This is a genomic window from Pseudomonas sp. LH1G9, assembly GCF_002949975.1.
Lineage (GTDB): Bacteria > Pseudomonadota > Gammaproteobacteria > Pseudomonadales > Pseudomonadaceae > Aquipseudomonas > Aquipseudomonas veronii.
Genome location: NZ_CP026880.1, coordinates 1416647 through 1473311, shown reverse-complemented (window position 1 = coordinate 1473311; position 56665 = coordinate 1416647). Strand labels below are relative to the sequence as shown.

The 56665-nt window shown below is 63.0% G+C and carries 53 protein-coding genes and 6 pseudogenes (2 of these 59 cut by a window edge); 22 read left to right on the top strand and 37 right to left on the bottom strand.

Translation table 11 applies throughout. The annotated features are described in order from the left end of the window. From nosZ to C5F70_RS07140, 3 genes and pseudogenes are all read right to left on the bottom strand, one after another. On the bottom strand, positions 1-386 hold the start of the coding sequence (gene nosZ, locus C5F70_RS07150) for a TAT-dependent nitrous-oxide reductase (protein WP_046383078.1). It extends 1516 nt beyond the left edge of the window; 386 of the gene's 1902 nt are visible here — the first part of the coding sequence; its start codon is at positions 384-386; the stop codon falls past the left edge of the window. An 11-nt stretch (positions 387-397) separates the two neighbouring features. Next, positions 398-2530: a transcriptional regulator NosR gene (gene nosR, locus C5F70_RS07145; RefSeq protein ID WP_104903002.1), complete on the bottom strand. Its 2133-nt coding sequence runs from the start codon at positions 2528-2530 to the stop codon at positions 398-400. A 134-nt stretch (positions 2531-2664) separates the two neighbouring features. Further along, positions 2665-3630: pseudogene (locus C5F70_RS07140) on the bottom strand (sigma 54-interacting transcriptional regulator); the annotation flags it as partial. A gap of 208 nt (positions 3631-3838) precedes the next feature. Between C5F70_RS07140 and C5F70_RS07135 the strand changes: the two are divergent. The 3 genes and pseudogenes from C5F70_RS07135 to C5F70_RS07125 form a co-directional block, all read left to right on the top strand. After that, positions 3839-4294 (top strand): annotated as a pseudogene (locus C5F70_RS07135) (hemerythrin domain-containing protein); the annotation flags it as partial. 132 nt (positions 4295-4426) lie between these two features. Further along, positions 4427-5113, top strand: coding sequence for a Crp/Fnr family transcriptional regulator (locus tag C5F70_RS07130; protein ID WP_017849338.1), 687 nt, complete (start codon positions 4427-4429; stop codon positions 5111-5113). Further along, positions 5110-5301 (top strand): hypothetical protein, encoded by a 192-nt coding sequence (locus tag C5F70_RS07125; protein ID WP_017849339.1) that lies wholly within the window; start codon positions 5110-5112, stop codon positions 5299-5301. The genes C5F70_RS07130 and C5F70_RS07125 overlap by 4 nt, the downstream gene beginning before the upstream one ends. Here C5F70_RS07125 and C5F70_RS07120 read toward each other — a convergent pair. The 11 genes and pseudogenes from C5F70_RS07120 to C5F70_RS07075 all read right to left on the bottom strand — a co-directional run bounded on the left by C5F70_RS07120 (position 5295) and on the right by C5F70_RS07075 (position 18162). Continuing rightward, complete coding sequence (locus C5F70_RS07120; RefSeq protein WP_017849340.1) at positions 5295-7136, bottom strand: nitric oxide reductase activation protein NorD; 1842 nt, start codon at positions 7134-7136, stop codon at positions 5295-5297. The two genes, C5F70_RS07125 and C5F70_RS07120, sit on opposite strands and share 7 nt — an antisense overlap. A 65-nt stretch (positions 7137-7201) precedes the next feature. Further along, a complete protein-coding gene (locus C5F70_RS07115; protein WP_017849341.1) occupies positions 7202-8623 on the bottom strand; it encodes a cbb3-type cytochrome c oxidase subunit I in 1422 nt (473 codons plus the stop codon). A 3-nt stretch (positions 8624-8626) separates the two neighbouring features. After that, complete coding sequence (locus C5F70_RS07110; RefSeq protein WP_017849342.1) at positions 8627-9067, bottom strand: cytochrome c; 441 nt, start codon at positions 9065-9067, stop codon at positions 8627-8629. A 141-nt stretch (positions 9068-9208) separates the two neighbouring features. After that, on the bottom strand, positions 9209-9643 hold the full coding sequence (locus C5F70_RS07105) for a DcrB-related protein (RefSeq protein WP_046489201.1): 435 nt from the start codon (positions 9641-9643) through the stop codon (positions 9209-9211). Positions 9644-9658: 15 nt separating this feature from the next. After that, entirely contained in the window at positions 9659-11077 is a 1419-nt protein-coding gene (gene vgrG, locus C5F70_RS07100) for a type VI secretion system tip protein VgrG (protein WP_104903000.1), read from the bottom strand. A gap of 148 nt (positions 11078-11225) precedes the next feature. After that, a pseudogene (locus tag C5F70_RS31435) lies at positions 11226-11318 on the bottom strand (hypothetical protein); the annotation flags it as partial. A gap of 142 nt (positions 11319-11460) precedes the next feature. After that, on the bottom strand, positions 11461-12024 hold the full coding sequence (locus C5F70_RS30530; protein WP_158683846.1) for a hypothetical protein: 564 nt from the start codon (positions 12022-12024) through the stop codon (positions 11461-11463). Beyond that, a complete protein-coding gene (locus C5F70_RS07090) occupies positions 12024-16334 on the bottom strand; it encodes an RHS repeat-associated core domain-containing protein (RefSeq protein WP_256588368.1) in 4311 nt (1436 codons plus the stop codon). Before C5F70_RS07090 ends, C5F70_RS30530 begins: the two co-directional genes overlap by 1 nt. Positions 16335-16600: 266 nt before the next feature. Then, positions 16601-16831, bottom strand: a complete 231-nt coding sequence (locus C5F70_RS07085) for a cytochrome C oxidase subunit IV family protein (RefSeq protein WP_017849346.1) — start codon at positions 16829-16831, stop codon at positions 16601-16603. A 7-nt stretch (positions 16832-16838) separates the two neighbouring features. Continuing rightward, positions 16839-17402, bottom strand: coding sequence for a cytochrome c oxidase subunit 3 (locus C5F70_RS07080; RefSeq protein WP_017849347.1), 564 nt, complete (start codon positions 17400-17402; stop codon positions 16839-16841). Next, complete coding sequence (locus C5F70_RS07075; protein WP_017849348.1) at positions 17386-18162, bottom strand: CbbQ/NirQ/NorQ/GpvN family protein; 777 nt, start codon at positions 18160-18162, stop codon at positions 17386-17388. Before C5F70_RS07075 ends, C5F70_RS07080 begins: the two co-directional genes overlap by 17 nt. A gap of 327 nt (positions 18163-18489) precedes the next feature. Between C5F70_RS07075 and nirS the strand changes: the two genes are divergently transcribed. The 11 genes from nirS to C5F70_RS07015 are packed head-to-tail and all read left to right on the top strand — an operon-like array spanning position 18490 to position 27267. Further along, positions 18490-20031 carry a nitrite reductase gene (gene nirS / locus C5F70_RS07065; protein WP_226926353.1) on the top strand — a complete coding sequence of 514 codons (1542 nt, stop codon included), beginning with the start codon at positions 18490-18492 and terminating at the stop codon, positions 20029-20031. A gap of 24 nt (positions 20032-20055) precedes the next feature. Beyond that, on the top strand, positions 20056-20370 hold the full coding sequence (locus tag C5F70_RS07060; protein ID WP_104902998.1) for a c-type cytochrome: 315 nt from the start codon (positions 20056-20058) through the stop codon (positions 20368-20370). A gap of 16 nt (positions 20371-20386) precedes the next feature. Then, positions 20387-20704 carry a cytochrome c gene (locus C5F70_RS07055; RefSeq protein WP_104902997.1) on the top strand — a complete coding sequence of 106 codons (318 nt, stop codon included), beginning with the start codon at positions 20387-20389 and terminating at the stop codon, positions 20702-20704. Beyond that, complete coding sequence (locus C5F70_RS07050; protein ID WP_017849353.1) at positions 20701-21870, top strand: cytochrome D1 domain-containing protein; 1170 nt, start codon at positions 20701-20703, stop codon at positions 21868-21870. Before C5F70_RS07055 ends, C5F70_RS07050 begins: the two co-directional genes overlap by 4 nt. 1 nt (position 21871) lies before the next feature. Further along, complete coding sequence (locus C5F70_RS07045; RefSeq protein WP_017849354.1) at positions 21872-22330, top strand: Lrp/AsnC family transcriptional regulator; 459 nt, start codon at positions 21872-21874, stop codon at positions 22328-22330. Positions 22331-22353: 23 nt separating this feature from the next. After that, a complete protein-coding gene (locus tag C5F70_RS07040) occupies positions 22354-22842 on the top strand; it encodes an Lrp/AsnC family transcriptional regulator (protein ID WP_032804989.1) in 489 nt (162 codons plus the stop codon). Then, positions 22835-23278, top strand: a complete 444-nt coding sequence (locus tag C5F70_RS07035) for an Lrp/AsnC family transcriptional regulator (protein ID WP_017849356.1) — start codon at positions 22835-22837, stop codon at positions 23276-23278. The genes C5F70_RS07040 and C5F70_RS07035 overlap by 8 nt, the downstream gene beginning before the upstream one ends. Beyond that, complete coding sequence (locus tag C5F70_RS07030) at positions 23253-23753, top strand: Lrp/AsnC family transcriptional regulator (protein WP_017849357.1); 501 nt, start codon at positions 23253-23255, stop codon at positions 23751-23753. The genes C5F70_RS07035 and C5F70_RS07030 overlap by 26 nt, the downstream gene beginning before the upstream one ends. A 12-nt stretch (positions 23754-23765) precedes the next feature. Then, positions 23766-24947, top strand: a complete 1182-nt coding sequence (nirJ, locus tag C5F70_RS07025; RefSeq protein ID WP_017849358.1) for a heme d1 biosynthesis radical SAM protein NirJ — start codon at positions 23766-23768, stop codon at positions 24945-24947. A 44-nt stretch (positions 24948-24991) separates the two neighbouring features. Next, complete coding sequence (gene cobA, locus C5F70_RS07020) at positions 24992-25816, top strand: uroporphyrinogen-III C-methyltransferase (RefSeq protein ID WP_017849359.1); 825 nt, start codon at positions 24992-24994, stop codon at positions 25814-25816. Beyond that, positions 25813-27267 (top strand): cytochrome D1 domain-containing protein, encoded by a 1455-nt coding sequence (locus tag C5F70_RS07015; RefSeq protein WP_017849360.1) that lies wholly within the window; start codon positions 25813-25815, stop codon positions 27265-27267. Before cobA ends, C5F70_RS07015 begins: the two co-directional genes overlap by 4 nt. 1388 nt (positions 27268-28655) lie before the next feature. Here the strand turns inward: C5F70_RS07015 and C5F70_RS07010 are convergent. Next, positions 28656-29429 (bottom strand): L-iditol 2-dehydrogenase, encoded by a 774-nt coding sequence (locus tag C5F70_RS07010; RefSeq protein WP_104902996.1) that lies wholly within the window; start codon positions 29427-29429, stop codon positions 28656-28658. Between the two features lie 268 nt (positions 29430-29697). Between C5F70_RS07010 and C5F70_RS07005 the strand changes: the two genes are divergently transcribed. The 3 genes and pseudogenes from C5F70_RS07005 to C5F70_RS06995 all read left to right on the top strand — a co-directional run bounded on the left by C5F70_RS07005 (position 29698) and on the right by C5F70_RS06995 (position 32149). Then, positions 29698-30636 carry an AraC family transcriptional regulator gene (locus C5F70_RS07005; protein WP_046489208.1) on the top strand — a complete coding sequence of 313 codons (939 nt, stop codon included), beginning with the start codon at positions 29698-29700 and terminating at the stop codon, positions 30634-30636. A gap of 41 nt (positions 30637-30677) precedes the next feature. Beyond that, positions 30678-31066, top strand: a pseudogene (locus tag C5F70_RS07000) (outer membrane protein OmpK); the annotation flags it as partial. A 54-nt stretch (positions 31067-31120) separates the two neighbouring features. After that, positions 31121-32149, top strand: coding sequence for a purine nucleoside permease (locus C5F70_RS06995; protein ID WP_104902995.1), 1029 nt, complete (start codon positions 31121-31123; stop codon positions 32147-32149). Positions 32150-32197: 48 nt separating this feature from the next. On the opposite strand, the gene C5F70_RS06990 is transcribed toward C5F70_RS06995, so the two are convergent. From C5F70_RS06990 to C5F70_RS06970, 5 genes and pseudogenes are all read right to left on the bottom strand, one after another. Beyond that, complete coding sequence (locus C5F70_RS06990) at positions 32198-33157, bottom strand: zinc-binding alcohol dehydrogenase family protein (protein WP_102618441.1); 960 nt, start codon at positions 33155-33157, stop codon at positions 32198-32200. Positions 33158-33187: 30 nt separating this feature from the next. Further along, positions 33188-33361, bottom strand: a complete 174-nt coding sequence (locus C5F70_RS06985; protein WP_017849167.1) for a DUF1427 family protein — start codon at positions 33359-33361, stop codon at positions 33188-33190. Positions 33362-33451: 90 nt separating this feature from the next. Further along, complete coding sequence (locus C5F70_RS06980; RefSeq protein WP_104902994.1) at positions 33452-34216, bottom strand: helix-turn-helix transcriptional regulator; 765 nt, start codon at positions 34214-34216, stop codon at positions 33452-33454. 76 nt (positions 34217-34292) lie between these two features. Beyond that, a complete protein-coding gene (locus C5F70_RS06975) occupies positions 34293-34463 on the bottom strand; it encodes a metallothionein (protein ID WP_079444133.1) in 171 nt (56 codons plus the stop codon). Positions 34464-34556: 93 nt separating this feature from the next. Continuing rightward, a pseudogene (locus C5F70_RS06970) lies at positions 34557-34691 on the bottom strand (DMT family transporter); the annotation flags it as partial. A 111-nt stretch (positions 34692-34802) separates the two neighbouring features. Here C5F70_RS06970 and C5F70_RS06965 point away from each other — a divergent pair. Continuing rightward, positions 34803-35162 (top strand): type II toxin-antitoxin system Phd/YefM family antitoxin, encoded by a 360-nt coding sequence (locus tag C5F70_RS06965; RefSeq protein ID WP_226926289.1) that lies wholly within the window; start codon positions 34803-34805, stop codon positions 35160-35162. Then, positions 35159-35536, top strand: coding sequence for a type II toxin-antitoxin system VapC family toxin (locus C5F70_RS06960; protein ID WP_026140307.1), 378 nt, complete (start codon positions 35159-35161; stop codon positions 35534-35536). The genes C5F70_RS06965 and C5F70_RS06960 overlap by 4 nt, the downstream gene beginning before the upstream one ends. A 26-nt stretch (positions 35537-35562) precedes the next feature. Here the strand turns inward: C5F70_RS06960 and C5F70_RS06955 are convergent, their stop codons facing one another. The 3 genes from C5F70_RS06955 to C5F70_RS06945 form a co-directional block, all read right to left on the bottom strand. Next, positions 35563-36882: an Nramp family divalent metal transporter gene (locus C5F70_RS06955; protein ID WP_017849162.1), complete on the bottom strand. Its 1320-nt coding sequence runs from the start codon at positions 36880-36882 to the stop codon at positions 35563-35565. Positions 36883-36923: 41 nt separating this feature from the next. Next, a complete protein-coding gene (locus tag C5F70_RS06950; RefSeq protein ID WP_104902993.1) occupies positions 36924-38477 on the bottom strand; it encodes a DUF726 domain-containing protein in 1554 nt (517 codons plus the stop codon). 94 nt (positions 38478-38571) lie between these two features. Next, positions 38572-39354 carry a helix-turn-helix domain-containing protein gene (locus tag C5F70_RS06945; RefSeq protein ID WP_104902992.1) on the bottom strand — a complete coding sequence of 261 codons (783 nt, stop codon included), beginning with the start codon at positions 39352-39354 and terminating at the stop codon, positions 38572-38574. Between the two features lie 102 nt (positions 39355-39456). Between C5F70_RS06945 and C5F70_RS06940 the strand changes: the two genes are divergently transcribed. From C5F70_RS06940 to C5F70_RS06930, 3 genes are all read left to right on the top strand, one after another. Beyond that, positions 39457-40341 carry an EamA family transporter gene (locus C5F70_RS06940; protein ID WP_104902991.1) on the top strand — a complete coding sequence of 295 codons (885 nt, stop codon included), beginning with the start codon at positions 39457-39459 and terminating at the stop codon, positions 40339-40341. 143 nt (positions 40342-40484) lie between these two features. Continuing rightward, positions 40485-42293 carry a monovalent cation:proton antiporter-2 (CPA2) family protein gene (locus C5F70_RS06935; protein ID WP_017849158.1) on the top strand — a complete coding sequence of 603 codons (1809 nt, stop codon included), beginning with the start codon at positions 40485-40487 and terminating at the stop codon, positions 42291-42293. 76 nt (positions 42294-42369) lie between these two features. Beyond that, positions 42370-42924 (top strand): hypothetical protein, encoded by a 555-nt coding sequence (locus C5F70_RS06930; protein WP_017849157.1) that lies wholly within the window; start codon positions 42370-42372, stop codon positions 42922-42924. Positions 42925-43054: 130 nt separating this feature from the next. Here the strand turns inward: C5F70_RS06930 and C5F70_RS06925 are convergent, their stop codons facing one another. From C5F70_RS06925 to C5F70_RS06860, 14 genes and pseudogenes are all read right to left on the bottom strand, one after another. Next, a complete protein-coding gene (locus tag C5F70_RS06925; RefSeq protein ID WP_046383057.1) occupies positions 43055-43774 on the bottom strand; it encodes an alpha/beta hydrolase in 720 nt (239 codons plus the stop codon). Between the two features lie 11 nt (positions 43775-43785). Then, the gene (cobF, locus tag C5F70_RS06920; protein ID WP_104902990.1) at positions 43786-44541 is read right to left on the bottom strand and encodes a precorrin-6A synthase (deacetylating); all 756 of its coding nucleotides are present in this window, start codon (positions 44539-44541) and stop codon (positions 43786-43788) included. 45 nt (positions 44542-44586) lie between these two features. Further along, positions 44587-45141, bottom strand: a complete 555-nt coding sequence (locus C5F70_RS06915) for a histidine phosphatase family protein (protein ID WP_104902989.1) — start codon at positions 45139-45141, stop codon at positions 44587-44589. Between the two features lie 85 nt (positions 45142-45226). After that, on the bottom strand, positions 45227-46204 hold the full coding sequence (locus C5F70_RS06910; RefSeq protein WP_046489220.1) for a LysR family transcriptional regulator: 978 nt from the start codon (positions 46202-46204) through the stop codon (positions 45227-45229). A 51-nt stretch (positions 46205-46255) separates the two neighbouring features. Continuing rightward, positions 46256-47206 carry a peptidylprolyl isomerase gene (locus C5F70_RS06905; RefSeq protein ID WP_046383053.1) on the bottom strand — a complete coding sequence of 317 codons (951 nt, stop codon included), beginning with the start codon at positions 47204-47206 and terminating at the stop codon, positions 46256-46258. Continuing rightward, positions 47203-47673: a YbjN domain-containing protein gene (locus C5F70_RS06900; RefSeq protein WP_102618446.1), complete on the bottom strand. Its 471-nt coding sequence runs from the start codon at positions 47671-47673 to the stop codon at positions 47203-47205. Before C5F70_RS06900 ends, C5F70_RS06905 begins: the two co-directional genes overlap by 4 nt. A gap of 20 nt (positions 47674-47693) precedes the next feature. Then, a complete protein-coding gene (locus C5F70_RS06895; protein ID WP_017849150.1) occupies positions 47694-48320 on the bottom strand; it encodes a hypothetical protein in 627 nt (208 codons plus the stop codon). Positions 48321-48338: 18 nt separating this feature from the next. Continuing rightward, on the bottom strand, positions 48339-50039 hold the full coding sequence (locus C5F70_RS06890) for a putative porin (protein WP_104902988.1): 1701 nt from the start codon (positions 50037-50039) through the stop codon (positions 48339-48341). A gap of 42 nt (positions 50040-50081) precedes the next feature. Further along, positions 50082-50786, bottom strand: coding sequence for an energy transducer TonB (locus C5F70_RS06885; RefSeq protein WP_104902987.1), 705 nt, complete (start codon positions 50784-50786; stop codon positions 50082-50084). 3 nt (positions 50787-50789) lie between these two features. After that, positions 50790-51215, bottom strand: coding sequence for a biopolymer transporter ExbD (locus C5F70_RS06880; protein ID WP_017849147.1), 426 nt, complete (start codon positions 51213-51215; stop codon positions 50790-50792). An 11-nt stretch (positions 51216-51226) separates the two neighbouring features. Further along, positions 51227-53026: a DUF2341 domain-containing protein gene (locus C5F70_RS06875; RefSeq protein WP_017849146.1), complete on the bottom strand. Its 1800-nt coding sequence runs from the start codon at positions 53024-53026 to the stop codon at positions 51227-51229. A 24-nt stretch (positions 53027-53050) separates the two neighbouring features. Continuing rightward, the gene (locus C5F70_RS06870) at positions 53051-54637 is read right to left on the bottom strand and encodes a ShlB/FhaC/HecB family hemolysin secretion/activation protein (protein WP_104902986.1); all 1587 of its coding nucleotides are present in this window, start codon (positions 54635-54637) and stop codon (positions 53051-53053) included. A 59-nt stretch (positions 54638-54696) separates the two neighbouring features. After that, entirely contained in the window at positions 54697-55290 is a 594-nt protein-coding gene (locus C5F70_RS06865; protein WP_104902985.1) for a transposase, read from the bottom strand. Positions 55291-55680: 390 nt separating this feature from the next. Continuing rightward, positions 55681-56665: pseudogene (locus C5F70_RS06860) on the bottom strand (filamentous haemagglutinin family protein) (it continues 11617 nt past the right edge of the window).

The following is a 56665-nucleotide window of genomic DNA, read 5'->3' as shown; positions in this document are numbered from 1 at the left end:
GTGGACAAGTGCGGGTGATGGCAATCGCCGTTGGAGTACTTGGCGCCCTCGCCGAGGATGCGCTTGCTCTCGTTGGTCAGGCCCCAACCGGTGGCCGAATCGACGTTGAACACCGGGATACGCATCAGCTCGCGCATCGACGGGACGCCCATCACCCGCACTTCGCCCTGGTGACCGCCACTCCAGAAGCCGTAGTAGTCGTCGAGCTGGCCGGGTTCCACATGGATTTTCGATTTGGCGTCCTTGGCCGCCGCCGCGAAGGATTCACGGGTAAACACCGCGCCGCCGAGGGCCGATGCACCCGCCAGCACGGCGCCGGTCACCGCACCGGTGCCGAGGAAACTGCGCCGGGTCAGGCCGTCATGTTTATCGTCTGTATCGTTCATGGGTTGCTCCTTCAAGTGTTGGGATTGATCTGCACTACGGGAATCTGTTCGGGCGCCGCCTTGTTGCGCTTCTTGCGTTTGTTGATCAGCGGCGGGCATTTGTTTTCGTTGTGCCAGGTCATCTGGCAGTCGAGGCAGTAGTGGCATTCGTTGGCGTTGATATGGCCGTCCGGGTGGATCGCCTGGATCTCGCATTCCTTCGCGCACAGCTGGCACGGGTTGCCGCATTCCTGGCGCCGCTTGAGCCAATCGAACAGGCGGAATTTGCTGGGGATCGCCAGGGCGGCGCCGAGGGGACAGAGGTAGCGGCAGTAGACTTTGCGGGTGAACAGGTTGATCACCAGCAACGCCACGGCGTAGAGCACGAACCACCACTGGCGGTCGAACTTGAGCGTGATGGCGGTCTTGAACGGTTCCACTTCGGCAAAGCGTTCGGCGGTGGCCATGGATTCCAGGGAGAGGCCGAACAGCACCAGCAGGATCAGGTACTTGATCGCCCACAGTCGTTCATGCACCGCGAAGGGCAATTCGAACTGGCGGATCTTCAGGCGGCGCGCGGCCTCGTTGAGCAGTTCCTGCAAGGCCCCGAACGGGCACAGCCAGCCGCAGAACACCCCGCGCCCCCAGAGCAGGATGCTGGCGGCGGTGAAGACCCAGAGCATGAAGATCAGCGGGTCGGTGAGAAACAGTTCCCAGCGGAAGTCCTGGACCAGCGCATGCACGAAGGTCAGCACATTGACCACCGACAACTGCCCCAGCGCATACCAGCCGATGAACCCCACGGTAAACACCAGGTAGCCGCGGCGCAGCCAGTGCAGCAGGCGCGGGCGCCGGGCCAGGCTGTCCTGCAGGAACAGGATCGCGGTAAGCAGCAGCAGCGCGACGCCGAGCACCATGACCTGCACCTGTTTCTGGTACCAGATGCTCAACCACAGTGGGCGGCTGGCCTCATCCAGCGCGGCTTGTTCGGCGGCGGTGGGCAGCGGCCGTTCCAGGTACTGTTCGGGCATCTGGTAAGGCAGTTCGAAGCTGCTGAACGTGCCGCTGACCGGGCCGGTCTGGCGCCGCACCAGCAGTTCCAGGGTCCAGGGCGAGCCGGGGTCGAAGCCGGCCTGCGGGCGCACGATGAATACCGACATCTCGTCGAAGGCCGGGATGCCCTCGGCGTAGACATCGTCGATGCGCTGGTGGTCGAGGTCGCGGAAGCTGATCACGTTGCCGAACTGGCGCAACTGCACCCGGTCGAAAATCCCGCCGCGCACATAACCCGAACCCTTGAACGAAAACAGCCCACGGCCGAGCACGGCGATGGCCTGTTCGCCGGGTTTGAGCCCCTGCATCAGGGTGCGGTAGTGCTCTTCGCCCAACAGGTTGCGGCCGATGCTCGGCGGGTTGATGTCGGCCACATAGAGGTCGATGAAGGTCTCGTCCGCGGCCTCGGCGCCTTCGGCGGCGGTGTCCTTGAAGGCCGCGTCGACCTGGCCCCGGGTCAAATGCAGGCGGCGGATAGCGCCATTGCCGGTCAATTGTGCCCAGGTGGCGGGGTCAAACCGGTCGGTGCGGATCAGCGCGACTTTCTGCGCGGTCGCGGCCTTGCCGTCGATCAGCTTGAGCCACACCGCCACGTCATGGGCCGCCCGCATCACCACTTCATTGACCACCATCGCGGTCACGGTCGCGCCGGCAATCGCGTCCACCGTCACCGCCTTCGGATCGCTGGAACGCCCGACCACCACGCGCTGGCGCACATCGACGCCGGAATAGTGCGCGGTGAATTCGTGCAGTTTGACCTCGGGAATACCGATCAACAGGATCGGCTCGTGGTGTTCCAGCACGTAGGCATCGCGGATCACCCCGGCGGCGTCGAGGATCACCAGGGTGTTGATCGGCTTGCCTGAATACGCCGGGATCGCCACCACATCCAGGCTCTGGAACACGTAGCCGATGGGCTTGCCGGCAGTCGAAATGGTCCGCACCTTGAACGGCCCGTCGGGTGCGGAGACCGCATCCTGGGCGGGGAAAGCGCGTTCGATACGCTGCTGTTCGATGTCGCCGTAAGGCCGGGCCTGGGCGGTGAAGCTGGTGATGAGCAACACCACCAGCAGCGTCAGCCAGTGGCGTGTCAAGCGCGCGGAGCGAGTCATGGAGTCCCTTGAGGCGTCGGGCTGAAGATGGGACGGATGGTAGGGGTGGTGATGGCAGGTGGCCCTTGACCAGAATCAAGTCTGGCCGGTAGGTAGTGCGGCAGATACGCACAGCTGGCGTGTTGTCACACCCCTTACTTGAGCCTCAGGCGCCGCGCCAGCTTGTGCAGGTTGCTCGCGTCCACGCCGAGCAAACGCGCGGCACTCGCCCAATTGCCGGCGCAGTGTTCCAGGGCGTGGCGAATGTTCCAGCGCTGGCACTCGTCCACCGCCACCGCCAAGGGTTGGAAGGCCTCGATCGATGACGCGGGCATGGCTCGTTCCACCGCGACGGCGGCCGTGTCCAGGCCCAGAGCGTGCGGTTCCAGGCGGATCACCGAACTGCGCGGTTCGCCACGACTGAGCTGCTTCAACGCGGCGCGACTGATCACATGCTCCAGCTCACGCACATTGCCCGGCCAGGCGTACTCGAGCAGCGCCTGTTGCGCCGTCGGCGACAGTTGCAGGTCATGCAAGCCCAGGCGCTCGCGGTTGAGCTCAGCGAAATGCCGCGCCAGCAGCAACACATCCTCGCCACGCTCGCGCAACGCCGGGATCGGCAGCGGGTACACCGACAGCCGGTGATACAGGTCGGCGCGAAACAGGCCGTCACGCACGCGGTCGGGCAGGTGGCGATTGGTGGCGGCGATGATGCGGACATCCACATGCAATGGCCGATCGGCGCCCAGGCGTTGGATCTCGCCATTCTCCAGGGTGCGCAGCAGCTTGGCCTGGATGCTCAAGGGCAATTCGCCGACCTCATCGAGGAACAAGGTGCCGCCGTTGGCCGCATCGAACCGCCCGGCGCGGTCGTGGGTGGCGCCGGAGAAGGCGCCCTTGACGTGACCGAACAGCTCGCTTTCGGCCAACGCCTCCGGCAGCGCCGCGCAGTTGACCTGCACCAGAGGCTTGTTGCCGCGTTGCGACAGGCGATGCAGGCGCCGCGCGAACAGCTCTTTGCCGACCCCGGTTTCGCCGAGCAACAACACCGGCAACTGCGTTTCGGCCAGCAGCGCCAGCTCGTCGAGCAACTCCTGCAACACCGCGCTCTGGCCGAGGATGCCGTCGAGCGGCGCGGTCATTTCGACCCTCCTGGGGTTCAGAGCACCCTGGCAGCGTGTGGTCATGATTACCTTACTCCGGGATAAATCGTTACTTTTCAATGCGTTAAAATTGGCACGCTGCCTGCAATCACTGGTTCATACCCGTACTGCCGATGAGGAAAGCCCGATGACCGTGAGCGACTGGAACACCCAAACCCAGGACCACTTGATCGACCATCTGCTGGCGCGCTACCACGCACGTCATCGCGAGCAATTGCCGGAACTGGTCCGCATGGCGAGCCGCGTCGAACAGGTCCACGGTCAGCACCTGCAATGCCCCAACGGCCTGGCCGACCTGCTGCTCGACATGCAGCAGGAACTGGAGAGCCATATGCTCAAGGAGGAACAGGTATTGTTCCCGATGCTGCAAATGGGCATGGGGCCGCAGGCGTCGACGCCGATCCAGGTGATGCGCTACGAGCACGACCAACACGCCGAGGCCCTGGAGCAATTGTTGAGCCTGACGAACCAGATCACCCCGCCGGCCGAGGCCTGTAATACCTGGCGCAGCCTGTACCGCGAGCTGAGCGCCTTTCATGCCGACCTGCGCGAACACATCCGCCTGGAGAACGACATATTGTTTGCCCGGGCCGCGCCCAGCCTCGCCGCGGCCCGCGCATAGCGCACTTTCGCAAGCGTTCACTGCGACGATCGTGCAGCGTTGCCTGTGCGCTGCCCTTGTCGTAGATCAAGTACGGCCGACGCCAACAGGATTAACCTTGGGTATCCCTTCCCGATATTCCCCGAGGTCAAGATGGTGCTCCATCGTGTTCATCACCAGATCCTGCGCAGCCACCACTTGTTCGAACCCCTGGACGAGGCGCAGTTGAACGAGCTGATGAGCAGCAGCCAATTGCTCAGTGTCGACAAAGGCGAACCGCTGTTCCGCCAGGGCGAACCGGCCGATGCGTTCTACTTCGTGATCGCCGGCGCGGTGAAAATCTACCGCCTCACCCCGGACGGCCAGGAGAAGGTGTTCGAGGTGATCGGCGAACGGCAGACCTTCGCCGAAGCCATGATGCTGATGGATACGCCCAACTACGTAGCGTGCGCCGAAGCGGTGTGCCCCACGCAGTTGTACCGGCTGTCCAATGCCACCTACATGCGTTTGCTGCAGAGCAACAGCCGCCTGACCTTCGCCCTGCTCGGCAAGTTGTGCGTGCGCCTGCACCAGCGGGTCAACGAGATCGAAACCCTGTCGCTGAAAAACGCCACCCACCGCGTGGTGCGCTACCTGCTCACGCAACTGGTGCGCTTGCAAAGCACCACCGACTGCAGCTTCGAGCTGCCGATGGCCAAGCAGTTGATTGCCGGGCACCTGTCGATCCAGCCGGAGACGTTTTCGCGGATTATCCGACGCTTGATCGACGAGAAAATCATCACCCAGGACGGCCGGCAGATCGCAATTCTCGACCGCCCGCGCCTGGAGCAATTCGAGTGAAAACCTGCCTGGTCTGCCAGCACGGCAATGCCGTGGAGCGCGACCTGTGCGAGCGTTGCGCCACACCGCTGCCCGAGGCCCACGCCAGCACCCAGGCGCGCCGACTGAAGCGTTTCCAGTGGTTCTGCCTGGGCCTGACGCTGTTCTGCGTGGTGATGTTCTTCTGGTTGCCCAGAGACTTTTACTGAGTCTCGGTCAACTGCCGATACAGCTGCGGCAGGCGTTGCGGTAATTGTTCGGGGCGATGGATCAGGGTAAAACCATGGGCGCCGAACATGTACGGCAGATAGTCGCCGGCCTGTTTGTCGATGGTGATGCAGAACGGAATCAAGCCCTGGCGCCGCGCTTCGACCACCGCCTGGCGCGTGTCCTCCACGCCGTAACGTCCCTCATACAGGTCCAGGTCATTGGGCTTGCCGTCGGTGATCAACAACAGCAACTTGCGCCGCTGCGGGCAGGCGCCGAGCAACTGGGTAGCCTGACGGATAGCCGCGCCCATGCGCGTGTAGTAGCCCGGCTTGAGGCCCTGGATCGCGCCGCGCGTGCGGTCGTCATAGGCTTGCTGGAACGTTTTGAGCACCTGCAAGCGCACCTGGTGCCGCCGCAGTGAAGAAAACCCATACAACGCAAAGCGATCCCCTGCCCCGGCCAGGCTTTCGCCGAACAGCAGCAGGCTGTCGCGTATCACATCGATGACCTTTTGCTCATCGTTGACATGGGCATCGGTGGACATCGACAGATCGGCCAGCAACAGGCACGCCAGGTCGCGGTGGGTGTGGCGTTGTTCAAGGAACAGCCCGCGTTCGGCGCAGGCACCCTGCTGGCGCTGCACATGAAAATCCAGCCAGGCCTGCAGGTCGACCTCTGACCCCTGGGGCTGCTGGCGCTGCCATTGGCGGTCGGTGCGCAGGCTCTGGAATTGCCGGCGCAAGCGCTGGGCCTGGGCCTGCAACCGCGCGGGCAAGGGTTGCGGTGCGTCGCAACGCGGCTGCATCAATTGCAGGTTGACGAAGCCTTCCTGCAAGCACTGCCGGCGGTAATCCCACTCGGGCAACTTGATGCCGTCGCCCAAGGGGATGTCGTCGACATCGGCGGGCGGCAGATCCAGGTGCAGCTTGAGCCCGCCGCTCTTGCGCACGCGCTGGCGCGACAGGCTCAACTGGTCGAGGTCTTCGGCGACGCGGGCGGCGTCCGGGTCCTGGCTGTCGTCGGACCAGCGATCGAGGTCGACGTGTTCGCTCCAACTGAACAGGTTTTCCAGGCGCACCACCAGCAGGCCGCCATCGCGGCTCGCGTCGTCAACGCGGGTGGCACGCTTGGGCCCGCCTTGCTGCTCGCCGGGCGGGGCTGAGAGGTCGTCGCCCTCCTCCTCCAGGTCGGTATTTTGCGCGGTGTCCAACTGCAGCGCCGGGTACAGCCATAACGGCAACGGCCAGGCGGCCCGTGAACTGCGCGGCAAGTGACGCACGCTGCCGGGTTCGCGCAGGGCCTTGCGCAAGGCCCGCTCCAGGGCGGCTTCGTCGGGTTTGAGGCTGGCGGGGTCGGGGCGCAGTTGCAGGTGCGCCTCCACCAGGCGTTGGTAGCGCGGCAGCATCGCCGGGTAGCGCTGCAACAGCAGCCAGGTCCAGCGTTGGTTGTCGCGGGCCCAGTGGCTCATCGGCCCGGCGTGGGCCGCGAGCAGCGCCAGCCAGCGGTACAACTCGTGATTCAGCGCCGCGTCGGGAAATACCGCCAGGCGTGCCGGCAAGCGCAAGCGGTTACCGTCGCAGGACGCCAGGGGGGCTTGCTTGCAGGTACCGGCGATACGCATCAACAGGTTGCGGCGCAGCAACAGGTCGCGCTCGCAGGCCGCCTCCAACGCCATCCCGCCAGCGCCGCCCAGGGCGCGGAACAACAGGGCCAGGCTGCGCTGATGGTCCGTCAGCGCGACCTGCGCCTCGGGGAAATCGACATTGGCACGGCGGGTGATGAAGCGGTGCCAGACGCTGCCGACCCACTCTTCCAATTCCAGGGTAAAGGCCATGAGCCGTGCTCCAAACGTAAAACGGCCCGCTGTACCAGCCGGGCCGCCGTCTTAGGGATTGACGATCAATACACAATCGGCGCCGGCGCACCGGCGACGGCTTGGCGTTGGCGGAAGCTGTACAGGTAGCAGAGCAGCCCCAGCAGGAACACCACGCCACTGGCCAACCGGGCCCAGAACAAGACGGTCAAATGCTCGACCGTGGCCATGAACGGCAAGGCCACACCGTCCGCCGGCCAGCGCTGCAACCACACCTGCACCACACCGGCGGCGGTGAGGAACAGGGTGATCATCACCATCGACAGCACCATCAGCCAGAAGCCCCAGATTTCAATGGTCTGCGAACGCGCATCGGGCGCTTCGCCGAGGCCGCGCAAGCGTGGCATGGCGTAGCTGATCAGGGTCATCACGATCATCGCGTAGGCCCCGAAGAACGCCAGGTGACCGTGGGCCGCCGTGAGCTGGGTACCGTGGGTGTAGAAGTTGACCGGTGCCAGCGTATGCAGGAAGCCCCAGACCCCGGCGCCGAAGAACGCCGTCACCGTGGTGCCCTTGGCCCACAAGGTCGCCGCGCGGTTCGGGTGCTGGCGCCGCCGACGTTTGACCATGGTGAAGGCGAACATCACCATCGCCAGGAACGGCAGCGGCTCCAGGGCCGAGAAGATCGAGCCGACCCACAGCCACACCTCGGGTGCGCCGATCCAGAAGAAGTGGTGCCCGGTGCCGATGATCCCGGTGATCAAAGCCATGGCGATGATCACGTACAGCCATTTCTCCACCACTTCACGGTCGACGCCGGTGACCTTGATCAGCACGAACGCCAGCATCGAGCCCATGATCAGTTCCCACACGCCTTCTACCCAAAGATGCACCACCCACCACCAGTAGAACTTGTCACGTGCGAGGTTGCCGGGGTTGTAGAAGGAGAACAGGAAGAACACCGCGAGGCCGATCAGGCCGGTCATCATCACCATGCTGACCGTGGTTTTGCGGCCCTTGAGCAGGGTCATGCCGATGTTGTAGAGAAAGCCCAGGCACACCACCACGATGCCCATTTTGGTAATGGTCGGTTGCTCGAGGAACTCGCGGCCCATGGTCGGCAGCAGTTCGTTATGGGTCAGCTTGGCCAGTGCCGCATAGGGCACCAACAGGTAACCGAGGATGGTCAACACCCCGGCTGCGGCAAACACCCAGAACAGCAAGATCGCCAGTTTGGGGCTGTGCAGCTCGCGGTCGGCCTCCTCGGGTATCAGGTAATAGGCGGCGCCCATGAAGCCGAACAACAGCCAGACGATCAACAGGTTGGTATGGACCATCCGCGCCACGTTGAAGGGGATCAACGGGAACAGAAAGTCGCCCACCACGTATTGCAGGCCCATGATCAGGCCAAACAGCACCTGGCCGACGAACAGGATCAAGGCAAACACAAAGTAGGGTTTGGCCACGGCCTGGGATTGGAATTTCAGATAGGGATTGGCGCTGCGCATGGCTCAGCCCTCCTTGTTGGGTGGCCAGTTATTGGTATCGATCTTCGAGCTCCATTTGAGGAACTCGGCCATATCGTCCACCTCCTGGTCGCTGAGGTTGAATTGCGGCATGGCGCGACGCCCCGGCACCCCAAGGGGCTGCATTTTCATCCAGGCGTGCAGGAACGGCTTGAACCCTTCGTCACCCCCACGACGCTTGAACACATTGCCCAGCTCCGGCGCAAAGTACGCGCCTTCGCCCAACAGGGTGTGGCAACCGACGCAGTTATTACGCTCCCAGACGCTCTTGCCTCGGATCACGGATTCAGTGAGCTGGTCGACATTGCTACGGGCGGGAAAGGTTTGTTCGGTGTGGTAGGTCAAGGCCAGGAAAATCAGGAAGAAGAACACGCTTCCTCCGAAATAGATGTTCCTGGCCATGCCCTTGGTGAAGGTCTCTGACATGGTCGCTTCCTCATGGCTTGGCGGGGGTCATGATAGGAAGGTGGAGGGTGAAAACCGCTTGATGGCGATCAAGAATTGTTGATCGGGGTGGTCAGGTATTCTTGGGGGGATTGAGTAGCAGTCGGTTTGGCTCCGTGTGATTCAGGGTGTGGCGAAGAAGCTAAGCGTGCTCTTTAGCGTTGCCCAGTGAGCCGCTTCGGCGGGCCCGAGGGGTTGGGTCTTGACGTAACTCAACGCGATCAGGCGGCGTGTGCCCGGTAGTTGCAGCGCCAACTGGTACTGGTAAAAGCTGTCGCTGCCTTTGTTGAAACTGTTCTGCACTTCATAGGCATCGACATCCAGTGCGGCCCCCACCTTTATGGCTTGCACTGGCGAGTAACGAAGGTACTTCTCCTGTTGTTCGAGCGTCTTGAGCTGCGCTTCGAAGTTACTTTGCAACGTTTCGCCGTCCGCCAGCGGGCTACGGCTGACGACCAGCGTGGTGCCCAGGTGGGCGAACTTGAGGATATTGATCGAGGCATCCTGTAAGGCTGCATCGGGCAAGGTGAATTGGGCTTCATTGATCAAGTAGTTCATGGTGCAAGTATCTCGTTATTGGCCGGCGCCCGGCTTGTCCGCAAATGTTGATTCGACGGCGTTATGGATAGTGGCTCGCACACCCTGCTGACCGGGTGATGTGCCCTCGTCACTGCCCTGGTTGATATCCAGTTTGCCTTGTGTCTGGATCTTGCTGCTGCCGGAGGAAAACAGATTGAACGAGCCACAGGTCAGGTTGATGGCTCCGTCTGCCGTGAGCTCAATCACACTGTCGCCGCACACCAGACGAATACTGTCTCCAGCTTCGATGGTATAGCGCGTGGCGGCGCTGTCAGACTTGGGGCCGACCACCAGCGCGGTCTGCGGGCCTTTGACGATGGGGCGATAGGTGTTGGCCAGCGGGCGGAAGCTTTGTTGGGCGTCGATGCAGGTCAGGCTGCTGTCGAACTGCGCCGAGCTGGAGCCGCCGCCGCTTTCCAGGCTTTCCTGAACGATGTAATAGCGGCAGCCGACGATCAGGTATTCGCGGTTCTGGTCCTGGCGACTGAAGCCGGTGAGGCTGAACAGGTGGCCGGAACCGAGCCCGCGGGCGTTGCCGTTGAATTCGATTTGTTCATGCAGGGTTTGCAGGGCTTCGATGCGGGTGCGCGCGTAGTGTTCGCCGTCCGCGCTTTGCACGTAGGTGCCGGGGTAGTCGTACAGCGGGTAGTCGCCGGCGGCGTGCGGGCGCGGCATCGCCGAGCGCACGTCGATGCTCGCGCTGGGGCGCTGGAAGTCGTAGTCGTTGAGCTCCAGCGAGCCCGGCTGCACTTGCTGGGCCAGGTGCCAGTTGTACAGGTGGTCGCGTTCGCGTTGCTGCTCGTCCTTGGGGTAGTACGGAATCGACGCGTAGCCCGGCACCGTGGCGTGGGCGCCGTAGGCATCGGCCAGCACCAGCACGTGGCGGTCCTGTTCATGGCGGAAGAAGTAGTAAATGCCTTCCTGTTCCATCAAGCGGCTGACGAAATCGAAGCTGGTCTCGCGGTACTGCACGCAGTATTCCCACTCGCGGTACGGCCGGCTCAGGGCGTCTTCAAAGTCGGAAAAGCCCAGGTCGCGGAACACCTGTTTGATGATCTGCGGGATGCTCAGGTTCTGGAAAATCCGGCAGTCCGACGTGCGGCTCAGCAGCCACAGCCACGGGCGCAGCGTCACCTGGTAGCTGGCGAACTGGCCCTGGTCGATGCTCTGGCTGCACTGCGCGACGATGCCGTGAAAGTGCCGCTCGCCGCCGTCCGCCAATTGCACACCGACGCTCATCGGCTTGCCCAGCAACTGGTTGAGGTCGATGTTGGCGTCCACGGAGGTCAGTTGCAGCTCATAGGCGAACAGCCGACCCAACTCTTCGCCGCCGCCCATTTGATTGAGCAACAGCACGTCCGGCCCGAGGGGACTGGTGATTTTGGCCAGGCGTGAGGTTTGGTTGAATAGCATCGAAGTACCCTAATAGCTGAAGGAACCCAATCCAAATGTGGGAGGGGGCTTGCCCCCGATAGCAGTGTGTCAGTTGATGCATCTGGTGACTGATTCACCGCCATCGGGGGCAAGCCCCCTCCCACATTTTTGATTATGTTTCTTCAGGTCAATCGTTGAACTGATAGTGCAATTCGTTATCCCGGCTACTGATCCGCACACCCGCCAGCGCCTTGCCTTCGAGCATGCGCGAGAGGAATTCATGCCCTTCAGGACCGTCTTATTTATGCCTTTTTGCACTCGCTTAAGTGGCCGAAAAATAAACAGACTAAATAACAAATAGACCTATCCCGTCTTACGCGCCTGAGCGATAAGCGCTGAGTGATAAGCGCTGAGTGATAGTCTTAGTCATTAGGCATAAGAATCTCACTAATATCAGCGCCTCTTAATTTTAATGATTTTATTGCGCTCTTTATTTCAAGTGCGGTTTCGATGCCGAGAATAATGGCCGGGCTTTTTTCTTTCCCGCTACCGAAGCCAATACTTGTGAAAAACATTCCATATTCTAGACGCTTCCCAGTTTCTTGATAGAAACTCGGGATGGGAACCACACAGTCAAAATATTGACCACACGTACTACAGAGATTTTCCAACTGTTGAGCACTGTATTTGATGATTTTTTGAGGCCGCATCATGAATAGCTGATTTTTTTCATTGACTAATGAAAATCCAACACTCAATTTTAAATTTTCGATGTATTCCTTGAAACGTAGCGACGCGATGAAGCGCCCATCATAAGTTGCACCAATATCAGCTTTGTTTGGTGTTTTAAGTTCTCTAGGCAGATAGTTTTTATCAATGCAGCAACCACAGGTTTTGCAAAAAATACTATCAGGTGCTCCATCAAAAAAGTACGCGTGATTATCTATAGCGCTTAAGTCGTAGGCAATGGTTAAGAACTGAGTCACTACTTTAGCCCCTGGTGTTGTATGAAGAAGTCAAAAACAGCATCTTTGTATTGTGCACCCTTACCTTTGTAGAAGTCAGCAAGCGCTCTGAGCCTTTCAGTCCTGGTGAAATTCAACCGTATTTTTTTTCCGCTGTTACCTCGTTGAGGCCGCATATGCACGGTGCCGCCATTGATGTTTTTTGTTTTTCCGACTAAGAAGTCATTCATATCACGGTGAAGCTGTTTGTGATCAGTGTCGGTAAGTTTCGTCAGATTTTGGTTATGTTTTCCCCCCATGAATTTTGGATCGGAGTGATGCCCATGGTGACCACATGCCCAGCCAAAAGGATCGATCCATGTGACCGGGTTAGGGGCATACTGATAAAGGTTGAACCCACCCATCAGGTCAATAGGGTCGGTTGTTGTAAAGCGGCCTATATCGGGATCATAAAACCTAAACGTATTAAAATGCAGCCCCGTCTCCCGATCCAGATACTGCCCCTGAAACCGCAAATTCTGCTCTTCAATGAAGTAAGGTTCCCGCACCTCCTCCCGCGTATTGCCCCACACCCGATAAGTCGCTCGCCAGATGTCGTGGCCGTCGGCCTCGGTGAGTTGCTCCGGCAAGCCGTTCAGGTCGTTGTGGTAATACCGCACGCGTTGGTGTTCACCTTCACCGTCGACCCTGGCGAGTGGCTCGTAGCTGTCGCCATCGTAGAGATAAAGGCTGGTCTGACTGTGTTTATGCTCCTGCAACAACCGCAGGCCATCCCAGGTGAACCGGGTTTCGCCCAGCGGATAGCCATCGCTGCCGTGTTCAGTTTTTTCAATGCGCCGACCCAACGGGTCATAGACCATCCTAACAACGCTGCCGTTTTCATTACGCACTTCAACCAACCGGCTTTCGGCGTCGTAGGCAAAGCGCTGCAAACCTCGTGCAGCGCTGCGCTTTTCAACCATTCGCCCAAAAGCGTCGTAGGTATAGCGCTTGTCTTGATACGTCAGCAGCCAGTTATGCCGTACCAGGCCGCCTTGTTGTGGCCCGTCGAGCAGGTTGGCCGCCGCATCGTAGGCATAGGTTTCGATCCGGCCTATCTGTTGGCTGACGAGGATACGTCCGCTACTGTCGTAGGCCAGGTGCTCTTGGCGATCGGTACGGCGGCGTCCGATCAGGTTGTCGCTGGGGTCGTAGCTGTAGTGGGTTTCGACCAATGGCGGCAACTGCCACGGCTGGTCGATGCTGCGCCGCTGGCGTGAGCGGACCCGGCCACTGCGGTCATAGTCGGTATTTGTTCTGAGTTGACCCTGGGTGCGTTGCAGTTCGCGGTGCAGGCGGTCGCGTTCAAAGTCGCTGATGACGTGGCCGTCGAGATTCAGCTGATGCAGGTGGCCGCTGCCGTAGTACAGGCGATTGAGCCAGCGTCCGTCAGGCAAGTGGGTTTGAGTCAGGTTGCCCAATTCGTTGTAATGGTGTTGCAGACACCCCGCCGAGCTGTGTTCTTCAAACAGTTGCCCCAGCGCGTCATAGCTAAAGCCAAGTGCTTGCTCGCGACCGTCGAGAGCGGTGAAGGTGACCGCGACCAGTTGGTCGTTCAGGTCGTGCTTATAAACGGTGGTGCCGTCGGCGGTGACTTTGCTGACCAGGCGCCCGAGCGGGTCGCGTTGGAACTGGTGTGTCAGGGCGTCTACCGGCTCGCCTTCGGTGCCCGGCAGGTAACCGACGGCGACGACGTTATCCAGCGGGTCATAGGCATAGCAGCGCCGACTGTGGTCGAGGTCTTGTTGCTGCACCAGGCGGTCGGCCGCGTCCCACTCAAAGCGATAGCTTTCGCCGTTTTCATTGGTCAGTTTCAGCAGTCGCCCGTAGGCGTCGTGGTCGAAGGTGACGCAGCGGTTGTGCGCGTCCCAGCGTTGTTTGACCTGGCCGCGCCGGTCGTAGGCATAGCGGGACGTGTTGCCGGCGGGGTCGACATAGCCCGTCAGATAACCACTGGCGTTGCGCTGGAAATGCTCAAGGCGCCCGTCCGAAAGTCGGCATTCCAGCAACAACCCTTGCCGGCTGTACTGATAGCGCACCGACTCACCTTCAGCATTGGTGTGCACCACCACATTGCCGAACGCATCGTACTGGTAGCCGGTGGCGTAGCCCGAGCAATCCACCTCCTCGATCAGTTGGCTCCACTCGTCCCAGTGCAGCTTCCGGGTTTTGTCGGTGGCATCGATGATCTGCACCGGCTGGCCGAAATCGTCGTAGACATAGCGGGTGCGGTTGCCCAGCGGATCGATCTCTTCGATGCAGTTGCCATGCCGGTCGTAGCGGTAATGCCAACGGTTACCCGCCGGGTCGGTTTCCACTTCGGGCAATGCCCAATGCGCCAGCCACTGGGTGTTGCTGATCCTGGCCAGTGGATCGGTCACTGCGCTCAGGTTGCCGGATTCGTCGTAACTGAAGCGCCACTGGCCGTTTTGCGGATCAATCGCGCCGAGCAATTGGCGATCTTCGCTCCATTCGAACTGCCACGTATGGCCCAGGTTATCGACGTAGCGGGTGATCTGGTACTGCGGGTTCCAATAGCGTGTGCTGACCCGTTTCAGGCCATCGGTAACGCGCGTGATACCGGCATCCAGGTCGTAATCGAAGGTGAATTCATCGCCGGCGTCGGTCCAATGCCGGCTGACCCGCCATTCTTCACCCTGCGGGCCAGACACTGCGCGCCATTGGTAGAAGCAGCGCAAGCCACTCGGCAGTTGGTGTTCGACCATGCGCCGCGCGCTGTCGTAAGCAAAACGTCGTTGGCTCGTGCCTTGTGCGTCGAGGACTTCGGCCAGGTCGCCGTGGGTGTCGTAGCGATAGCTGACCAGCACGTCGCTGCGCCCAGCAAAATGTTGCCGATGCAGGTAACGGCGCTCGATATGGCTCACGCGCCGCGGATGCTCGACGGTGTAGCTCACGTCGACGTGCATCAGCGCATGGCTGTCGCGCAGGCGGCACAGGCGACCCTGGGCGTCGTAATCCAGAAAGAGGCGCCCTTCGTTGCGATCACCCAGCAGATACAGGCGCATCCGCAAGGGGTTCAGAGGGTCGGGCTCGAAGAGCCGATACAGGCCGTCGATACTTTCGATCAGGATGGCGCCGTCGGCGCTGCGCCTGACCGCAAGGCCTTCGCCGGGGCTGAAGGCGCCGCCTGACAACGGGAGGTAGCCGATGTCTACGCGGCGCCCCTGTTCGTCGATGTAGGTGAGGTGTTCATCTTGATCGATCTCGACGGCGACCTCATAGGCAACGCTCCAGCCGGCGCCGAAAAGGCCGTCGTGGCGTTGATCGAGGCTGCTGTAGAAGCGCTGCCAGTCGATGGGGAGCAGGCCTGGCAGGACGAAGTCCAGTTCTTCTTCGGCGCCGAGGATTTTGGCCCCGGTCGGGCTATGCACCGGGTTGGGCGAACCGTTGACCGCGCTGTTGAGTGCCGAGGTGAGCTTGCCGGTTCCATACGCCACGGCCCCGCCCGCCAGCGCGCCGCCGGCCAGGCACGGCAATTTGCTCCAAAAGCCTTTCACATTGCCGCGTAGCGCAAGCAGCGCGGCAATCGCCAAGCCGACGCCCGGTGTCTTGCCACTGCGAATTTCGCGCACCACCACGGGGTCGCCACCGATACGCACATCGGCAGAAATCAGCCCCTCGACGCTGCCGATCTTGGCGTCACACGTGCTGCGGTCACCGCTGCGTGCGGCCGGTTGCCCGTTGATGAAGACCGAACTGGAACCCTCGGCAATAAATTGCTCGGGCATGGGCGGGTGCTTGGTGCAGGCGACCGTGTCCAGCGGACACGGCACGGTACCGGCAGCGGGTGTGGCGACCGTCGGGCGCCACAGTTGTGAGAAAAATCCCTGTGCGATGTCCAGAAAACGGGGGGCCGGTGGCTCACTGGGCGCGATCGGCACAGCCATCATCTGTCCGGCGGCCCGGGCCGCTGGTTTGCCATTGATGAAAACGTCGTTTGAGCCGCTGGTGATAAAGGCCTCGATCACCGGCGGAAAAACCCAGTTGGCGGCGGTTTCGCACCAACTGGAGATCTTCACGTCAGCCCCCGAGAGCCCGGCGCTGATCCCCACCACCGCGCCGACCGCCAGTCCCAGGGCGACGCATCCAACGCCACCTGTGGCAATGGTCACGCCGGTCGCTGCGGCAATCAGCGCGCCAGCGGCCAGGCAGCCCACGGACGTGATGGCGGCATAGGCGGCGACTTCCAGCACACCGCCGAGAACATCGGCCATCATTGAGGCGTGCAGCAGCGCGTCGCCTTCGCGGGCGGCCCAAAACGCGTCAGTCATGACCAGCAATCCCTGCCTGAAAAGGCCGGAATCAAATCACGCGACTAACGTGTTGCTCAGGTGAGACTTTCCGAGGGAGGCGTAAGAATTTTCCCAAAGCAGGCGGAGCGGAGGTGCCTGCGATGCAGACATCTCAGTCCATCAGGTCCACCCAGGCGATGCCATCGCAGGCAAGCCAGCTCCCACTGGTGACCGGGCCCGGCTTCCAGAATCAAGTCGGCTATACGGCCGCCTCGCTTTGGCTTTTGATCTTGGGCGCCCCGAGCCTAGACAAGCCCCACCACCAACACCAGAACCACCGGCCAACCCAGCACCAGCCGACGCCAAAACCTGGGAGCATGCCGCAACTCCATGAACCCATCGGCAATCAGCCACGCCTTGACCACCGCCAGCAGCAAAACCGCCAGCCACAGCCCGGAGCCGCCGGCGAGCACGGTGCCGACGCTGAGCACCACCAACGTGGCCCAACACACGATCAGCCCTTGGGAAATGGACATCGGTACCTCATCCAATCACGTAAACCAACGGAAACAGCACCACCCACACCAGGTCCACCATGTGCCAATACAGCACCCCCGACTCCAGCCCGCCGACCGACAGCCCGCCGCGCCAGCAGCCCAGCGCCAGCCACGCGAGAATCACCATGCCCAGCAGCACATGCAGGAAATGGAACCCAGTCAGTAGCCAGTACAAGGTAAAAAACGTGCTGTGCTCCAGGCCCAACCCGGCAGCGCCGAGGTGGGCGTACTCGGTGAGTTTGATCGCCACATAGACCAGCGCCACCAACAGCGCCGCGACGAACAAACCGGCACCGCGTCGCCAGCGCTGCAATCGCACCTGCTGCAACGCCAACGCCGCAAGCAGCCCGGCGGTCAACAGGCTCAAGGTCATCGCCAGCCCGGTGGAGGTGTCCAGTTGCGCGCGCCCTTCGGCAAACACCTCGGGCTTGAGCACCTGGGTCACGGCGAACGCGAGGATCAGAATCGCAAACACCGACAACTCGGCAAGGATGAAAAACCACATCGCCAGGTCGCCCGGCAGGCGGCGCGGTTCAGGCAAAGTACACATCGACCACGTCCATCAAGGCGGTCACGGTGTGCGGGTCGTCCGTCAGCGCCTCGGCCAGGCATGCCAGGCAGGCTTCGCGAATGGGCATGCCGGCGGCGATCAGGCGCGCGGTGAAAATCAGCAGACGCGTGGAGGCCACTTCTTCCAGGTCGTGTTGATCGAGGCGGCGCAAGGCCTGGCCGAGGCGCACCACCTGGGTCGCCAGGGCAAGGTCCACCTGGGCCTCGCGCGCCACGATGCGCGCTTCGCCCTCGACGGCCGGGTAATCGAAGCGCATCGCGACGAAACGCTGGCGGGTGCTGGGTTTCATGCCCTTGAGCAGGTTCTGGTAACCGGGGTTATAGGACACCACCAGCATGAACGACGGCGGCGCCTTGACCACTTCGCCGGTGCGCTCCAGGTACAACTCGCGGCGGTCGTCGGCCACCGGGTGCAGCACCACGGCGGTGTCCTGGCGCGCCTCGACCACTTCGTCCAGGTAGCAGATGCCGCCTTCGCGCACGGCGCGGGTCAGCGGGCCGTCCTGCCACCAGGTGCCCTCGGCGCCGATCAGGTGACGGCCGATCAGGTCGGCGGCACTCAGGTCGTCGTGGCAGGCCACGGTGTACAGCGGCAAGTTCAGACGATGCGCCATGTGCTGCACGAAACGGGTCTTGCCGCAGCCCGTGGGGCCCTTGATCAGCACCGGCATGCGGTGGCGCCAGGCGTGTTCGAACAGCAGGTGTTCATTGTCCAGGGGTTGGTAGAAGGGCTCAGTCATGACAGGCATCCACAGCGGGTTTGATGGCCACGCTAAGGGCGCCTGCGACAACCTGGCAAGCACCGCCCGAGACAAACTTGATCGTGATCAAGCGAAGTTTGCGGTGCTGCCCCCTAGTCTGGCCCCGCACGAAGAACCTGCGCCCCGCACCGTGTTGCGAGGCAACGCAAAGGTCCCGCCTGAGGAGTAAATGGAATGCTGACTCGCAACAGAAAACCCTTCACCCTGAGCCTCGCCGCACTGAGTTGCGCGTTGGCCTTGGCACTGCCCTTGAGCGCCCATGGCGCACCCCAGCCGGCCGAAGTGAAAACCGCCGGCGCGCCGGACATGAGTCAGGCGGACTTCGACACCTCCAAACAGATTTACTTCGAGCGCTGCGCCGGTTGCCACGGCGTGCTGCGCAAGGGTGCCACCGGCAAACCGCTGACACCGGACATCACCCAGGCCCGTGGCCAGGCCTATCTGGAAGCGCTGATCACCTACGGTTCCCCCGCCGGCATGCCGAACTGGGGCACCTCCAATGCGTTGACCAAAACCCAGATCAGCCACATGGCCAGTTTTATCCAGCACACCGCGCCAACCCCGCCGGAATGGGGCATGGCCGAAACCCTCAAGACCTGGAAAGTGCTGGTCAAGCCCGAAGACCGGCCGAAGAAACAGCTGAACGATCTGAACCTGGAAAACCTGTTCTCCGTCACCCTGCGCGACGACGGCAAGATTGCGCTGATCGATGGCGACAGCAAGAAAATCGTCAAACTGATCAACACCGGTTATGCCGTACACATCTCGCGGATCTCCGCCTCGGGCCGCTACCTGCTGGTGATCGGCCGCGACGCCAAGATCGACATGATCGACCTGTGGCCCGCCGAACCGACCAAGGTCGCCGAGATCAAGGTCGGCATCGAGGCGCGCTCGGTGGAGACCTCGAAATTCAAGGGCTACGAAGACAAGTACGCCATCGCCGGTTCCTACTGGCCGCCACAGTTCACCATCATGGACGGCGAGACCCTGGAGCCCAAACAGATCGTGTCCACCCGCGGCATGACCGTCGACAAGCAGGAATATCACCCCGAGCCGCGTGTCGCGGCGATCATCGCCTCCCACGAATGGCCGGAGTTCATCGTCAACATCAAGGAAACCGGCAAGGTGATGCTGGTCAATTACCAGGACATCAAGAACCTCACCATCACCACCATCGACGCCGCGCCGTTCCTGCATGACGGTGGTTGGGACAGCACGCACCGCTACTTCATGACGGCGGCCAACAACTCGAACAAGGTCGCGGTGATCGACTCCAAGGAGCGCAAGCTCACTGCCTTGGTCGAGGTCGGCAAGACCCCGCACCCAGGCCGCGGCGCCAACTTCGTACACCCTACCTACGGGCCGGTCTGGGCCACCAGCCACTTGGGCGACGGCGGTATTTCGGTGATCGGCACCGACCCGATCAAACACCCGCAATACGCCTGGAAACAGGTGGAATCGCTCAAGGGCCAGGGCGGCGGCTCGCTGTTCATCAAGACCCATCCCAACTCCCGGCATTTGTATGTCGACACCACCCTCAACCCCGACGCCAAGCTGAGCCAGTCGGCCGCGGTGTTTGACATCGACCATCTGGACAAGGGTTACACCGTGCTGCCGATCGCCGAATACGCCGGCATCAAGCAAGGCGCGCTGCGCGTGGTGCAGCCGGAATACAACAAGGCCGGCGACGAGGTGTGGTTCTCGGTGTGGAACGGCCAGACCGAGGAATCGGCGCTGGTAGTGATCGACGACAAGTCCCTGAAGCTCAAAGCGGTTATCAAGGACAAGCGCCTGATCACCCCAACCGGAAAATTCAACGTCTACAACACCCAACACGACATTTATTGAGCCCCATCAACACAAGGACTTCCGATGAAAAATACTCTCTTCGCACTGCTGACCTGCACCGCCGCATTCAGCCTGCAACCGGCCTTCGCCCAAGACGGGCTGGCCTTGTTCAGCAGCAAACCCTGCGTCGGCTGCCACATGGTTGACAGCAAACTGGTGGGGCCGGCCTTGAAGGACGTCGCGGCCAAGAACGCCGGCGTGAAAGACGCCGCCGTGACCCTCGCCAGCCACATCAAAAACGGCACCCAAGGCAACTGGGGGCCGGTTCCGATGCCACCGAATATGGTGACGGAAGACGAAGCCAAGGTCTTGGCCGAATGGGTCCTGACCTTGAAATAAGCACAAGGAGCGCGCCATGAATGCATCGATGATCGGTACGGCCATGGCGCTGTTCCTGCTGATTCCCACGTGGGCGCTGGCCACACCGGACGCCGCCCGCCTCGAACACCTGCTGACCCAGGACTGTGGCGCCTGCCACGGCCTGTACCTCACCGGCGGCCTGGGCCCGCCCCTCACCCCGGCGGCCCTCGCCGGGCAAAGCCGCGACAGCCTGACCGCCACCATTACCTACGGCCGCCCTGCCCGCGCGATGCCCGGCTGGGCGCCGTTGCTCAATTCCAGCGAGATCGCCTGGCTGGTCGAACGCCTCTTGCAAGGAAGCCCCGCACCATGATGCGCCCCACTCTTCTATCGCTGTGCCTGCTGCTCGGTGCCTGTGCCCAACCGCCGCTGCGCGGTACTGGCGACCTGGGCCTGGTGATCGAACGCGCCAGCGCCAGTGTGCAAATCATCGAGACCAGCGGGATGACGGAGCTGGGTCGGATCGACGGCTTGGGCGACCTGTCCCACGCCTCGGCGGTGTTTTCCCGCGACCAGCGCTACGCCTACATTTTCGGCCGCGATGGCGGCCTGAGCAAAGTCGACCTGCTGCGCCAACGCGTTGAAAAACGCATCATCCAGGGCGGCAACAGCATCGGCGGCGCCATCAGCCAGGATGGCCGCCTGATTGCCGTGTCCAACTACCAACCCGGCGGGGTCAAGGTGTTCGATGCACAGACCCTGGCCCAGGTGGCCGACATTCCCGCCACGCCCCTGGCCGACGGCAAACGCTCGCGGGTGGTGGGCCTGGTGGATGCGCCAGGCCAGCGCTTCGTGTTCAGCCTGTTCGACACCGGCGAGATCTGGAGCGCCGACTTCAGCCAGGGCAACACCCCGCAGATCACCCGGTTCCGCGGCATCGGCGAACAACCCTACGACGCGCTGATCACCGCCGATGGCCGTTACTACATGGCCGGGCTGTTCGGTGAGGACGGCATGGCCCAGCTCGACCTGTGGCATCCCGAGCACGGGGTCAAACGCGTGCTCGCGGATTACGGGCGCGGCCAGGCAAAACTGCCGGTGTACAAGATGCCCCACCTCGAAGGCTGGGCCGTGGCCGACAACCAAGCCTTCGTGCCCGCCGTCGGCCATCACCAGGTGCTGGTGATGGATGCGCGCAGCTGGCAGCAGACCGCCGCCATCGACGTCGCCGGCCAACCGATTTTCGTCACCGCACGCCCCGACGGGCGCCAGCTATGGGTCAATTTCGCCTACCCGGACAACGACCGCGTACAGGTGATCGACACCGAGACCCACAAAGTGGTGGCCGACCTGCGCCCCGGTCCCGGGGTGCTGCACATGGAGTTCACCGGGCGTGGCGAACAGCTGTGGCTGTCGGTGCGCGACGGTGAGCAGGTGCAGGTCTGGGACCCGTACCGCATGACCTTGCTCAAGACCTTGCCGGCCTTGAGTCCCAGTGGAATTTTCTTCAGCAGCCGCGCGCAAAAAATGGGGTATTGAGATGGACCTTGACCTGCTTAGCCGTCAATTGATCGAACGCTACCAGCACGGCATGCCGCTGTGCGCCGAACCTTATCGCGAAATGGCCCAGGTGCTGGGCTGCAGCGAGGCCCAATTGATGACGTGCCTGCACCGCCTGGAACTGGCCGGTTCGCTGTCGCGGGTCGGCCCGGTGTTCGAACACACCCGCGCCGGCGCCAGCACCCTGGCTGCCCTGGCGGTGCCGGTCGAACGCCTGGAACAGGTGGCACGGCGCGTCAGCCAGTACCCGGAAGTCAACCACAACTATGCGCGCGAGCATCAGTACAACCTGTGGTTCGTGTTGACCGGCCCACACCGTCAGCACCTGCGACAGATCCTCGACGAGCTGGAACAAGACACCGGCCTCATTCCCCTGGATCTGCCGATGCTCACCGCCTATCGCATCGACCTCGGGTTCTCCCTGGGAGCGCATCCGTGATCATCCCGCTGAGCCAAGAGCAAATGCTCGACCTGCGCCAATGCCTGGAACGCGGCTTGCCTCTTGTCTCGCGGCCCTATGACAACCTCGCCGAACAGATCGGCGCGCATCACGACCAGGTGTTGCAGCAGATGCAGCAATGGCAGGACCAGGGCCTGTTCCGCCGTGTCGGCCTGGTGCTCAATCACCGCGCCCTGGGCTTTGTCGCCAATGCCATGCTGGTGCTGGACGTGCCCGATGCGCTGGTGGACGAAGTGGGCAACCGCCTGGGCCGCGCGCCCGGTGTCAACCTGTGTTACCAGCGCCCACGCCGCCTGCCGCAGTGGCGCTACAACCTGTTCTGCATGGTGCATGGCCGCGAACGCAAGGAGGTCACGGCGCATATCCAGCGGATGCTGGAACAGCAGCAACTGAGTGACCTGCCGCACCAGTTGCTGTTCAGCACCCACGCCTTCAAGCAATGCGGCGGGCGCTTTACGCCGCCGTCGTCGCAGGTATGGGCCCATGGATGATCTCGACCGGCGCCTGATCAATCGCCTGCAACACGGCCTGCCGCTGGTGCGCGAACCCTGGCGGCAGGTGGCGCAGGAACTGCACAGCGACCCGAGTGAAGTGCTCGACCGCCTGCACGACCTGCTCGAAGACGGGGTGCTGACGCGCTTCGGGCCGATGTTCGATGTCGAGCGCCTCGGCGGCGCCTTCACCCTGGCCGCGCTGGCCGTACCCGACGCGCGCTTTGACGCGGTAGCCGAACAACTCAACGCGCTGCCCCAGGTGGCCCACAACTACCGCCGCGAACACCGCTGGAACATGTGGTTCGTGCTGGCCTGCGGCACCGAGGCCGAACTGGCCGCCACGCTGTCCCGCATCGAGGCCCTGACGGGGTTGGCGGTGCTCAATCTGCCGAAGGAGCAAACCTACCATGTCGGTCTGTATTTCCCGGTCTGACCATCACCTGGCCCTGCGCCTGGTCGCCCTCACCCAGGGTGGCCTGCCGCTGCTGGACGATCCCTGGGCCTGGCTCGCCGAGCAGTTGGGCATCAGCGTCGAGTCGACCCTCGACTTGCTCAAGCACCTGCAGGCCGAAGGCGCGATCCGGCGTGTCGCCGCCGTGCCCAACCATTACCGCCTGGGCTATCGCCACAACGGCATGACCGTGTGGGACGTGGCCGACGTGCAGATGCCGCGCCTGGGCGAATTGATCGGTGCCCAGCCGTTTGTCAGCCATTGCTACCGCCGCCCGCGCCGTCCCGACTGGCCCTACAACCTGTTCGCCATGGTGCATGGGCGTAGCCGCGAGGAAATCGACAGCTACCGCGAACACCTGCGGTTCCTGCTCGGCGATGCCTGCCGCGGCGACGAGATGCTGGTGAGCAGCCGCATCCTGAAAAAAACCGGCCTGCGCCTGACGCCGGCACCTTAGAAGGAGCGTCCTATGCTACGGATCAGTCAGTACCTGCGTACCCTGGCCGGAAAATGCCCGCCACCGCGGACCTCGCCGCCCGGCAAGGAGCGGCCGCCGGTGGTGATCTGGAACCTGCTGCGGCGTTGCAACCTCACCTGCAAACACTGTTACGCCACCAGCGCCGACAGCGTGTTCCGCGATGAACTGGACACCCCGGCGGCGCTCCAGGTGATCGACGATTTGCACGCGGCCGGGGTGCGTGTGCTGATTCTATCGGGCGGCGAACCGCTGCTGCGCGCAGACCTGTTCCAGCTCAGCGCGTATGCCCGGGACAAAGGTTTTTTCGTCGCGCTGTCGAGCAACGGCACGCTGATCGACGAACACAATATCCAGCAGATCACCGACGCGCGCTTCGACTATGTGGGCATCAGCATCGACGGCCTGCAGGCGACCCACGATGCGTTTCGCCAGTTGCAGGGCAGCTTCCAGCGCTCGATGCACGCCATCCGCCTGTGCCGCGAGGCCGGCATTCGCGTGGGCCTGCGCACCACCCTGACCCAGGAAAACCATGGGCAGTTGCCGCAACTGCTGGCGCTGATGCGTGACTACGATGTGCAGAAGTTCTACCTGTCGCACCTCAACTACAGCGGGCGCGGCAAACGCAGCCGGCAGTTGGACGCGCACCGGCAGATGAGCCGCGATGCGATGACGCTGATTTTCCAGCAGGCCTGGCACGACATCGAAAACGGCGTCGACAGTGACTTCGTCAGCGGCAACAACGACGCCGACGCCGTGCTGTTGCTGCAGTGGGTCCACCAGCATCTGCCCGAGCATTACCCGCAGTTGGAACACCTGCTGCACGGCTGGGGCGGCAATGCGTCGGGCAGCGGCATCGCCAATATCGACAACACCGGCGAGGTACACCCCGACACGTACTGGTGGCAGCACTCGGTGGGCAATGTGCGCAACACCACGTTCCGCCAGCTCTGGCTGGACCGGCCCGACCCATTGTTGCTGCGCCTGCGCGAACACCCGCGGACCATCGGCGGGCGGTGTGCCGAGTGTCGCTGGCTGCCGATCTGCAACGGCAACACACGCACCCGCGCCTGGGCCAACGGCGACCTTTGGGGCCCCGACCCGGGTTGCCACCTCAGCGACGCCGAGATCGCCCTGCAGCCTCGCAACCTGATCCCTTGCTCGACCACCCGGTGACACAACCGGGGGCAGCCTACCTGATGATGTATCAAGGACGTCTCATGCACACTCCGACCACCTTACCTGCCAGTTTGCACAGCCCCTTCCACCCCGGCGAAGTCGCCTTGGTGGGCGCCGGCCCCGGCGACCCGCGCCTGCTGACCCTGCGGGCCTGGAGCCTGCTGATGCAGGCCGATGCGGTGGTCTTCGACCGGTTGATCAGCGCCGAGATGTTGGCGCTGATCCCGCTGACCTGCGCGCGCCATTACGTGGGCAAGGCCAGCGGCTGTCACAGCCTGCCGCAGGATCAACTCAATGAACTGCTGGCCGAACTGGCCGACCAGGGGCAACGGGTGGTGCGCCTCAAGGGCGGCGACCCGTTTATCTTCGGCCGTGGCGCCGAAGAGCTGGAATACCTGCTGGCCCGAGGCGTGCCCTGCCAGGTAGTGCCGGGCATCACCGCCGCGTCCGGGTGCAGCGCCTATGCCGGCATCCCCCTGACCCACCGCGATCTGGTCAACTCCTGCCGCTTCGTCACCGGGCACCTGCAACGCGATGGCGCGTTGAAGCTGCCTTGGGCCAGCCTTGCCGAGCCGAGCCAGACGCTGGTGTTCTACATGGGCCTGTCTAACCTCGCGCTGATCGCCGAACACCTGGTGGCGGCAGGCCTGCCGGCGGACACACCGGCGGCGCTGATCAGCAACGGCGCGCGAGCCGACCAGCAGGTGGCCCGTGGCACCCTGCGCCAGTTGCCGACGATGGCCGCCGACTGCGAACCCGGTGTGCCGACCCTGACGGTGATCGGCCATGTGGTCAACCTGTTCGCCGGAGCCGCCCTGCACTTCCCTGCCAGCCTGTCGCCGGCCCGCGAAGCGGTGGCGGTATGAAACGCCTGCTACTGCTGCCCTTGCTCTGGGCCGCCGCCGCCCACGGCACGCCGGCCGAGGACTACCAGCGTCACTGCGCGAGCTGCCATGGCGTCAACCGCATCGGCGCCAGCGGCCCGGCGTTACTGCCGGAAAGCCTGGGACGGATCAAGCCGGAGGAAGTGCGCAAGGTCATCGAGCAAGGGCGCCCGGCCAGTCAGATGGCGGCGTTTGCACCACAGTTGAGCGCTGCGCAGATCGACGGCTTGGCGAATTTCCTGCAGCAACCGCCTGCCACACCGGCGACATGGAACGCGCAGGACATCCATAACAGCCACACCCTGCTGGCAGACCTGAGCCGCTTGCCGACTACGCCTCAGCATCATGCCGACCCGCTCAACCTGTTTGTGGTGGTAGAGTCCGGCGACCATCACATCGACATTCTCGACGGTGACACCTTTGCCGTGCTGGACCGCTTCCCAACCCATTTCGCGGTCCACGGCGGGCCGAAATTCTCCCCCGATGGGCGCTTTGTGTACTTCGCCTCGCGCGACGGCTGGATCAGCCTGTACGACCTGCACAACCTCAAGCTGATCGCCGAAACCCGCGTGGCGCTCAACACCCGCAACCTCGCGGTGAGCAAGGACGGACGCTGGGTGCTGGTGGGCAATTACCTGCCGGGCAACCTGGTGGTGCTGGATGCCCGGGACCTGTCGCTGGTCAAGACCCTCGACACCGCGTCGCGGGTCAGCGCGGTGTACACCGCTCCGCCGCGCAACAGCTTTATCGTGGCACTCAAGGACGTGAATGAAGTCTGGGAACTGTCCTATGCCGCCGCCCGGCCCAGCTTCGAACCCCGGCGCATCCAGGCCCAGGACGTGCTCGATGACTTTTCGTTTTCCCCGGATTATCGCCAACTGGTCGCCACCTCACGCAAGGCCGGCGGCGGCCAGGTAATCGATCTGGACACCGGCCACGTGGTCACCGACATCCCACTGTCCGGCATGCCGCACCTGGGCTCGGGGACGTATTGGCAGCGCAATGGTGAGTGGGTGTTTGCCACGCCCAATATCAGCAAGGGGCAAATCTCGGTGATCGACCTCAAGACCTGGACGCTGATCAAGCAGATCCCCACCCTCGGCCCGGGCTTTTTCATGCGCAGCCATGCCAATTCGCGTTATGTGTGGAGCGATGTGTTTTTCGGGCCGGACAACGATGCGATTCACCTGATCGACAAACAGACCCTGGAAATCGCCCACACCCTACGCCCAATGCCGGGCAAGACCGCCGCCCACGTGGAATTCACCCGCGACGGCCGCTACCTGTTGCTGAGCATCTGGGCCAACGATGGAGCGTTGATCGTCTATGACAGCCAGACACTCAAGGAGATCAAGCGCATCCCGATGAACAAACCGTCGGGCAAGTACAACGTGGGCAACAAAATCGAATTTGCCGAAGGCACATCACACTGAACCTCGCGCTGGGGACCTGCCCGTCAGCGAGGAAACCCCGGCATGGGTTGAAATGAAAATCGACAGCTCCCCCAAGGAGACCGCGCTGCGGGCGGACATGACGATCTAGTGTGGGAGGTGTCGAGCCCCGGCGAGGCTGCGACGGGGCCGGTACTGCTGATATTTTTGCCGCCTGACCGTCCGCTATCGCAGCCTCGCTGAAGCTCGACAACTCCCACAAGGAGACCGCGCTGCGGGCGGACATGGCGATCTACTGTGGGAAGTGTCGAGCCCCGGCGAGGCTGCGACGGGGCCGGTACTGCTGACATTTTTGCTGCCTGACCGTCCGCTATCGCAGCCTCGCTGAAGCTCGACAGCTCCCACAAGGAGACCGCGCTGCGGGCGGACATGGCGATCTACTGTGGGAGGTGTCGAGCCCCGGCGAGGCTGCGACGAGGCCGGTACTGCTGACTTTTTTGCTGGCTGACAGCCCGCTATCGCAGCCTCGCTGAAGCTCGACAGCTCCCACAAGAAGACCGCGCTGCGGCCGGACATGGCGATCTCCTGTGAGAGATGTCGAGCCCCGGCGAGGCTGCGACGGGGCCGGTACTGCTGACAGTTTTGCTGCCTGACAGCCCGCTATCGCAGCCTCGCTGAAGCTCGACAGCTCCCACAAGGAGACCGCGCTGCGGGCGGACATGGCGATCTACTGTGGGAGGTGTCGAGCCCTGGCGAGGCTGCGACGGGGCCGGTACTGCTGACAGTTTTAGCGCCTGACCGTCCGCTATCGCAGCCTCGCTGAAGCTCGACAGCTCCTACAAAGGGACCGCGCTGCGGGCGGACATGGCGATCTAGTGTGGGAGGTGTCGAGCCCCAGCGAGGCTGCGACGGGGCCGGTACCGCTGACATTTTTGCCGCCTGACCGTCCGCTATCGCAGCCTCGCCGAAGCTCGACAGCTCCCACAAGGAGACCGCGCTGCGGCCGGACATGGCGATCTACTGTGGGAGGTGTCGAGCCCTGGCGAGGCTGCGACGGGGCCGGTACTGCTGACAGTTTTGCTGCCTGACCGTCCGCTATCGCAGCCTCGCTGAAGCTCGACAGCTCCCACAAGAAGACCGCGGTGCGGGCGGACATGGCGATCTAGTGTGGGAGGTGTCGAGCCCCGGCGAGGCTGCGACGGGGCCGGTACTGCTGACTTTCTGCTGCCTGACAGTCCGCTATCGCAGCCTCGCTGAAGCTCGACAACTCCCACAAGGAGACCGCGCTGCGGGCGGACATGGCGATCTAATGTGGGAGGTGTCGAGCCCCGGCGAGGCTGCGACGGGGCCGGTACTGCTGACAGTTTTGCTGCCTGACAGCCCGCTATCGCAGCCTCATGCTCGCTCCCACATGTTGATCGGTGTATGGCCTAACTCATCCAATTACCGCCATCGACGTTGTAGGTCTGGGCGACGACATAGTCGGAGTCCTTCGACGCGAGGAAGATCGCCATACCGGTGAGGTCTTCAGCGGTGCCCATGCGTCCGAACGGCACCTCGTCGCCTACCCGCTGCTTCTTCTCACCCGGCGCCAGGCCTTCGTGCTTGGCGAACAGTGCGTCCACCCCGTCCCAATGCTCGCCGTCGACCACGCCCGGGGCGATGGCGTTGACGTTGATGCCCTGCTTGATCAGGTTCAGCCCCGCCGATTGGGTGAGGCTGATCACCGCCGCCTTGCTCGCGCAGTACACCGCGACCAGCGGCTCGCCGCGCCGCCCCGCCTGGCTGGCCATGTTGATGATCTTGCCGCCGTGGCCCTGGCGGATCATCTGCCGGGCCGCGGCCTGCAGGGTGAACAGGGTGCCGGCGACGTTGATCGAGAACAGCCGCTCGACACTCTCGCGGGTGATGTCGACAATCGGCGCCAGATCGAACAGCGCCGCGTTGTTGATCAGAATATCCAGCTGGCCGGCATGGGCCACCACGGCGGCAATCGCGGCGTCGATCGAAGCCTGGTCGGTGACGTCCATTGCCACCGCGTAAGCCTGCGGACCCAGTTCGGCCGCTGTGACCTGGGCCCGCTGCAGGTCGATATCGGCGATGGCAACCGTGGCGCCTTCATGGATATAGGCCTGGGCAAAGGCGCGACCGATGCCTCGCGCCGATCCGGTGATCAGCGCGCTCTTACCTTCCAGTCGTTTCATGGGGTGCGTGTCCCTCGGGCATTGATGGGGGATAACCGGCGCGATTGATCTCGTGCTCGGCGGTGTCCACCGCTTGTTTTTATGGTCGAGGGCCGATTACAGCAGCTTGGCCGGGCCCTCACAAACCCGTGGCGAATGCCCGACCGATACTTTTTTAACCGCAGGCCCGGGATCAAAAAAGTATCAGTGTCGGGCGAAAGCTTCGGTAGCGCGGCTGTCACCAACACGCGTATTTTGGCGCAATTCCCCAAGTACAAGAGGCATCACCATGCCCATCAGCCGCGCCGAGTTGTTCGAACACCGCCCCGCGGAACTCGAAGTGATCCTGCCCGAGCCGGAACACTGTTTTCGCTGGTTCGAACATGACTACCCCTACGAACTGGCGCGCTGGAATCACCACCCGGAATTCGAGATCCACCTGATCCGCCAAGGCAGCGGCAAGTTGGTGGCGGGCGATTACATCGGCGCATTCAGTGCCGGGCATGTTGCGCTGATCGGCCCGGACCTGCCCCACGACTGGATCGGCGACCTGGCCCCCGGCGAACACCAGAGCGGCCGCGATGTGGTGCTGCAATTCGATGGCAGCGCCCTCCTCGCCCTGCGCAAGACCCTGCCGGAACTCGGCGACGTGCAGCCGTTGTTCGAACAGGCCCGGCGCGGCCTGGCATTCAGCGGCGAAACCGCCGTGCAAGCGGCCCGCCTGCTGGAAGACATCGGCAGCGCCCACGGCCTGCAACGCCTGATCCTGTTCCTGCAACTGCTCGACACCCTCAAGAACGCCCCGCCGCCGCAGGTGAAGGCCCTGGCCAGCCCGTGCTATGCGCCGACCCTGGACGCGCGCAGCGCCGAGCGCATCAACAAGGCGTTCGACTACCTGATGCGCGAATTGACCGGCGATGTGCGCCTGTCGGTAATCGCCCGGCAACTGGAGATGAGCGAAGCGGGCTTCTCACGCTTCTTCAAGCGCAACACCGGCCACGGTTTTATCGACCTGATGCGCAAGTTCCGCATACAGCGGGCGTGCCGGCTGTTGCTGCAAAGCGAGCTGTCCGTGGCGGCGATCTGCTTTGAAGTGGGCTACGCCAACCTGTCCAATTTCAACCGGCACTTTCGCATCGAGATGCACCAGACGCCCAGCGAGTATCGGCGCGAAACGGCCATGCACCTGTTCCAGCGCAGCGAAAAAATGACACCGCGTCAATACTGACCCCAAGAACCCGACATTGATCGGCAGCCAGGACATCAGTCTTCGGCCACAAGGATTGTTTCGAACGGAAGGGGTATATCGACGTGTCGAAGATTCTCGGCATCGGTAACCGTAATGAAAAAGGCGCATGGGATCATGGCTCGCCGCTGTTCATCGAGCACGAACCACGGACCTCCATCGACGATCCGGCGGCGTGCAGCCTGGCCATCGGCGCGGTCAAGGAATGGTACGCGGCCTTTGACTGGATCTACGACCACGGCAGCACAATGGCGCCAGCAATGAATACGCATGGGACGGCCACCGTGCGCAGCTGAAATACTTCGCGCCCATCCGGCAGTTGAACGACGGCGCCTCACTGACCTATATCGGCTTCACCAACTGCGATTTCGGCAAGGACCTGCGCAAGGAAAACCCGGCGCACACCGCTAACATGCTGGGGTTACTACGCCGGCGTAGGCTACCAATTCTGATCAAGGAGTTTTAGATGAGTCTGTTTACCCGTGTCTCGCTGGCCGTCGGCCTGGCGCTGCTGCCCCACCTGGTACTGGCGCAGGCGCCTGCGCCGATCAAGCCCAAGGTGATGCTGGTCACCATGTTCGCCCCCGAGGCGCAAACCTGGATCGATCGCCTGGCGCTCAAGCAGGAAGTCCGCGTGCCGGGCTTGTCCGCCGAATACCCGGTGATTCGTTGCAATACCGAAGACGTCTGCCTGCTGGTGACCGGCATGGGCCAGACCAACGCCGCCGCCTCCACCCTGGCGTTGGCGCTGTCACCCAAGTTCGACCTGCGCCAGAGCTACTTTCTGATCGCCGGGATCGCCGGCATCAGCCCCAAGCACGGCACCCTCGGCACCACCGCCTGGGCGCATTACCTGGTGGAGTTCGGCACCCAGTGGGAAATCGATTCGCGGGACGCGCCCAAAGACTGGCCGACCGGCTACATCGGTATCAACACCAAGGGTCCGAACGAAAAACCGCCGCTGGACTACAAGACCGAAGTGTTCGAGCTGAACCCGAAACTGCAGGCCAAGGCGTTTGCCCTGTCGCAGAAGGTTGAGCTGACGGAAAGCCCGAAATCCAGCGCCTGGCGCAAACACTACCCTGCGGCACCGGCCAACCAACCGCCGCAAGTCACCCGCTGCGACACCCTGGCGGGCAACACCTGGTTCTCCGGCACGCGCCTGAGCGAGCGCGCCGAAGTCTGGACGCGGTTGCTCACCGACAACCAAGGCGAATACTGCACCACCCAGCAGGAAGACAACTCCACCTATGAAGCCCTGCTGCGCGCCAGTCGCGAAGGGCTGGTGGATATCCAGCGCCTGGCGGTGGTACGCGCCGGGTCGGATTTCGACCGGCCTTATCCGGGCTACAGCGAGGTGGATAATCTGCTCAAATATGCGGACCAGGGCGGCTTCGTGCCGGCGCTGGAAAACCTGTACCGCACGGGCAACCCGTTGGTCCAGGCGATCCTGAAGCACTGGTCGGCGTGGGAAAAAGGCGTGCCCGACGCCTAGTCAAAAACCACCGGTGGGAGCGGGTTTGCTCCCACCTGTTCAAGCGCGTCAGGGCAGCAGGACGATCTTATCGGCACTGCCCACATTCACCTCCTCGAAGCATTTCACGCCCTCGGCCAACGCCACTTCGCGCAGGCCGCTCGGCAGCGGCAGCAACCCTTCGTCAAAGAAGTGCCCGAACTGCTCCAGCATCACCGCACATTGCTCGCAGTTGTAGAGCAACGAATTGATCCCCACCACCGAACCGCCCTTGCGATACAGGGCCAGGGCCGGCAGTTGCACATGACCGTCGACCGGCGCGGCGATGATCGCGATGCGCCCGAACGGCGCCAGCCCCGCCACGGCGGCGGGCAACCAGAACCCCGTGGTGTCGAAGATCACATCGGCGCCGCCCTTGAACACGGCATTGACCTGCGCGTCCAAATCCTCCGGCTGGCCCAGGGTAATCGCGGCGATACCTTGCGCCTGCAACACTTCGGCCTGCTCAGGGCGTCGCACCGCCGCCAGTACCTGCGCCCCAAGGATTTTCGCCAAGGCCAACGCCGCACTGCCGACGGCCCCGTTCGCACCGATGACCAGCACCCGCGTGCCCTCGCCGACCGCGCTGCGCTGCAGGGCGTCCCACGCGGTGGTGTACGGCACACCGAGGCTGGCGGCCTGGGCAAAACTCAGGTGGCTGGGTTTGTGCGCCACGCCCTTGGCCGACACAGTGAGGTACTGGGCGTGGGAACCGTCGGCGAAGAAACCGAGGTCACGCCCGGTGCCCCAGACCGCCTGCCCGACCCATTCCTGCGGGCCTTCGACCACCACGCCGGCGAAGTCGCGACCGGGAATGCGCGGCAGCGTGGTGTAGGGAAAGCGACCGAGCACATTCTTCACGTCGCTGGGGTTGAGACCGGCGGCCTTGATCTGTACCAGCACGTCCCCGGCGGCGGGCACCGGGGTGGCGACGTCGACGAAACGCAGGGTGGAGAGGTCGCCGGTGGCGGAAAATTGCAGCGCTTTCATGAGCGGCATCCATCAAAGGGGAAAGGACATTCAGGACAACCAACCACTGACCAATTGACGCCCCATCGGCCACAGTTTTTCGCCGAGCAACATGCCCATCAGGCCTACCAGCGCGATGGCCGGCGGCGCGGGCGAGCGGAAATCCAGCGCACCGTAGATCACGCCGACGAAGAGGCCAATGGCAAGGGAGATCAAGTAACTCATGGGGGCAGCGCCTGGTGGTTGGATGGCGCTCAGTGTAGGAAGCCGCCACCCACCTCATCGGCCAAGTGCTTCAGGATTTCGGCCAAACCTTCAACCGCGGTACTGCGACGGTGCCACGCCGAGTTCACGACGGAACATGTCGCTGAAACTGCTGGGCGAGTAACCCAGGGACCGCGCGATCGCGCTGACTGACTGGCCTTGGATCAACTCAGCCACCGCCGTGGCCAGTTGCACCTGGCGGCGCCATTCGGCGAAGCCCATGCCAAGGTGGTTCTGGAACAGCCGCGCCAAGGTCCGCACACTGGCACCGGCGGCCTCGGCGTGATGCTCGAAGGGAATCGCCAGGGATGGCGCCGCCATCACCGCCTGGCAGGCATTGACCAGGCGGCGGTCAGCCTCCGGCGGCATGGCGATGCGGATTGACGCGCGGCGTGCGCGCTGCAGCTCGAGCAGGGCCAGGCCGACCACCGCGTCGTAATAGCCGGCATCGCCACTGTCGCCCTGCTCCACCAGGGTGACGATCAACTCGCGCAGCAGCCCGCCGACTTCAATCACCTGCACCTGGCTGTCCAGCGTCGCGGCCAGCGCCGGGCGCAGGTAGATATTGCGCATCTGCAAATCCGAGACCACGCGTATCCCATGTTCCACGCCCGGCGGCAGCCAGACGGCGCGTTGGGGCGGCACCACCAGCGCTTCGCGTGGCGTCTCGACCCACATCACCCCGCTCATGGCATAGAGCAACTGGCCCCAGTCATGCCGATGGGGCTCTACGTACCAACCACGCGGGTAGGTCCGCGCCAGCGGTTGCACGGGCACGGCGTGATCACTGAGGTCGGGGGGCGTGGCCAGGGCCATGGGGAACACATCCGGCAAGGGTGAGCGGCCATGGTAATGACCAGCGCCCGACAAACCGAGCGAATTTTTACCGCGCTCAGCCTTTAGCCGACTTGGCGCATTCGCAGCCCGTCGGCGCCACACACGGCTCACCATGGGCATGGTGTTCGGCACAGCCCTGGCAGCAATAGCCCTTACCGTCTTTCATCACCGCCTCCACTCCCAGTACACATTTGCAGTGTGGGCAGGCACAGGTTGTATCTGGCATGGTCAGACTCCTTCGTCATGGTCGTCCCGGTGCGGCGGGCGCCGACACCTTTAGCAGTGACTGCGGACCGGCGCGGATGGTTCCTACCATCAGTCAGTCGGTGCGGGTGTTGCTGCGGTACCTGAACATCAGCGCTAGCGCCAGGCAGGCCATTGCCACGATCCGGCTGCCCGACAGTTCGATGGCCGGGTGGCCCAGCCAGCCGAAATGGTCGATCAGCACGCTCATGGGGAAAACGCCTCGCGGTTAAAGTAGGTCCATTCCGATTTTTCGGGCCACTATTCCTAAGCCCGGCACGCTGCGACAGACTTCGGCGAAACCCTTGTTTGGAGCAATGCCATGGATGTCATGTACCGCAACCCGTCGCGCTCAAAACGGTTGGCGTCAACCAGCGGTCAGGCTGTCTTTGATAGCGCCAGCAGTTCTGGCTATATTTGGCCAAAATATGCGGAGAGCCCCATGATTACAGTGCCGTTGGGCGAAGCCAAAAACACGCTGTCAAAACTGGTTGATGAGGCGGCTGCCGGCAAAATCATCACCATCGCCAAACATGGGCGAGCGATGGCGCAGCTTGTCCCTGTTGGAAAATCCAAAGGCCGGCGAATTGGCGCCATGCAAGGCAAGTTGGTGATCCCGGATGACTTCGACGCGCCTTTGTCCGACGACCTCATCGAAGCGTTCCAGGGCACTCATTCATGAGAGTGCTGCTGGATACCCACATCCTATTGTGGACGTTGAACGATGACCCCAAGCTCTCCAGCAAAGCCCGAAAGCTGATTGAACATGCCGCAGAGATCTACGTCAGTGCCGCCACATTCTGGGAACTGGCGATCAAGGTCGGCCTGGGGAAACTCACTGTCGATCTGGATGAAGTCCGTGAGTGCTGCCTGCAAAGCGGTTTCGTCGAACTCCCCATCACGTCAGAACACGCCATTGCGGTCAAGGATCTCAAGCCTCATCACAAAGACCCTTTCGATCGGCTCATCGCTGCAACCGCCCTGAGCGAACCGATGAAGCTATTGACGGCCGATCCGCAGGTTGCCCAATACACATCGCTGGCGGTCCTGGTGTAGATCGCCCCAGCACCGCGGGCCTTGGATCAAAACAACCACTGCCCGATCAACCACGCATTCGCCCCACTGATCAGCGCAAACAGAAACCACGCGAGCACGCGCGTCGGCAGGCGATTGACGAACGGGCCCATCAGTCGCGCGTCGCCGGTCATGCGGATCAGCGGATACAACGCAAACGGCAACTGCAGGCTGAGCACCACCTGGCTGAGAATCAGCAACTTGCCAATGGCCGCGTCGCCCATCAGCCACACCCCCACGAACGCCGGGATCAGCGCCAGCCCACGGGTGATCAGGCGTCGCTGCCAGCAAGGAATGCGCAGGTCGAGGTAGCCCTCCATGATCACTTGCCCGGCGATGGTGCCGGTGAACGTGGAACTCTGCCCGGAAGCCAGCAAGGCGATGCCGAACAGGATACTGGCGAAGGCGCCGCCGACCAGAGGATCGAGCAAGTGGTAGGCGTCCTGGATCTCGACCACATCGGTATGCCCGGTTTTATGGAACGCAGCGGCGGCAAGCACCAGGATCGCGGCGTTGACCAGCAAGGCCAGGGCCAGGGAGCCGATGGTGTCGATACGCGCCAGCTTGACCGCGTCCTGCTTGCTGGCGAGGTCTTTGCCGATCAGCCGGGTTTGCACGATCGAGCTGTGCAGGTAGAGGTTATGCGGCATCACGGTGGCGCCGAGGATACCAATCGCCAGGTACAACGGCGCGGCATCGCTGATGGCCGACAACGACGGCGCAAAGCCGCTGAACACGTCCGGCCAATAGGGTTTGATCAGCACCAGCTCGATGAAGAAACACACGCCAATGGTGGCGACCAGCGCCAGCATGATTGCTTCCAGGCGACGGAAACCACGGTTTTGCAGGGCCAGCACCAAGAGCGTGTCAAACGCGGTGATGACAATGCCGGTGGTCAACGAAACACCGAGCAGCAGGTGAAACGCCAGGGCGCAGCCGAGCACTTCGGCGAGGTCGGTGGCGATGATGGAAATTTCCGCCAGCACCCACTGGGTGCGGGCCGAGCGTTGGCTGTAGCGTTCGCGGCACAGCTGCGCCAGGTCCTTGCCGGTGGCGATGCCCAGGCGCGAGCACAGGCACTGCACCACCATGCCCGCCAGGCTGGCCAGCAGCACCACGAACAGCAGGTTGTAGCCGTAGCGCGAACCGGCCTCGATCGCCGTGGCCCAGTTGCCCGGGTCCATGTAGCCGATGGAAATCAGCAAGCCGGGGCCGGCAAACATCAGCATCCGTTTGAAAAACGACGCCTTGGGGTCGACGATGACAGAGCCAGCCACTTCCGGCGGGCAAAACGGAGCGGTAGCGATTTTCGGCAGGCTGAATTTCACGCAGTATCCCAGGCAAACACTCTAGACAAGCCCGTAGCTTATCAGTCGGATGCAACCGTTCGCATCACCGTGTCCCGCGGCAGGTCAAACGCTTCGACCACTTGCACCACCAGGTCCATTTCCTGGTTCAACGCTTCGCGCTCCATGCGCTGGCGGATCACCCCGATCACCAATACCGCCAAGGTCGTGATCGAATACGCCGGGCCGGAAAACGCACGCACCCCGCTCACCAGCAACATCGCCGCCGCCAGTGCCTGGCCCACCAGCGGAATCGCCGTGGCCGCGCCGCGCCGCAGGATGAACCCGGTCAGCCCCGCCAACGCCGTACCGCTCAACGCCGTGGCGGCCGAACGGCCGACATCGATGCGATGGAACAGGCCCTGCTCCTTTTGCGTCGCCGCCTGAAGCTCGGCGTCGAACGCCTGGCGGTCGGCGTGGCTGAGTTTGTCCTTGTATTGTTCGATGAGTTTTTCCGCGACCTGCGCTTCGATGTCCGCCAGCACGACGGTCTCCATCGGTTCATCGAACTTGATCCCCAGCCGCTGCGCCACATCCTCGGCGATCTGGCGATACCCCACACCGTGCCCCCGGGCGAGGTTCATGAAGCTGTCGCCGCCCATGCGCTGCAACTCGATGGCCAACTTCAGCGGCTCGCGCACCGTGGCATCAATCGAGGCACTGCGCTTTTGCGCGATCAATTCGGCGAGGAACTTCAGCTCGTCCGGGCGCGCCCGCACCAGCACCGGGAACAGTTCGTCATCTTCTTCGGCAAAGCGCACCTCGCTACTGCGCTGGTCGGCGCGGATCATGCCGCGTCGCTCCTGCAGCAGGTCGGTGTACTGCACCACCGTCTGCAACTGCGGCCAATAGGCCGCGTGATCGAAGCTGGCCAGGTGAACGTTGGTCACCTTGGCCTTGAGCGCGGGCGTGATCGGGATGGCGTAGCGACCGATGCAACGCTCGATATCCGGTTTCATCGCCAGGGCCCAATCCTTACTGGAGTGACAATTGATCACCCGCCCCGAAAGCGCTGCGCACACTTCATCCCAAGGGCTCGACGTACAGATCGCCCCGCCCATCAACAGCAAATGGTTCAACGGCAGTTCGCGCGCAGTGTCGGGGTTGGCCAACACGCTCTTGACCAGGATGCGCGCGCCGAGGGAATGCCCGATCAGGTTGATGCGCCGCACCTGCAGCGACTCGCCGTGGAGGAATTCGGCCAATTCCGGCAACAGGCTGCGGGCCACTTCATCCACCCGCGCCTCGACACTTTTGTAATGGTCGAGAAAATACCCGATCGCCTTGCCCACCCCTACCGTCGCCGCTCCCAGGCCGCCGCCGCCGAGCATCGCGGTGATCACGTCCTTGAACGGTGCGAACAGGTTTTCCAGAAAATGCCCGGCCGGCCAGAACAGCATCAGGTTGGTCGAACCTTCGATACTTGCCAGTTGCGCCGTGAAGTTGCCCAGTTGCTGCCGGTTGAAGAACGCCGAGTAACCGTGAACATAGAGATTGAGCACGTCCCCCTGAGGCTCGCCGCACAGTACGAACGTGGGCTTGCGGGTACGGTGCATTTCATCCCACTGGTGCTGCATGGGCCGATGACTCCTGGTGACGAAGGACGCCGATAGTAACAAAGGGCGGGCCACAGGAAGGTGAATCCTGACGGGCGCGGACGCCGCAACCCCCTCAGAACAACGGCGCGGCCTTTGATTTAGTCAGATAACGCGCCGGGGTATCGCCCAGGTTGCGCCGGAACAACGCAGTGAAGGCGCTGGCACTGCTGAAGCCCAACTCAAACGCCACCTCGGTGACGGACACGCCGTGGCTGAGCCGGGCAGTGGCTTCCAGCAGGCAGACTTGCTGGCGCCAGGCGACGAACGTCATGCCCGTGTTCTCAAGGAAATGGCGGGTAAAGGTGCGCCGGCTCATGCTCGACCACGCGGCCATTTCGTCAATCGAAGTGTGTTGCGTAGGGGCCTCCAGAAAACGCTGGCAGGCGCTCGCCAGCCGTGGCTCGCGGGGCAACGGCGCGCTGAGGGGCAACTCGGGCATCGCTCCGATCTCGTCGATCAGCAGCGTCAGCACGCAGGCCTGCCTGGCATTGGGTAAGGTCGAGGGCTCGATGGCCAGCGCCGCCTGCAACAGATGCCTGAGCAGGGGCGACACTTCAAACACCTGGCAGCGTGCCTGCAACCCCGCCCGTGCGGCGGCGCCGGCGTCCAGGTAGGTATTGAGCATCACCACATCGCCGCGCATCTGCATTTCATGGGGCACGCCGCCGGGCACCCAGATCGCCCGCTGCGGCGGCACCACCCAGTTGCCCAGGTCGGTAAACATTTTCAGCGCTCCGGTGGAGGCGTAGGCGAACTGACCTCGCGGGTGCGTGTGCCGCGCAAATACGGTGCCAGAGGGGTATTCGCGCAGCGTCACCAGCGCGTCGGGGCTGTCGGAATCAAAAGTCGGCATCATGGCCCGATTCTGTCAAAAGTTGACCTGGCATAGCAAGCGGGCCACTGCCCTGCCGCCTAACATCGACGCCTTTGAAGCTGCACTCTGCCTAAAGGAAACCCCATGCAGAAAAAACACCTGGTGCTTGCCGTGCTGGTTACGTTGGTCTGGGGGGTGAACTTCCCCCTGACAAAATTGGGCCTGCGTGCAATCGACCCCTTTGTCCTCACCGGCATACGCTTTGCCCTCGCCGCCCTGCCGCTGGTGTTTTTCATCAAGCGCCCCGCCGTGCGCTTCCACTATGTGGCGGCTTACGGGCTCATCTTCGGGCTGGGGATGTGGGGCGTGATCAACTATGGCATTCAGGTCGGTGTCAGCCCGGGAATCGCCTCGCTGATCATCCAACTCAGCGTGTTTTTCAGCATGGGTTGGGGCTATGTGCTGTTCCAGGAAAAAATCCGCAGGGCCCAAGTGCTCGGCGCCGTGCTCGCGGTGACCGGCCTGGCGGGGATTATCGCGACGCAACACGGCGACCACGCGCTGCTGGGTATTCTGTTGATCGTCTTCAGCGCGCTGGCCTGGAGTGTCGGCAACGTGATCATCAAGCAATCGGGCGTGAAAGAGATCTTCTCGTTCATGGTGTGGGCCAGTCTGTTCCCACCGATTCCGCTGTGGCTCATGGCCTGGTGGCTACACGGCAGCGCAGCGTTCGCCAACGTGGGCGCCAACCTCGACCTGACGGCGGCGGGTTCCATCCTGTTCCAGGTCTACCTGGCCACGCACTTTGCCTACTGGGGCTGGAACTCACTGCTCAAGGCATACCCGGTATCCACCGTAGCGCCGCTGTCCCTGCTGATTCCGGTGTTCGGCATGACCAGTTCGATGCTGATCATCGGCGAGCGCATATCCACGCCCAACCTGCTCTCGATTGCGCTCATCATCACGGGACTGGCCGTGGGGTTGTACCGCACGCCCGCCAGTGCGCCTGGAAAAACACTCAGCCAGTGAAAGACACGCCCGCGAGAACGCGGTCGCCCAGCAAAAAATCACCTGCCCAGCACGATCCCACACTGCAAAAACACAATTATCGACATGTAAAAAGCGCTCTAATAGCCGCCTGTTGATTGGCTTTAAAGATTTTGGAGTTCGCAATGCCCCATGAAGGCAACCTGTTACAAGCAGCCGTGGTGTTCCTGCTCGCCGCCGTGCTGACCGTGCCCCTTGCCAAGCGCCTGCAGTTGGGCGCGGTGCTGGGCTATCTGTTCGCCGGTGTGATCATCGGCCCGTCGGTACTGGGCCTGATCGGCAACCCGCAAAGCGTCGCGCAGTTCTCGGAGTTGGGCGTGGTGCTGCTGCTGTTCATCATCGGCCTGGAGCTGTCGCCGAAACGTTTATGGGTGATGCGCAAGGCGGTATTCGGTGTCGGCCTGGCCCAGGTGCTGCTCACCGGCCTGGTGATGGGCGGGGTCGCGCTGTGGCTGTTCGGCCAGTCGTGGAACAGCGCAATCGTGCTGGGCCTGGGCCTGGCGCTGTCGTCCACCGCCTTTGGCCTGCAAAGCCTGGCCGAGCGCAAGGAACTGAACCAGCCCCACGGGCGCCTGGCTTTTGCGATTCTGCTGTTCCAGGACATTGCGGCGATCCCGCTGATTGCCATGGTGCCGTTGCTGGCCGGGGGCGATCACCCAAGCACCCAGGCCCAGGGCGTGCAGCACGTGTTGCAGATCCTCGGCAGCATCGCCGTGGTGATCATCGGCGGGCGCTATCTGTTGCGCCCGGTGTTTCGCGTCGTCGCCAAGACCGGCCTGCGCGAAGTGTCCACGGCCACCGCGTTGCTGGTAGTGATCGGCACCGCCTGGCTGATGGAGTTGGTCGGCGTGTCCATGGCCCTGGGCGCGTTCCTCGCCGGCCTGCTGCTGGCGGACTCGGAATACCGCCACGAACTGGAATCCCAGATCGAACCGTTCAAGGGCCTGCTGCTCGGCCTGTTTTTCATCAGCGTGGGCATGGGCGCCAACCTCAGCCTGCTGCTCAGCTCGCCGCTGGTGGTGATCGGCCTGACCCTGCTGTTGATCGGTTTGAAACTGCCGCTGCTGTATGCCGTCGGCCGGCTGGTGGGCGATCTCAACCGCGAGAGCGCCTTGCGCCTGGGCGTGGTGCTGGCGGCAGGCGGTGAATTCGCCTTCGTGGTGTTCAAGATCGGCCGCGACCAGGGCCTGTTCGAACCGCACCTGTATGACATCCTGGTGCTGACCATCACCCTGTCGATGGCCGTGACGCCGCTGCTGTTGCTGGTCTGCCCGAAGCTGTTCAAGCCCAAGGTCAAACCCGTGGAAGTCCCCGAGGAATACCGCACCATCGAAAGCGATGCGCCGCGCGTGATCATCGCCGGCATGGGCCGCATGGGGCAGATCGTCGCGCGAATCCTGCGCGCGCAGAACATTTCGTTTATCGCCCTGGACACCTCGGTCGAAACCATCGAGCTGACCCGCAGCTTCGGCGGCATGCCGGTGTTCTACGGCGACCCGCAACGTCCGGAGATCCTGCACGCGGCCAAGGTCGACCGGGCGGAGTTCTTCGTTATCGCGATGGATGACCCGGAGATCAACATCAAAACCGCCGAACTGGTGCGCAGCCTCTATCCGCACATGAAGATCATCGCCCGCGCCCGTAACCGCCAGCACGTCCACCGTTTGGTGGACCTCGACGCGTCACCGGTGCGCGAAACCTTCTATTCCAGCCTGGAAATGAGCCGCCGCACCCTGGTGGGCCTCGGCCTGAGCCAAGCCCAGGCCGACGCGCGCATCACCCGGTTCAAGAACCACGACCTGCAGGTCCTCGCCGCCCAGCACGCGGTGTACGACGACGCGGCCAAGGTCATGCAGACCGCCCAGGAAGCCCGTGCGGAACTGGCGCGGTTGTTTGAAATGGACCGTCTTGAGGAAGAGTCCGACAAGGTGTGATGGTGCAGATGAACGATCTTGCGAATTTTCTGACAGAATATGGCGCAATTTCGTTCATCTACCGGAGCGCTTCTTCATGGCCACTTTCACCAAGACCGCCGTCCTGCTGGCCCTGGCGCTTAGCGCCGGCAGCGTATTCGCCGCGGCCAAGCCGGCGGATCAGACCATCTCCACCTTGGGCGGCAAGTTCAGCTTCGACCTGCCCAAGGCCTATGTCGCCGACACCCTGCCAGCCGGCAAGGCAGCAGACGGCACCGGGGATACCCAAGGTACGATGTACGCGAACCAAACCACGAAAAGTGTGGTCATCGTCGCCGAAACCGTGCGCAACGACGGGGTGACCATTAAAGATAATGACCCGCAGTTTCTCGACGGCGCAGTCGCCGGCTTCGTCAAGGACCAGAGCGCCGCCCTGCCCGACTTCAAGAAACAGAACGAAAAGAAACTGACCTTCAAGGGCCTCGGCCTGCGCCAGGTGGACAGCACGGCCACCCAAGGCGGCGGTAAAACCTTGAACTCCACCTTCCTCGGCGGTTCCGGCAATCACTTACTGGTGATCCAGGCGATTTCGCGGGCAGATGATGTGAAGGGGCATGCGCAGTTGGTGAAACTGATCACCGGCGGCAAGTAAACCGACCGTTAAAACCACACCGATCAACTGTGGGAGGGGGCTTGCTCCCGATGGCGGTGCATCAGTCATGCATGTGTTGGCTGACACACTGCTATCGGGAGCAAGCTCCCTCCCACATTTTTAGCGGTGTTCACTTCACATTGGTTTCCAGCCAGGCCTTCAAGTCCTGCACTTCCGCTGCGCTGATGGTGTGGTTCATGCCCGGATAAGTATGAAACTGCGGCTTGAGCCCCAACCCCGACAACACCTCGTTCGCCCGCGTCGCCGAGGCATACGGCAGCGCCTGGTCCAACGTGCCGTGACCGATGAAAATCGCCAACTGGCCCAATCGCTCATCCGGCTTGAGCTGCGCCTTGAGCACCGGCAACACGCTGCCACTGAGCGCCGCAATCCCGCGCACCAACTCAGGGTCACGTAACGCCACCTCGTATGACATGATCGCGCCCTGGCTGAACCCCACCAGGAACACCCGGTCAGGCTGGGTGTGGTATTTGACGGTAGCCTTGGCGACAAACGCCTTGATCAGCCTGGCGCTGCTCTGCAGGTCGTCGGTCATCCCATCGTAATCGCCGTCACCCGGCGTCTTGGTGAACCAGCGGAACCCTTGAGCGTCCACCGGCATCGGCGCGCGCGCCGACAGGTAGGTCCAGGTGGACGGCAGCGCATCCTTGATGCCGAACAGGTCTTCCTCGTTGCTGCCAAAACCGTGCAGGAAAATCACCAGCGGCTGGTTGCGCGCATCGCCCTGGGTCTGTTCCAGGTACAACAACGGCAAGTCGGTGTGCAGGTCGGAATCGGCGTGGGCGGCACCGGCCACCAGGGTCAGCACCAGCGCGAACAGTTTGAACATGGAGATCGACCTCAGGGTTTGCGCAGCAAATAAGTGTCCATGATCCAGCCGTTGGCCAGACGCGCAGCCTTGCGCACCCGTTGGATGTCTTCAGCGACTTCACTCACCTTGCCGCTGATGAGGATTTCATCCGGCGTGCCGAGGTAGGCCCCCCAATAAATGTCCAGATCCTGATCGGCCACGCTGCGGTAGGAGTCTTCGGCGTCGAGCATCACCACCAGGGTGTCGGCGTCGCTCGCCTGCCCCGCCGCCAAGCGGCGCCCGGTGGTGATCTCGATGGAGCGGCCGATGCGGTTCAGCGGCACTTTGTGCTGGGCCGCCAAGGCCTGCACGCTGGTGATGCCGGGGATCACTTCGAATTCAAAGACGCAGCGGCCACTGGCCAGGATCGCCTGCAGAATGCGGATGGTGCTGTCGTACAACGTCGGATCGCCCCAAGCCAGAAAAGCCCCCACTTCGCCGTCGGCCATTTCTTCGTTGATCATGCGCTCGAAGGTCTGCTGCTTATCGCGGTTGAGGTCCTGCACGGCGCGGGTGTAGTCGATGTCCCCGCGCACCCGCTCGGGGCAATCGGCCTCGACGAAGCGGTAGCCGGGCTCGGTGATGTAGGTCGCGCAGATCTCACGGCGCAGGTCGATCAGCTTGTCTTTGCTCTGGCCCTTGTCCATCAGGAAAAACACGTCGGTGCGGTTCAGCGCCTTCACGGCCTGCATCGTGATGTAGTCAGGGTTGCCGGCGCCAATGCCGATGATCAGGATGCGTTTCATGGGTTGCTCTCATTGCGGGGCGTGGATTTTGCCATGTTCACGCACTCAGGCGTGAGTTTCCAGGCGCAGGCGCCAGACGCCGTTGAAACGCAGCTCCGTGCAAGACAGCGGCTCCACATCGATGCGATAGAACATCGCGACGGGAAACTGCATGACGTAGAGCATCGCGGCGCGGATGACAAACGGGTGGGTGATGGCCACGACATGGCCGGATTCGGTCTGCAGCGACTGCATCCACTGCGCGACGCGCGCGCAGAGCCGATCCACCGACTCGCCACCGTGGGGTGCGCTCGCGCTGTCGGTGAGCCAGGTCGTCAGTTCGGCGCTGTCGAGCGCGGCGATGTCCTGGCCTTTCCAGTGCCCGACATCGCCATCGCGCAAGGCCTCGTCGATCTGCGCCCGATCGCCGAACAAGCTCGCCGTCTGACGGGTTCGCGCCTCGGGCCCACAGCGCAGCCGCACGTTTTTCTTGAAGCGACCGGCCAGGGATAACGCCGCGTTTTGCCAATCCATCACCAACGATTCGTCATCGGCAAAGCAGCCGCGCTTTTGCAACGGCGTGACGGCATGGCAGATCAGAGTCAAACGGGTGGCTTGCATCGCGGATCGCAGCTACAGGAACAATGAGGCCGCCAAGACTGGCGCAGTTGGGGCGATCACGCAACGTCCGGGGCCGGATCCGGCACTAATCAAACCACTCCCGCCGCCCCTCGAACGTACTGGTGATCAACTCGACAATCATCTGCACCGCCTCGGCATGCTGCACCTGCGCTTTCACCGCCAGCCACACCTGGCGCTGCATGGGCTCGGCGAGCAATCCCGGCAAGGCCACCAGGCCACGGTCGAAGCTGCCCATGTAGCGCGGCAGCAAACCGATGCAGGCGCCGCAGCGGATCATCTCGAGCATCAACGAATAGGCATGCACCTGCACGACCGCGGCCAGGCGCTGTGCCACCACCGTGTTCCATGGCTGTAAGGCGTTCACCTGCCCATCCGGCTGCCACTGCACCAGCATGTAGTCATCCAGGTCTTCGACACTGTCGGGGCGGGTTGTCAGCCGCGAGTAACGCTTGGCGATGTGCGGCAGGTACTCCAAGCGCGCCAGCACTTGAGGCGGCGCAGTGGGGAAACTCGGGCCGGGCGTGGGGCCATCGGCGTCGGAGAGCCACAGCACCACGTCAACGTCCACCGCTTGCAGGGACAATTGGCTGTCGATGGAGATGATCTCCAGGCGCACGCTGGCGTTGCGGCGCAGCAAGGCGATCAGGTCGCGCCCGAGGATGTCGTGCAGGATCGGCTCGGCCACGGCCAGGCGAATCAGCGGCTGCTCCACCACCGGCAGGCGCCGCGCATGGGCCAGGGCAATCAATTGCGCCTGCAGCAGCTGGCCATCGCGGCTGAGTACCAGGCCGTTGCCCTGAAAAATGAACAACACATGGCGCAGCTGTTCCTCCAGTTGCGCCAGGCGTTTGCGCAGCAGCGTCGCCTTGATATTCAGGCTGCGCGCCGCCTGCATGAAACAGCCGCAGCGCGCACTCACCAGAAAGTAGCGCGCGACCTCCGGCTCGATGTCGTTGGCCAGGGCCAACCAGGCGCTGCGGGACTGGCTCGGCTCGCGATAGGGTGCAGGCCCCTGGGGGCCAGACGGTTCTAGAAATGCCATGGGAGACTCCCTGTCTTGTAGGTCTTGTGCATCCAATGCGCTTGACGCGGGTTACTCCAGCACCTGGTTCAACTGCGCGCCGTCGATGCTCAAGGTCGCGGTATTGAGCATGCCTTCCAGGTACGCCTTGGCGATCTGTTCCTGGCGTTGCGCGCGCAGGGCCTGGGTCAGGCGCTCGCGCAGTTCGTCGAGGGTGGCGGTGCGCGCCGGTTGCTGGGCGGTGAGTTTGAGCACATGGAACCCCGCCGGGCTTTGCACCACCTCCGAGACCGCGCCGACCTTGAGCCGCGACACCGCTTCGCGCACCGCTGGCACCAGTTGCTGCAACGGCTGCAAGCCCGAGTCGCCGCCGCGCTGGGCGGTGTCCGGATCTTGCGAGTATTGCGTGGCCAGGGCGGCAAAATCCCCCGGCGCGGCCTGGGCCTTGCGGCTCAGTTCCTGGGCCTGGCGACGTACCGCGTCGACACTTTGCGGGTCATTCAGCGCCAGGAAGATCTGGCTGACCCGGTACATCGGCGGCGTTATCCATTGTGCTTTGCCAGCGTCGTAGGCCTGCTGCAATTCAGCGGCGCTGGGGTAGTCGGCCGGCACCTGGCTGACCGAGAGCATGTAGTCGCGAAACACGATCTGTTCGGTGGCGGCGCGGGTCTGTTGCTCCACCTCCGGGCGTTGGCGCCAGCCCTGGGCGTCGGCCTGTTCGAGCACGGCCTTTTGCGCCAGGCGCGAACGCAGCCAGCTCTCCAGGGCGCCACGGTTGCCGCGCAGTTGCTCACGGGATTCGGCCGGCAGGCTCGCCAGCACGCTTTTCAGTTCAGGCACGTCGATCTGCTGGTTGCCCAGGCGCGCCACCGCCGGCGCGCCACGCTCGTTGGGCGAGGACGTGACGACAGGCGCCGGTTGCTGAGCGGCGACCGGGTCGCTGCCCGGTCGCAGGCTCAACCCCACCGCCACCACCAGCAACGTCAGCGCCCCCGCGCCGACAACCACAGTTCGCTTCTTCACAGCACCGGTACCTCTTCAGCTACAGGTTCAGCCGCCTGGGCCTGCAACTGCGCGGCGTGCTGGCTGTACTCACGCAGGTAGACGATAAATTCCTGCAGCAGGCGGTCCCACAGTTCCAACTGACTGCGCAGGTGCGTGGCGCCAACACCGGCCACCACCACGTCCATTTCCATCAGCAGAAATTCACCCTGCACCGACAGCCGCGCAAAACGGCGCGAGGCGTTCCACACCTGGGCCAGGCCTTCGGGCAAGTCGCCCTGCACGCGCAGCGCGCAGCTGTAGGTGAAATCCACGTAGCTGCCCGGCTCCGTCGCCGGGTTGCCGAAACGCACCGCAAAGCCGATGCCCTGGCTGGCGCTGAGCAGTTGCACGATGCCGTTCTGCTCGCTCTGGTTGACCCGGTAGCCGGCCTCTTGCAGCAACTCGGTGAGGCTCTGGGCGGTGACGCTGGTGATCAATTCGTTCATGGTCTGCTCTTCCTTGTGGATCAATGATTGACGCCCGCCTGGGGCGCATCGAAGCGGGTCTTGTACAGATCGTCGCCAAAACCCTGGGCCAGTTCCTCGAACTTGACCCGCGCACCGCTGGCGAAGGGTTGGCGAATACTCATCACCTCGGCCACGTCGATTTTTTCGTAGGCCGCGAGCAACTGCTGAGCCACGCCGTACATCTGCTGATTCTTGGCTGAACATTGCTGCACTTGTGTGTCACGTTCGCTCAGTTGCGCCTGCAGGCGTGCGCGCTCGGTTTCTTTGCCCTTGGCCAACACCAGCAGTTCGTCATAAGCCTTCTTGAACTTGCCGATCTGCTCGTTGCTCGCCGCCGCCTGGGCTTGCGCCTGGCTGTGCAGGTTCTGTTGCTGGCCGGCGAGTTGCTCGGCCACGCCACGGGCCTTTTCCAGCTCGGCGGTCAATTGCTTGATTTGCGCCTGGGCCTGCTTGGCCTGGTTTTCCGCCGCCAGGCGCGCGGCACTGGCCTGGGCCTGCTCGCTTTGCAGCGCCTGCAACTGCTGGGTGGTGCTGCGCAGTTGCGTGCGCAGGCGCTCTTCCATGCCTTCGGCCGAAGCACCGGTGGTAACCAGCAGCAACAGCAGCGCGCATATTCGCGTGTTCATGGGGCATCTCCCTGCGCATCAGAAGCGCGTGTTGAGTTCCAGTTGCATCACATCGACTTCGAACGGCGCGCCATACACTTCCGACGCACTCAACCAACGCGCACTGGCGTAGATGTTCTTGTCGATGCCGTAGTTGCCGCCAATGAAGTAGCCCTTGGCGTTGGTGCCGCCGAGGTGATACGAGGAGTCGTTGAAACCGTCAGGCAAGGCGTCAGGCTGGATGTACTTGTAGCCGGCCAGCACGTTCCAATCGCCACGTTTGCGCATCTCCAGCGCACTGCCGAGGGTGAACTGCACCATCATGGCGTTGCCGCCACTTTCAAACTGGCCCTTGCTGTTGATGTTGTTGACGATCTGGCCTTCGCTGCGCTTGAGCATCTCGCCTTTGTCGTAGGCCAGGTTGCGGATGTAGTTACCTTGGGTGCGCAACTTGAAGTCGCTGGGCAGTTCGCTGTCCCAGACCAGGTTGAGGTCCAGCACGTCGAACTTGGACGCCAGGCCTACGTACTGCGGGTCTGGCGTTCTGACAGGGTCCGCCGGGTTGGTGGTGTTGTTACGCAGCAGGAACACACTGTTGCCTTTTTGCATAAAGGCCACACGCGTGCCGTCGGTGTCGCAACCGGGGGCGCCGGCCCACGGCGAACAAGGGCTGGAGCGCTCACCCTGGATGTCCTGGAACTGGTAATAGGCCGCGGCGAGCTTAAGGCTGTTGCCGCGGTTGATCTTCCAATCGGCGCCGATTTGCCCGCCGAACAGCCATTTGGTCTGACTGTCTTCCTTGTCGATGCCGTTGCTGCTGGCGGCATCCGCAGTGTATTCGACCGGGAATGCACCGAGGGTGCCGAACAGGCCCCACTCGTTGTTGAGCTTGTGGTTGAAGATCGCGGCCACGCCGTCGAAATTGAGCTCGTTGGAATACATCATGTCGGTGGCGTAGAACGGATTGGCGATTCGCCCGCCGGTCAAGGTCATGTAGTCGGTGGTTTTCCACCTCAGGTAACCCTGGTCGAGCCAGATGTCCTTCTTGCCGAAGCCACCGCCCAGGGTCTGGGTAGTGGACACCGGGTTATTGTCAGAGCCGGTGCCCAGGCGAATGCCGGCGGTCCATTCCGGCGAGATCACCGCTTTCATGCCCAGGCGCGCACGCAGGCGGAACAGGCTTTCGCGGTCTTCACGGGTGTTGAGCAGCGGCGGCAACTTGGTGTTGGAGTTGCGGTTGACGTCGTAAGGCCCGTTCTCATTGAGCTTGGCGTAATCGAGGATTTCATTGCTGTTGCTCCCCGAGAAATAGCGCGACTCGTCACGCAGGCGGATATCGCCATCAAAGCTGATGCGCGAGACCCAATCCGGGAAGGTATTGGGCTGGGCCCAGTTTTCCTGCTTGGCGGTGGCCATGACTTCGGCCTTGACCTGATCGCGGATCTGGTCGCGTACCGCTTGCGGCACATACTGCACGCGCACATCGCCAGGTGCCGCCGTCGGGCCGCTGGCGACTACCGGCGCGGCATTGGCCTGGCGTGCCTGCTGGGCCTCTTTTTCTGCCTGGGCGATCAGCCCATTGGCGGTGTCCTGGGTGAGCACGCCTTGCTGTACCAGCAGGCGGATCAGGTTGATCGTGACGTTTTCCGAAGGGGCGACCGGGGCGGCCGTCGCCTGGCCGACCAGGGTCGCGATGACCATGCCGACCGCCAGGGTCAGGCGATTCACGGGGGAAATCATTCGTAAGCAACTCCTGTAAAAAACTGCAAAAAATGGGTTCGATCAATCCGGACGCCGACCCTTGAGGGACAGGCGCACCGGCATGCTCACCGAGGCTGGAACGCGTTGCGCGGCATGCGGTACACGCAACGCCGCCAGCACCTGGGCATCGGTCTCGCGGTCGCCGCTGGACTTGGCCAGCTCCACACGCGTGACCTGGCCCTCGGCGCTCAACCACACATCCGCCTGTACCGCGTAGGCCTTTTTGCGTAACTCCGGGTCTTCCCTCAGCAGGCGTTGAAACACCCCCGCCAGGTATTGCTTGTACGTGCCGGCACCGAGGCCACCGCCGCCGGAACCGGCCATGCCACCGCCCTTGCCCGCGCCGATGTTGAAGCCGTCGTTACCGGACTGCGCATCGCCATCGATCTGCATCGGGTTGGCCAAGTCGTCGGCCGGCGAAGGCGGTGCTTCTTCCGCCGGTCTCACCTCTTCGGGCTCCGGCGTGGGCACCGGCTCGGGTACTTTTTCTTCCACCTGGGGCTCGGGTTCCTTGGGTTTTTCCGGCGGCGGTGGCGGCGGTGGCGGCAACGGGATAATGGTCGGCACCTTGGGTGCTTCGCGGCGTACCCCACTCATGTCATTGGCCCATTGCCAGAGAAACCAGGCGGCCACGGCGCCCAGCAGCAGGCCGGCGCCCCACTTCAGCGGGCGCAGCGGCGGCTTGTTCTTCACGGGCAACGGCGGCATCGGGATCTGTGCGGTCATGACTCAGCCCTGGCTCGGTTTGCCGGTGACCAGCCCGACCTGGGACAGCTCCAACCGCCGCAGCAGGTCGAGCACCTCGATCACCTTCTGGTACTGCACCGTGGCGTCGCCGCGCACGATCACCGGGAAATCCGGGTTCAGCGCTTTCTCGATGCGCAGGCGCTCCTCCAGCTCGCCGAGGGTGACCGGGTAGGCATCGAGAAACACCTGGCCGCCGTCGTTGACGGAGATGGCCTTGGTCTTGGCCTCCGACAGCGACACCGAGGCGCTGGCCTTGGGTAGATGAATCTGGATGCCCGAGACCTGGGCGGTGGCGGTGAGGATGAACATCACCAGCACCACCATCAGCACGTCCACCAGGGGCGTGATGTTGATGCTGTCGACGGCGGCATCGTCGTCATCGTCGTGGGAGGCATTTACGGAAGCCATGGCGATTCTCCTCAGGCCGAAACCGGCGCGTGGTGCGGCACGCGGTGCGCCGCGTCACTGAACTGGCTCTCGCCGTGCATCTCCGCCAGGCGTGTGATGAACTCGTCAACGAACACGCGCATGTCGGCGCTGACTTCCTTGTTGCGCGTGATCAGACGGTTGTAGCCGAACAGCGCGGGGATCGCGACGAACAGGCCCATGGCCGTGGCCAGCAAGGCCGCCGCCATGCCCGGAGCGATCGCATTGATATTCACGTCGCCGGCCATGGCCGTGCCGAGGAACACCACCATGATGCCCAGTACCGTACCCAGCAGGCCGATGTACGGGCCGCCGGCGATGGCGTTGGACAGCGTCGACAGTTTGGAACTGAGTGCCTGGTTTTCGCGGGTACGCACGCCGTCCATGGAGCAACGGATGGCTTCGATGGTGGCCGCCGACACCGATGAGGTGTCGGCGCCCTGGGCGCGGCGGGTGCGGATCTCCTTGACCGCCACGCAGTACAGGCGCCACAGCGAAGAATGGCTCAGGCGTTCGGCGAGTACGCTGTCGTCGTAGAACATTTCCAGGCGGGTGCCGATCTGCGCGAACTGCTCGCGAAACGCCTCGTTGGCACTGCTCACACGGCTGACCATGCGGTTCTTGCGAATCATGATGACCCACGACTGGAACATCATCGCCACCAGCACCAGGATGATCACCCAGGCATCCACCGGCACCGCGTTGAGCAGAAAGCCCAGGCTGCCGAAACCGAAGCCCGACTGTTCTTCATCCACGCCGTAAGCGACCAGTTTCGACTCGGCGCCCTGGGCACTCGCATCGGCCAGCAACACGGTCGCCGGGCGGGCCACCTTGGACAGGCGCAGCTCATCCATCGCCCCGGCAAACGGCAAGTGCGGGCCGGCTGCTTCCGGCAGATCGGCGCCGATCGCCAGTTGTGTATTGAACGCCGGCATCGCCACCGCCAGGCTCGCGGTTTCGCGGCCGTTGACATACAGCGTGACTTTTTCACCCTCGGCGGTGAACGCCAGGTGCTGCCATTGACCAGGGTTCAATGGCTGGGTCGAGACGGCGCGCTGGCCGTCGACTTCCACGAACGGCATGCCTTGGTTCAACCCGAGCAACAGGCTATGCGGAGCCTCACGCCGGGCGAGGACGATCTGCTCGCCGCTGGCCTGGTCCAGGCGCAGCCAGGCGCTGAATGTGAAGGCGCCACCGGCGGCATGTTGCAGCGACGGGCTGGCCGGCAACAGCAAGGGCTGGCCACTGAACTGCAAGGCCCGCCCGACCACGCCGTCGATGCTGCTGCCGGTGGCATTCAGCGCGGTGTTGGCGTAGGCCGTGGTGTCCCGTGGCGGTGTGCCGCTGGCCCCGTCAAAGTGATACAGCGCGGTGTAATTCGGGTCGAAGGTCAGCTGGCCGTTGGCGGTGGCCGGGGCCTTCTGGTTGCCGTAGTACATCCACAGGTCCTGGCGCTGAGCGCCTTCGACCTTGGGCACATCGACCCAGATCAGCGCCATGCCCATCAGCGGGTCGAAGCTTTCGATCTGGTGGTTGAACACGGTCTTGTCATCGGCACCGACAAAGCGCAGGTCGCTGCCGTCATCCTTGACCCCGTCAAAGGTGAAGTTGCCGGTGTGCAGGCGCACCAGCAGCGCGGTGCGGCCCAGAGCCTGGTTGATCGCGGCGCCTTGGGCGGTGGTGTCCACGCTGATCTGTTTGCGGTAGTGCCAATCGTCCTGCCACCAGGCATGGGCGGTGGCCGGGAGCGCGAAGCCCAGGCAGATCAACAGGCTCAGGAATAGGCGTTGCATGGGAAGAATCTCCGGGGAAAAGGGTCAGAAGGTCGCCTGCACACTGAAGTGCAGTCGCGAGTCCTGTTTCTGGGTGTTTGGTCCGTCGAGCAGCGGGTAGCCCCAATCCAGGCTGCCGGACAACCATTTGCTCAAACTGGCGCGGGTGCCAAGGCCGACACTGGCCAGGCTGTATTCGTCTTCCTGCTCGGGCAGCGGGTCGTGCAGACGCAGGCGCGCGCCTTCGGCGAACGCGTAGAAGCGCCACTCCTGCACATAACTGCCGAGGAACTTGGCCAAAGACGGTGTGCGCAACTCCTGGGAGAGCAGCAACCCCTCATCCCCCGTGCGCTCGGCCGCCAGGTAACCGCGCACCGAGGTGGCGCCGCCAGCGGAATACTGCTCGTTGGACACCAGCGGTCCCGAGGCCAGCTGGAAGCCGGCCTTGGACGCCGACTGCCAGTCGTTGGCGAAGGTGTAGGTGTAATTGGCATCGCCCTTGAGCACGGCGAAACTCGGGCTGGAGTCCCAGCGCTTGGCACGGAATTCTTCGGCATCGCTGCCGTAGCCGAAGAACGCCCGGGTGCCCACCACCAGGTTCAACCCCAGGCCCAGCTGGGATTTTTCGCTGTAGCGGTAGCCGTTGTAGCCAAAGGTGAACGGGGCATACTTGAGCGGCACCTGGTCGCTGCTGGCGCCGAATTTCAGTTGTTCGTCGAAGTCCTTGAAGTCGATGCCGAAGGAGAACGAGTTGGCCCAGTTCCCGTCCAGCGGCAGGTTGTAGATCGCCGACACCCCGTAGGAATGGCCCTTGCCCAACACGTTGCTGCCGCCGATAGTGGCGATGTTGCTGTCGGACTGATAACCGGAAAACTGCAAGGTCCAGCGTTCATCCAACGGCGCGCTGTAGGAACCCGACCAGACCTTGGCATTCGAGCTGTCCTGGGGCGCGGTGAAATACGTCAGCGAGATGCTGTGGCCCAGTTGCCAGAGGTTGTCGTAGCCCAGGGTCGCGACCGAGCGCAGCTTCTCGGTGTCGGCGCTGTAGTCGTTGTTCAGGCCAATACTCGCGTGCCACGGATTCTGGTCTTCCACCTGCAAGTCGACGTCCATCGTGCCGGGGCGCTGCCCCTCGCGGACCAGCGGCGTGACCTGGCGCCCGGCACTGCGGTTGAGCCCGGCCAGCTGGGTTTGCACGCTGGCGAAATCCGGCACGGCGCCTTCCTTGAGCGCCGGTACTTCCTCGCGGATTTCCACCGGCGAGTAATGCTTGGCCCCCACCACCCGCACGCGGCCGACCTTGGTTTCGCTGACTTGCAGGTAGACGATGCCGTCATCGACCTTCTGCTCCGGCAGCTCCACAAACACCGATTGGTAGCCACGCGCCTGGTAGATCTTCTGCAGCGCGTCGCGGGCGCCTTCGATATCGTTCAGGGTCTTTTGCGGGCCGAGAAACGGGTACACCGCCTCTTCGATCGTTGCCGCATCGAGCACGGTATTGCCGCGCACGAAGTACTCGTTGACGTCCACCCGGCGCGCCGGGGCATCGCCCTCCTCGGCCAGCGCCGGCTGCACCAAGGTGCCCAGCGCCAGGCAACACAGCGCCAGCGTTGACTTGAACAGATGCTCCACACAGCCCCCTAAATGTCTAAAATGTTGCGCCCTCGCCGATTGCACGGCGTTTGGCCTGCTCAATTGCGGGTTATCGAAAGTTGGCTGTGCCGTGCCAGCCAGGTGTGCAACAAGGCGAAGTTCAACGAGAACTCCGGCATGTGCAGCAAGGCGCCACAAAACACTTCACCGATGACGGTCTGGATCAATTGCACCGCCCGCGGGTTGCTCAACAGGGTGGCGATATCACGCTGCAGCACTTGGATGCCCCACACCTTCTGGTGCAGGTCGAGGCCGACGAACCAGCGGAACAGCAGGTTGTAATTGAGCTGTTCGTGCAGTTGCTGTTCGCTGGGCACGGAGTACAGCAATTGCAGCAGCAGGATCTGCAACACGGTGCGCGGCGCGATCTGCGTCCCGGGTGCGGGCTGCAGCAGGTCGTGGTGCCGGTCGAACACCGCATCGATCTGCGGGCGCAACAACACCAGCGAATGGCCGGCGGGGATGTAGCTGGAGACTTCCTTCAAAGCGCCCTGCCAATCGTCCTGCGAAACGATCCACACCCAGGGCGCGCCGTAGCGGTACACCGAAACCGGCTTCTTGCGCGCGGCTTCGACGATCTTCGACAGGCGCTGATCGAGCTCCTGCATGCCGACTTTCGAGTAACGTTCCATAGTTCCCATGTGCCCCACTCCTGGCGTCCTGCTGACGGCTGGGGAGACGACTTGTGGCCGCCTCCAGCGCGTTACATAGGCAAGACGGGCGTAGCCGGGCACTACCGAACTTTTGTCACGAAAGCTTCATTTTGGATTGAGTGGGGGGCATTTTTTGGGGAGGGGGTGATCGGCTACATGTCCGGTTCTTTGGGTTCTGATCCATGGAGATATCTGATCCATGGAGATCAAAATGTGGGAGGGGCGGTGCGACGATTCGACTTGCCCCCTCCCACCCTTCCAGCCGAGTTAGCCATGAAACACCAGCCGACTATTAGGCCGCCGCGCCAACAGCAAAAAAAACGGGGCAATCACTGATTGCCCCAAACGTACATCGAGAGGTCCTTCCACCTACAACGTGATCTGCTTGCGCTCCTCATCCGTCAACCGCGCACGCGCCTGTTCGCTCAGCGGCCCGGCGCCCAGTACCTGCACCGGGCTGTTGGGGTTGTACCCCGAGGTCTTCGGCTGTTCCTGCGGTTCGCGCTGCACCGGCTCGGAGCCAAAGCTCAACACCTCCACCGTCACGATCGACGCCCTGCCCTGCTTGGCCGCCGCCTGCTGGCTGCGCGCCGCGTCTTCCGCCGCCTGGGACGCCGCCGCCCCCGCGGCGCTGGCCGAGGTCATGGCGCCGGTGTTGACGGTGGCCGTCACCGGCACTCCGGACGACTTGCCCTGGGTCTGGATGTTCGCCGCGTTGACCACATGCAAGGCGGCGATGTTGACGTTGCCCGAGACCCGAATGCCCGCCTCGCCCGCGTCGATGGTGCCGGCCGGAGCCAACAGGTCGATGTCACCGGCCGGCACTTCGGCGATCGGTGCCAGTGTGGCAATACCGGCACCGGCGCTTGGCACATTGGGTGACAAGGTCACGTTGCCCCAGGTGTCATAGAGCCGCTTGGGCGGTGTGTACAGCACGGTGGTTTTCGAGCCACGGCCGGCGTTGATGTCGCCTTCGTTGGACCAGGCGAGAATCGCCCCGCCAAAGGTGGTCATGATCCGGCTCTGGCCTAGCAGGATGCTGCCCCGGGAATACAATTGAATATCCCCGGCACCCTGCGTGAGGACCCCGGCACTGGCCGGCGGCACGTTGCCTTCAATCCCGAACACCTGCTGCCCGCCAGGGCTGAGCATCTGTATATTGCCGCCAAACAGGGTATGCACCCCGGCACCGCCGTACAGGGTGATGTCGCCGTTGTACACGATCGGGTTACCCGCCACGTCCTTGCTCGGCAACAGTGCGTTGATGGCCGCGCGGCTGCGGACAAAGCTACCGGAACGCGGGCCAGCGGCCAGGTTGTATTCGCGACCACCTTCGCGCACTTCGGCGAAGTAC

Coding starts and splice junctions, on each gene's coding strand:
- nirS (WP_226926353.1), top strand. CDS start 18,490: ATGAGTCAGGCGGACTTCGACACCTCCAAACAGATTTACTTCGAGCGC.
- C5F70_RS06880 (WP_017849147.1), bottom strand. CDS start 51,215: ATGGCTTCCGTAAATGCCTCCCACGACGATGACGACGATGCCGCCGTC.
- C5F70_RS06940 (WP_104902991.1), top strand. CDS start 39,457: ATGCAGAAAAAACACCTGGTGCTTGCCGTGCTGGTTACGTTGGTCTGG.
- C5F70_RS06995 (WP_104902995.1), top strand. CDS start 31,121: ATGAGTCTGTTTACCCGTGTCTCGCTGGCCGTCGGCCTGGCGCTGCTG.
- C5F70_RS07045 (WP_017849354.1), top strand. CDS start 21,872: ATGGACCTTGACCTGCTTAGCCGTCAATTGATCGAACGCTACCAGCAC.
- C5F70_RS07030 (WP_017849357.1), top strand. CDS start 23,253: ATGTCGGTCTGTATTTCCCGGTCTGACCATCACCTGGCCCTGCGCCTG.
- C5F70_RS07010 (WP_104902996.1), bottom strand. CDS start 29,429: ATGAAACGACTGGAAGGTAAGAGCGCGCTGATCACCGGATCGGCGCGA.
- C5F70_RS07035 (WP_017849356.1), top strand. CDS start 22,835: ATGGATGATCTCGACCGGCGCCTGATCAATCGCCTGCAACACGGCCTG.
- C5F70_RS06980 (WP_104902994.1), bottom strand. CDS start 34,216: ATGGCCCTGGCCACGCCCCCCGACCTCAGTGATCACGCCGTGCCCGTG.
- C5F70_RS07130 (WP_017849338.1), top strand. CDS start 4,427: ATGGTGCTCCATCGTGTTCATCACCAGATCCTGCGCAGCCACCACTTG.
- C5F70_RS07085 (WP_017849346.1), bottom strand. CDS start 16,831: ATGTCCATTTCCCAAGGGCTGATCGTGTGTTGGGCCACGTTGGTGGTG.
- C5F70_RS06925 (WP_046383057.1), bottom strand. CDS start 43,774: ATGTTCAAACTGTTCGCGCTGGTGCTGACCCTGGTGGCCGGTGCCGCC.
- C5F70_RS06950 (WP_104902993.1), bottom strand. CDS start 38,477: ATGCAGCACCAGTGGGATGAAATGCACCGTACCCGCAAGCCCACGTTC.
- C5F70_RS06885 (WP_104902987.1), bottom strand. CDS start 50,786: ATGACCGCACAGATCCCGATGCCGCCGTTGCCCGTGAAGAACAAGCCG.
- C5F70_RS06915 (WP_104902989.1), bottom strand. CDS start 45,141: ATGCAAGCCACCCGTTTGACTCTGATCTGCCATGCCGTCACGCCGTTG.
- C5F70_RS07120 (WP_017849340.1), bottom strand. CDS start 7,136: ATGGCCTTTACCCTGGAATTGGAAGAGTGGGTCGGCAGCGTCTGGCAC.
- C5F70_RS06945 (WP_104902992.1), bottom strand. CDS start 39,354: ATGATGCCGACTTTTGATTCCGACAGCCCCGACGCGCTGGTGACGCTG.
- C5F70_RS07080 (WP_017849347.1), bottom strand. CDS start 17,402: ATGTGTACTTTGCCTGAACCGCGCCGCCTGCCGGGCGACCTGGCGATG.
- C5F70_RS06965 (WP_226926289.1), top strand. CDS start 34,803: ATGGATGTCATGTACCGCAACCCGTCGCGCTCAAAACGGTTGGCGTCA.
- C5F70_RS07105 (WP_046489201.1), bottom strand. CDS start 9,643: ATGAACTACTTGATCAATGAAGCCCAATTCACCTTGCCCGATGCAGCC.
- C5F70_RS06895 (WP_017849150.1), bottom strand. CDS start 48,320: ATGAACACGCGAATATGCGCGCTGCTGTTGCTGCTGGTTACCACCGGT.
- C5F70_RS07050 (WP_017849353.1), top strand. CDS start 20,701: ATGATGCGCCCCACTCTTCTATCGCTGTGCCTGCTGCTCGGTGCCTGT.
- C5F70_RS06930 (WP_017849157.1), top strand. CDS start 42,370: ATGGCCACTTTCACCAAGACCGCCGTCCTGCTGGCCCTGGCGCTTAGC.
- C5F70_RS06975 (WP_079444133.1), bottom strand. CDS start 34,463: ATGCCAGATACAACCTGTGCCTGCCCACACTGCAAATGTGTACTGGGA.
- nirJ (WP_017849358.1), top strand. CDS start 23,766: ATGCTACGGATCAGTCAGTACCTGCGTACCCTGGCCGGAAAATGCCCG.
- C5F70_RS07055 (WP_104902997.1), top strand. CDS start 20,387: ATGAATGCATCGATGATCGGTACGGCCATGGCGCTGTTCCTGCTGATT.
- C5F70_RS07060 (WP_104902998.1), top strand. CDS start 20,056: ATGAAAAATACTCTCTTCGCACTGCTGACCTGCACCGCCGCATTCAGC.
- C5F70_RS06890 (WP_104902988.1), bottom strand. CDS start 50,039: ATGATTTCCCCCGTGAATCGCCTGACCCTGGCGGTCGGCATGGTCATC.
- C5F70_RS07090 (WP_256588368.1), bottom strand. CDS start 16,334: ATGACTGACGCGTTTTGGGCCGCCCGCGAAGGCGACGCGCTGCTGCAC.
- C5F70_RS06990 (WP_102618441.1), bottom strand. CDS start 33,157: ATGAAAGCGCTGCAATTTTCCGCCACCGGCGACCTCTCCACCCTGCGT.
- cobF (WP_104902990.1), bottom strand. CDS start 44,541: ATGAAACGCATCCTGATCATCGGCATTGGCGCCGGCAACCCTGACTAC.
- C5F70_RS07110 (WP_017849342.1), bottom strand. CDS start 9,067: ATGTCAGAGACCTTCACCAAGGGCATGGCCAGGAACATCTATTTCGGA.
- C5F70_RS07005 (WP_046489208.1), top strand. CDS start 29,698: ATGCCCATCAGCCGCGCCGAGTTGTTCGAACACCGCCCCGCGGAACTC.
- C5F70_RS06875 (WP_017849146.1), bottom strand. CDS start 53,026: ATGCAACGCCTATTCCTGAGCCTGTTGATCTGCCTGGGCTTCGCGCTC.
- cobA (WP_017849359.1), top strand. CDS start 24,992: ATGCACACTCCGACCACCTTACCTGCCAGTTTGCACAGCCCCTTCCAC.
- C5F70_RS06935 (WP_017849158.1), top strand. CDS start 40,485: ATGCCCCATGAAGGCAACCTGTTACAAGCAGCCGTGGTGTTCCTGCTC.
- nosR (WP_104903002.1), bottom strand. CDS start 2,530: ATGACTCGCTCCGCGCGCTTGACACGCCACTGGCTGACGCTGCTGGTG.
- C5F70_RS07015 (WP_017849360.1), top strand. CDS start 25,813: ATGAAACGCCTGCTACTGCTGCCCTTGCTCTGGGCCGCCGCCGCCCAC.
- C5F70_RS06910 (WP_046489220.1), bottom strand. CDS start 46,204: ATGGCATTTCTAGAACCGTCTGGCCCCCAGGGGCCTGCACCCTATCGC.
- C5F70_RS07040 (WP_032804989.1), top strand. CDS start 22,354: ATGCTCGACCTGCGCCAATGCCTGGAACGCGGCTTGCCTCTTGTCTCG.
- C5F70_RS06865 (WP_104902985.1), bottom strand. CDS start 55,290: ATGGAACGTTACTCGAAAGTCGGCATGCAGGAGCTCGATCAGCGCCTG.
- C5F70_RS06900 (WP_102618446.1), bottom strand. CDS start 47,673: ATGAACGAATTGATCACCAGCGTCACCGCCCAGAGCCTCACCGAGTTG.
- C5F70_RS07115 (WP_017849341.1), bottom strand. CDS start 8,623: ATGCGCAGCGCCAATCCCTATCTGAAATTCCAATCCCAGGCCGTGGCC.
- vgrG (WP_104903000.1), bottom strand. CDS start 11,077: ATGCTATTCAACCAAACCTCACGCCTGGCCAAAATCACCAGTCCCCTC.
- C5F70_RS06985 (WP_017849167.1), bottom strand. CDS start 33,361: ATGAGTTACTTGATCTCCCTTGCCATTGGCCTCTTCGTCGGCGTGATC.
- C5F70_RS06960 (WP_026140307.1), top strand. CDS start 35,159: ATGAGAGTGCTGCTGGATACCCACATCCTATTGTGGACGTTGAACGAT.
- C5F70_RS07075 (WP_017849348.1), bottom strand. CDS start 18,162: ATGACTGAGCCCTTCTACCAACCCCTGGACAATGAACACCTGCTGTTC.